This is a genomic window from Nocardia alni, assembly GCF_019038435.1.
GTDB lineage: Bacteria > Actinomycetota > Actinomycetes > Mycobacteriales > Mycobacteriaceae > Nocardia > Nocardia alni.
Genome location: NZ_JAGPOX010000032.1, coordinates 1 through 57,671, shown reverse-complemented (window position 1 = coordinate 57,671; position 57,671 = coordinate 1). Strand labels below are relative to the sequence as shown.

53 protein-coding genes, 2 pseudogenes and 1 riboswitch (1 of these 56 running past the window's edge) are annotated in these 57,671 nt (G+C 67.5%); of the genes and pseudogenes, 30 read left to right on the top strand and 25 right to left on the bottom strand.

What is annotated here, in order from left to right:
• The 6 genes from JZ791_RS15005 to JZ791_RS14980 all read right to left on the bottom strand — a co-directional run.
• A protein-coding gene (locus JZ791_RS15005) for an aldo/keto reductase (RefSeq protein ID WP_216895208.1) crosses the window boundary here: on the bottom strand, nt 1-476 show its 5' portion. The gene continues 382 nt to the left of window position 1, outside the view; the window shows 476 of its 858 coding nt (coding positions 1-476); it begins with the start codon at nt 474-476; its stop codon lies off the left edge, out of view.
• Nucleotides 477-542: 66 nt separating this feature from the next.
• Nucleotides 543-2,039 carry a carboxyl transferase domain-containing protein gene (locus JZ791_RS15000; RefSeq protein ID WP_216895206.1) on the bottom strand — a complete coding sequence of 499 codons (1,497 nt, stop codon included), beginning with the start codon at nt 2,037-2,039 and terminating at the stop codon, nt 543-545.
• Nucleotides 2,040-2,222: 183 nt separating this feature from the next.
• Nucleotides 2,223-2,822: a GTP-binding protein gene (locus JZ791_RS14995; protein ID WP_216895204.1), complete on the bottom strand. Its 600-nt coding sequence runs from the start codon at nt 2,820-2,822 to the stop codon at nt 2,223-2,225.
• Nucleotides 2,803-3,177, bottom strand: a complete 375-nt coding sequence (locus JZ791_RS14990; protein ID WP_024800684.1) for a DUF742 domain-containing protein — start codon at nt 3,175-3,177, stop codon at nt 2,803-2,805. The genes JZ791_RS14995 and JZ791_RS14990 overlap by 20 nt, the downstream gene beginning before the upstream one ends.
• A gap of 7 nt (nt 3,178-3,184) precedes the next feature.
• Nucleotides 3,185-3,598, bottom strand: a complete 414-nt coding sequence (locus JZ791_RS14985; protein WP_011207200.1) for a roadblock/LC7 domain-containing protein — start codon at nt 3,596-3,598, stop codon at nt 3,185-3,187.
• The gene (locus JZ791_RS14980) at nt 3,595-7,836 is read right to left on the bottom strand and encodes an ATP-binding protein (protein WP_216895202.1); all 4,242 of its coding nucleotides are present in this window, start codon (nt 7,834-7,836) and stop codon (nt 3,595-3,597) included. The genes JZ791_RS14985 and JZ791_RS14980 overlap by 4 nt, the downstream gene beginning before the upstream one ends.
• Nucleotides 7,837-8,154: 318 nt before the next feature.
• Between JZ791_RS14980 and JZ791_RS14975 the strand changes: the two genes are divergently transcribed.
• From JZ791_RS14975 to JZ791_RS14960, 4 genes are read left to right on the top strand one after another with little or no spacing between them, the layout of a single operon-like run.
• The gene (locus tag JZ791_RS14975; protein WP_216895200.1) at nt 8,155-10,278 is read left to right on the top strand and encodes an AMP-binding protein; all 2,124 of its coding nucleotides are present in this window, start codon (nt 8,155-8,157) and stop codon (nt 10,276-10,278) included.
• Nucleotides 10,279-10,331: 53 nt separating this feature from the next.
• Nucleotides 10,332-10,718, top strand: coding sequence for a hemophore-related protein (locus tag JZ791_RS14970; RefSeq protein ID WP_216895198.1), 387 nt, complete (start codon nt 10,332-10,334; stop codon nt 10,716-10,718).
• A gap of 51 nt (nt 10,719-10,769) precedes the next feature.
• Nucleotides 10,770-11,471, top strand: coding sequence for a response regulator transcription factor (locus tag JZ791_RS14965; protein ID WP_216895196.1), 702 nt, complete (start codon nt 10,770-10,772; stop codon nt 11,469-11,471).
• Nucleotides 11,468-12,868: a sensor histidine kinase gene (locus tag JZ791_RS14960; RefSeq protein ID WP_216895194.1), complete on the top strand. Its 1,401-nt coding sequence runs from the start codon at nt 11,468-11,470 to the stop codon at nt 12,866-12,868. The genes JZ791_RS14965 and JZ791_RS14960 overlap by 4 nt, the downstream gene beginning before the upstream one ends.
• A 64-nt stretch (nt 12,869-12,932) precedes the next feature.
• Here JZ791_RS14960 and JZ791_RS14955 read toward each other — a convergent pair whose 3' ends face one another.
• Nucleotides 12,933-13,295 carry an FKBP-type peptidyl-prolyl cis-trans isomerase gene (locus tag JZ791_RS14955; RefSeq protein WP_216895192.1) on the bottom strand — a complete coding sequence of 121 codons (363 nt, stop codon included), beginning with the start codon at nt 13,293-13,295 and terminating at the stop codon, nt 12,933-12,935.
• Between the two features lie 274 nt (nt 13,296-13,569).
• On the opposite strand from JZ791_RS14955, the gene JZ791_RS14950 reads away from it, so the two are divergent.
• Nucleotides 13,570-14,373: a TrmH family RNA methyltransferase gene (locus tag JZ791_RS14950; RefSeq protein WP_216895191.1), complete on the top strand. Its 804-nt coding sequence runs from the start codon at nt 13,570-13,572 to the stop codon at nt 14,371-14,373.
• Nucleotides 14,370-14,681, top strand: a complete 312-nt coding sequence (locus JZ791_RS14945; protein ID WP_216895189.1) for a DUF2537 domain-containing protein — start codon at nt 14,370-14,372, stop codon at nt 14,679-14,681. The genes JZ791_RS14950 and JZ791_RS14945 overlap by 4 nt, the downstream gene beginning before the upstream one ends.
• Before the next feature lie 158 nt (nt 14,682-14,839).
• On the opposite strand, the gene JZ791_RS14940 is transcribed toward JZ791_RS14945, so the two are convergent.
• Nucleotides 14,840-15,841 (bottom strand): Rpn family recombination-promoting nuclease/putative transposase, encoded by a 1,002-nt coding sequence (locus tag JZ791_RS14940; protein WP_216895187.1) that lies wholly within the window; start codon nt 15,839-15,841, stop codon nt 14,840-14,842.
• A 143-nt stretch (nt 15,842-15,984) separates the two neighbouring features.
• On the opposite strand from JZ791_RS14940, the pseudogene JZ791_RS46490 reads away from it, so the two are divergent.
• Both JZ791_RS46490 and JZ791_RS14930 read left to right on the top strand, forming a co-directional pair.
• A pseudogene (locus JZ791_RS46490) lies at nt 15,985-16,041 on the top strand (hypothetical protein); the annotation flags it as partial.
• 5 nt (nt 16,042-16,046) lie between these two features.
• Nucleotides 16,047-16,790: a hypothetical protein gene (locus tag JZ791_RS14930; RefSeq protein WP_216895185.1), complete on the top strand. Its 744-nt coding sequence runs from the start codon at nt 16,047-16,049 to the stop codon at nt 16,788-16,790.
• A gap of 278 nt (nt 16,791-17,068) precedes the next feature.
• On the opposite strand, the gene JZ791_RS14925 is transcribed toward JZ791_RS14930, so the two are convergent.
• The 3 genes from JZ791_RS14925 to serC all read right to left on the bottom strand — a co-directional run bounded on the left by JZ791_RS14925 (nt 17,069) and on the right by serC (nt 20,536).
• On the bottom strand, nt 17,069-17,803 hold the full coding sequence (locus JZ791_RS14925; RefSeq protein ID WP_216895183.1) for a DUF6928 family protein: 735 nt from the start codon (nt 17,801-17,803) through the stop codon (nt 17,069-17,071).
• Nucleotides 17,804-17,931: 128 nt separating this feature from the next.
• Complete coding sequence (gene sepH / locus JZ791_RS14920) at nt 17,932-19,116, bottom strand: septation protein SepH (protein WP_216895181.1); 1,185 nt, start codon at nt 19,114-19,116, stop codon at nt 17,932-17,934.
• Nucleotides 19,117-19,399: 283 nt separating this feature from the next.
• Nucleotides 19,400-20,536: a phosphoserine transaminase gene (gene serC / locus JZ791_RS14915; protein ID WP_216895179.1), complete on the bottom strand. Its 1,137-nt coding sequence runs from the start codon at nt 20,534-20,536 to the stop codon at nt 19,400-19,402.
• A gap of 153 nt (nt 20,537-20,689) precedes the next feature.
• Between serC and JZ791_RS14910 the strand changes: the two genes are divergently transcribed.
• Entirely contained in the window at nt 20,690-21,445 is a 756-nt protein-coding gene (locus tag JZ791_RS14910; protein WP_254205728.1) for a hypothetical protein, read from the top strand.
• Between the two features lies 1 nt (nt 21,446).
• On the opposite strand, the gene JZ791_RS14905 is transcribed toward JZ791_RS14910, so the two are convergent.
• Both JZ791_RS14905 and JZ791_RS14900 read right to left on the bottom strand, forming a co-directional pair.
• Nucleotides 21,447-22,400, bottom strand: a complete 954-nt coding sequence (locus JZ791_RS14905) for a polysaccharide deacetylase family protein (RefSeq protein ID WP_308162931.1) — start codon at nt 22,398-22,400, stop codon at nt 21,447-21,449.
• A 164-nt stretch (nt 22,401-22,564) separates the two neighbouring features.
• On the bottom strand, nt 22,565-23,710 hold the full coding sequence (locus tag JZ791_RS14900; protein WP_216895177.1) for a citrate synthase 2: 1,146 nt from the start codon (nt 23,708-23,710) through the stop codon (nt 22,565-22,567).
• A gap of 266 nt (nt 23,711-23,976) precedes the next feature.
• On the opposite strand from JZ791_RS14900, the gene pdxH reads away from it, so the two are divergent.
• From pdxH to JZ791_RS14860, 8 genes are all read left to right on the top strand, one after another.
• Nucleotides 23,977-24,627: a pyridoxamine 5'-phosphate oxidase gene (pdxH, locus tag JZ791_RS14895; protein WP_216895243.1), complete on the top strand. Its 651-nt coding sequence runs from the start codon at nt 23,977-23,979 to the stop codon at nt 24,625-24,627.
• A 157-nt stretch (nt 24,628-24,784) separates the two neighbouring features.
• Nucleotides 24,785-26,068, top strand: coding sequence for an MFS transporter (locus tag JZ791_RS14890; RefSeq protein ID WP_216895175.1), 1,284 nt, complete (start codon nt 24,785-24,787; stop codon nt 26,066-26,068).
• Nucleotides 26,069-26,251: 183 nt separating this feature from the next.
• Entirely contained in the window at nt 26,252-27,565 is a 1,314-nt protein-coding gene (locus tag JZ791_RS14885; protein ID WP_216895173.1) for a citrate synthase, read from the top strand.
• A 181-nt stretch (nt 27,566-27,746) separates the two neighbouring features.
• Entirely contained in the window at nt 27,747-29,078 is a 1,332-nt protein-coding gene (locus tag JZ791_RS14880; RefSeq protein WP_216895172.1) for an MFS transporter, read from the top strand.
• Nucleotides 29,079-29,182: 104 nt separating this feature from the next.
• A complete protein-coding gene (locus JZ791_RS14875; protein WP_216895170.1) occupies nt 29,183-30,100 on the top strand; it encodes an ABC transporter ATP-binding protein in 918 nt (305 codons plus the stop codon).
• Nucleotides 30,097-30,921: an ABC transporter permease gene (locus JZ791_RS14870; RefSeq protein WP_216895169.1), complete on the top strand. Its 825-nt coding sequence runs from the start codon at nt 30,097-30,099 to the stop codon at nt 30,919-30,921. Before JZ791_RS14875 ends, JZ791_RS14870 begins: the two co-directional genes overlap by 4 nt.
• A gap of 127 nt (nt 30,922-31,048) precedes the next feature.
• Nucleotides 31,049-32,149: a sensor histidine kinase gene (locus tag JZ791_RS14865; protein WP_216895167.1), complete on the top strand. Its 1,101-nt coding sequence runs from the start codon at nt 31,049-31,051 to the stop codon at nt 32,147-32,149.
• Nucleotides 32,146-32,751 (top strand): response regulator transcription factor, encoded by a 606-nt coding sequence (locus JZ791_RS14860; RefSeq protein ID WP_216895165.1) that lies wholly within the window; start codon nt 32,146-32,148, stop codon nt 32,749-32,751. The genes JZ791_RS14865 and JZ791_RS14860 overlap by 4 nt, the downstream gene beginning before the upstream one ends.
• Here the strand turns inward: JZ791_RS14860 and JZ791_RS46805 are convergent.
• Nucleotides 32,667-32,990, bottom strand: a complete 324-nt coding sequence (locus JZ791_RS46805) for a ParB/RepB/Spo0J family partition protein (RefSeq protein ID WP_368858328.1) — start codon at nt 32,988-32,990, stop codon at nt 32,667-32,669. The genes JZ791_RS14860 and JZ791_RS46805 overlap by 85 nt on opposite strands.
• Between JZ791_RS46805 and JZ791_RS44990 the strand changes: the two genes are divergently transcribed.
• Nucleotides 32,956-33,156, top strand: coding sequence for a hypothetical protein (locus JZ791_RS44990; RefSeq protein WP_254205727.1), 201 nt, complete (start codon nt 32,956-32,958; stop codon nt 33,154-33,156). The two genes, JZ791_RS46805 and JZ791_RS44990, sit on opposite strands and share 35 nt — an antisense overlap.
• Here JZ791_RS44990 and JZ791_RS14850 read toward each other — a convergent pair.
• Both JZ791_RS14850 and JZ791_RS14845 read right to left on the bottom strand, forming a co-directional pair.
• On the bottom strand, nt 33,149-33,826 hold the full coding sequence (locus JZ791_RS14850; RefSeq protein ID WP_254205726.1) for an MspA family porin: 678 nt from the start codon (nt 33,824-33,826) through the stop codon (nt 33,149-33,151). The two genes, JZ791_RS44990 and JZ791_RS14850, sit on opposite strands and share 8 nt — an antisense overlap.
• 16 nt (nt 33,827-33,842) lie before the next feature.
• Nucleotides 33,843-34,490 carry an MspA family porin gene (locus JZ791_RS14845; protein WP_216895162.1) on the bottom strand — a complete coding sequence of 216 codons (648 nt, stop codon included), beginning with the start codon at nt 34,488-34,490 and terminating at the stop codon, nt 33,843-33,845.
• Between the two features lie 467 nt (nt 34,491-34,957).
• On the opposite strand from JZ791_RS14845, the gene JZ791_RS14840 reads away from it, so the two are divergent.
• The 3 genes from JZ791_RS14840 (at nt 34,958) to JZ791_RS14830 (ending at nt 39,212) form a co-directional block, all read left to right on the top strand.
• Nucleotides 34,958-36,562 carry an ATP-binding protein gene (locus tag JZ791_RS14840; RefSeq protein WP_216895161.1) on the top strand — a complete coding sequence of 535 codons (1,605 nt, stop codon included), beginning with the start codon at nt 34,958-34,960 and terminating at the stop codon, nt 36,560-36,562.
• 60 nt (nt 36,563-36,622) lie between these two features.
• A complete protein-coding gene (locus JZ791_RS14835; protein WP_308162930.1) occupies nt 36,623-37,795 on the top strand; it encodes an AI-2E family transporter in 1,173 nt (390 codons plus the stop codon).
• Nucleotides 37,796-38,006: 211 nt separating this feature from the next.
• A complete protein-coding gene (locus JZ791_RS14830; RefSeq protein ID WP_216895160.1) occupies nt 38,007-39,212 on the top strand; it encodes a GNAT family N-acetyltransferase in 1,206 nt (401 codons plus the stop codon).
• 154 nt (nt 39,213-39,366) lie between these two features.
• On the opposite strand, the gene JZ791_RS14825 is transcribed toward JZ791_RS14830, so the two are convergent.
• Nucleotides 39,367-39,786 carry a MarR family winged helix-turn-helix transcriptional regulator gene (locus tag JZ791_RS14825; protein WP_216895239.1) on the bottom strand — a complete coding sequence of 140 codons (420 nt, stop codon included), beginning with the start codon at nt 39,784-39,786 and terminating at the stop codon, nt 39,367-39,369.
• Nucleotides 39,787-39,866: 80 nt separating this feature from the next.
• Here JZ791_RS14825 and JZ791_RS14820 point away from each other — a divergent pair, with 80 nt between their 5' ends.
• Both JZ791_RS14820 and JZ791_RS14815 read left to right on the top strand, forming a co-directional pair.
• Nucleotides 39,867-40,103 carry a DUF2530 domain-containing protein gene (locus JZ791_RS14820; protein ID WP_216895159.1) on the top strand — a complete coding sequence of 79 codons (237 nt, stop codon included), beginning with the start codon at nt 39,867-39,869 and terminating at the stop codon, nt 40,101-40,103.
• 103 nt (nt 40,104-40,206) lie between these two features.
• Complete coding sequence (locus JZ791_RS14815) at nt 40,207-40,821, top strand: TetR/AcrR family transcriptional regulator (RefSeq protein ID WP_254205725.1); 615 nt, start codon at nt 40,207-40,209, stop codon at nt 40,819-40,821.
• Here JZ791_RS14815 and JZ791_RS14810 read toward each other — a convergent pair.
• Nucleotides 40,802-43,627, bottom strand: coding sequence for a sacsin N-terminal ATP-binding-like domain-containing protein (locus JZ791_RS14810; RefSeq protein WP_216895156.1), 2,826 nt, complete (start codon nt 43,625-43,627; stop codon nt 40,802-40,804). The two genes, JZ791_RS14815 and JZ791_RS14810, sit on opposite strands and share 20 nt — an antisense overlap.
• Before the next feature lie 1,321 nt (nt 43,628-44,948).
• Nucleotides 44,949-45,752 (bottom strand): annotated as a pseudogene (locus JZ791_RS44985) (DUF3027 domain-containing protein); the annotation flags it as partial.
• Between the two features lie 47 nt (nt 45,753-45,799).
• Between JZ791_RS44985 and JZ791_RS14800 the strand changes: the two are divergent.
• From JZ791_RS14800 to JZ791_RS14790, 3 genes are all read left to right on the top strand, one after another.
• Entirely contained in the window at nt 45,800-46,585 is a 786-nt protein-coding gene (locus tag JZ791_RS14800) for a glutaminyl-peptide cyclotransferase (protein WP_216895154.1), read from the top strand.
• A gap of 68 nt (nt 46,586-46,653) precedes the next feature.
• Entirely contained in the window at nt 46,654-48,450 is a 1,797-nt protein-coding gene (locus JZ791_RS14795; RefSeq protein WP_308162929.1) for an MFS transporter, read from the top strand.
• The gene (locus JZ791_RS14790; RefSeq protein ID WP_216895152.1) at nt 48,447-48,983 is read left to right on the top strand and encodes a DUF2771 domain-containing protein; all 537 of its coding nucleotides are present in this window, start codon (nt 48,447-48,449) and stop codon (nt 48,981-48,983) included. Before JZ791_RS14795 ends, JZ791_RS14790 begins: the two co-directional genes overlap by 4 nt.
• On the opposite strand, the gene JZ791_RS14785 is transcribed toward JZ791_RS14790, so the two are convergent.
• From JZ791_RS14785 to JZ791_RS14765, 5 genes are read right to left on the bottom strand one after another with little or no spacing between them, the layout of a single operon-like run.
• Nucleotides 48,956-49,819, bottom strand: a complete 864-nt coding sequence (locus JZ791_RS14785) for an STM4011 family radical SAM protein (RefSeq protein ID WP_216895150.1) — start codon at nt 49,817-49,819, stop codon at nt 48,956-48,958. The genes JZ791_RS14790 and JZ791_RS14785 overlap by 28 nt on opposite strands.
• Before the next feature lie 6 nt (nt 49,820-49,825).
• Nucleotides 49,826-51,166, bottom strand: a complete 1,341-nt coding sequence (locus tag JZ791_RS14780; RefSeq protein WP_216895149.1) for an STM4012 family radical SAM protein — start codon at nt 51,164-51,166, stop codon at nt 49,826-49,828.
• A complete protein-coding gene (locus JZ791_RS14775) occupies nt 51,163-52,032 on the bottom strand; it encodes an STM4013/SEN3800 family hydrolase (RefSeq protein ID WP_254205724.1) in 870 nt (289 codons plus the stop codon). Before JZ791_RS14775 ends, JZ791_RS14780 begins: the two co-directional genes overlap by 4 nt.
• A complete protein-coding gene (locus JZ791_RS14770) occupies nt 52,029-53,285 on the bottom strand; it encodes an STM4014 family protein (protein WP_216895147.1) in 1,257 nt (418 codons plus the stop codon). Before JZ791_RS14770 ends, JZ791_RS14775 begins: the two co-directional genes overlap by 4 nt.
• Before the next feature lie 6 nt (nt 53,286-53,291).
• On the bottom strand, nt 53,292-54,263 hold the full coding sequence (locus JZ791_RS14765; protein WP_216895145.1) for an STM4015 family protein: 972 nt from the start codon (nt 54,261-54,263) through the stop codon (nt 53,292-53,294).
• Nucleotides 54,264-54,412: 149 nt separating this feature from the next.
• On the opposite strand from JZ791_RS14765, the gene JZ791_RS14760 reads away from it, so the two are divergent.
• Both JZ791_RS14760 and JZ791_RS14755 read left to right on the top strand, forming a co-directional pair.
• Nucleotides 54,413-54,736, top strand: coding sequence for a DUF8820 family protein (locus JZ791_RS14760; RefSeq protein ID WP_254205723.1), 324 nt, complete (start codon nt 54,413-54,415; stop codon nt 54,734-54,736).
• 24 nt (nt 54,737-54,760) lie between these two features.
• Nucleotides 54,761-55,777, top strand: a complete 1,017-nt coding sequence (locus tag JZ791_RS14755) for a DUF6745 domain-containing protein (RefSeq protein WP_216895143.1) — start codon at nt 54,761-54,763, stop codon at nt 55,775-55,777.
• 75 nt (nt 55,778-55,852) lie between these two features.
• On the opposite strand, the gene JZ791_RS14750 is transcribed toward JZ791_RS14755, so the two are convergent.
• Nucleotides 55,853-56,278, bottom strand: a complete 426-nt coding sequence (locus tag JZ791_RS14750; RefSeq protein WP_216895229.1) for a cold-shock protein — start codon at nt 56,276-56,278, stop codon at nt 55,853-55,855.
• 180 nt (nt 56,279-56,458) lie between these two features.
• Here JZ791_RS14750 and JZ791_RS14745 point away from each other — a divergent pair, with 180 nt between their 5' ends.
• Complete coding sequence (locus tag JZ791_RS14745) at nt 56,459-56,713, top strand: hypothetical protein (protein WP_216895141.1); 255 nt, start codon at nt 56,459-56,461, stop codon at nt 56,711-56,713.
• 265 nt (nt 56,714-56,978) lie between these two features.
• A riboswitch (cyclic di-AMP (ydaO/yuaA leader) is annotated at nt 56,979-57,178 on the top strand.
• Nucleotides 57,179-57,184: 6 nt separating this feature from the next.
• Nucleotides 57,185-57,671: transglycosylase family protein (locus JZ791_RS14740; protein ID WP_216895139.1), on the top strand; the 487-nt coding region annotated here is incomplete at its 3' end.

Here is a 57,671-nt window from a genome sequence, read left to right as displayed (position 1 = left end):
TCGCCGATGACCCGCTCCAGATGTTCGACCTTGAAGTTCGACACACCGATCGAGCCAACCCGACCCTGTGACTTCAGCGCCTGAAACGCCCGGAACGTGTCGAGGTAGCGATCCGCCGCAGCTACCGGCCAGTGAATAAGATAGAGATCCAGATAGTCGAGGCCGAGCCGCTCCATGCTGGCGTCGAAGGCGCGCAGCGTCGAGTCGTAGCCCTGATCGGCGTTCCACAGCTTGGTGGTGAGGTAGACCTCGTCGCGGGGCAGGCCGGATTTGCGCACGGCCGTACCGACCTCGGTCTCGTTGGAGTAGGCCGCCGCGGTGTCGATGCTGCGGTATCCCACCTCGAGCGCCGACATCACCGCGGCCTCCGTCGCGGACTCGGGAACCTGGAACACACCGAAGCCGAGCTTGGGTATCACCTTCCCGTCGATCAACACTATCGACGGCACTGCGCTGGTCTCGCTGCGATAGGTCACAATGCGACGGTAGAAGCGGTTCGCCGAACCGTCAACGAACGCTCCTCGCGTGTTGATATGGCAATCTCACGGTAAACCCAACCGACGGTACCGCAGCCGCCGGACGGCACGCAGCTGCTCACTCGGCCTGCTCCGCAACTCGGCCAGCTCACCCGCGATCGCGTCGACCATGCGCCGGGCGAACGCGGTCGGCTCGTCCGCGGCGTCGGGAAATTCGGGCACGATGCGATCGACCACGCCGTCGGCCAGCAGTTCGGCCGCGCGGATGCGCTGTGCCGCAGCCAGTTCCGGTGCGTGCCCGGTATCACGGAAGACGATGGCGCTGGCGCCCTCCGGGGGCAGCGGCGCCAGCCAGGCGTGAGCGGCGGCCAGGACCCGGTCGGCCGGAAGCAGGGCCAGCGCGCCGCCGCCGCTGCCCTGTCCCAGCAGCACCGAAACGGTCGGGGTGTCGAGTGTCACCAGATCGGCCAGACAGCGGGCGATCTCGGGGGCCAGACCGCGCTCCTCGGCCTCGCGTGACAGGGCCGCACCGGCGGTATCGATCACCAGGACCAGTGGCAATCGCAGCTCGGCCGCCAGCTGCATACTGCGCCGGGCCTCGCGCAGCGCGGCCGGACCCATGGTGTTCTCGCCGGTCTGACCGGCGCGATCGTGGCCGAATATCACGCACTCCCGACCCCGCAGGCGGGCCAGGGCATGCACCACTGTCCGATCGGCTTCACCCTGTCCGGTGCCGCTGAGCGGAACCCGGTCGGTCGCGCGACGCAGCAGCTCACGGATGCCCGGCCGGTCCGGGCGGCGGGAGATCAGCACCGAATCCCACACGGCGCGACGATCATCCGGGACCGCTGCGGCATCCGGACCGGGCACGTCGACCACGGGGCTGTGCACCGGGTCGCCGATCACCACATTCAGCACCCGATGCACGATCCGGCGGAACACCCGCACCGGGACGACGCCATCGATCACGCCGCTGCGATACAGGTTCTCCGCGGTCTGCACCCCCTCCGGAAAGTCCCGGCCGTACAGCGCCCGATAGACCCGGGGACCGAGGAAGCCGATCAACGCGCCCGGCTCCGCGAATGTCATATGCCCCAGCGAACCCCAGGACGCGAATACCCCGCCCATCGTCGGATCGCGCAGATACACCAGGTACGGATGCCCGGCCGATTTATGCGCCGCCACGGCCCCGGCGACCTTGACCATCTGCACGAACGCGACCGTGCCCTCCTGCATTCGGGTGCCGCCGGAGGTCGGTGAGGCCACCAGCGGCAGCCCCAACTCGGTGGCGCGCTCGACCGCGGACACGATCCGCTCGGCCGCGGCCACCCCGATCGATCCGGCGAGAAAGCCGAATTCGCAGGCGATCACGGCTATGCGGCGGCCGCGCAGACGTCCCTCACCGGTCAGGACGGACTCGTCGGTCCCGGCCCGCACGGCCGCCGCGCGCAACTCCGCGCGATACCGCGCCGTGGCGGGTATCTCGGCAGGTGCTCGATCCCAGCTCACGAACGAGCCGGGGTCGAGCAGTTCGTCCAGCAACTCCCGCGCCGAGATCTTCACAGCACGAGACTAGCCGTCGCCCTATTCCGAGCAGCCCGAAGCGGCGAGGGTGCCTCGCCCTCGGCAGGGATACGCACCGGTTCCAGCGCGCTGAAGCGGGTGCGTATCCCTGCAGGGCGAGTACCTGTGCCGTAGCGCCGGAACACGCCGCGGTATGTAATGCCCTTCGGAATACCGGACCGCTCAGTAGCCCTGGACGACCTTGCGCAGCGCGTACTCGGTGACCGAGACCAGCGCCTGCTTCACCGGCTCACGCCGGCGCGCATCGATCGACATGATCGGCACATCCGCGGGGACCGCCAGCGCCTGGCGGATGTCCTCGGTCGGATACCGGGGCGCATCGTCGAACTCGTTGATGGCCACCAGGAAAGGTAGGCTGCGCGCTTCGAAATAATCGACCGCCGCGAAGCTGTCCTCCAGCCGACGGGTGTCGACCAGCACCACGGCGCCGATGGCGCCGCGGATCAGGTCGTCCCACATGAACCAGAAGCGGTACTGCCCAGGTGTGCCGAACAGGTAGAGCACCAGGTCATCGGCGAGGCTGATCCTGCCGAAGTCCATGGCCACCGTGGTGGTGGCCTTCGTCGGCACGGCGGCCAGGCTGTCGACGCCAACACTGGCGTTGGTCACCAAGGCCTCGGTGCGTAGCGGAACAATCTCCGATACGGCACCGACAAGGGTTGTTTTACCCACACCGAAACCGCCGGCGACCACGATTTTCGCCGAAGTCGGCTTACTCGTGCGCGTATCGACGGCCGTCGAATCATATACGCCGGAGTCCACTGAGAACCCTTTCGATCAGCTCGCGACGTTCATCGTCGCTCGAATCGTCTTTCAATGTCGCCGAGACTCGTACGTGTCCGGCCTCGATGAGGTCGGCGACGAGGACTCTTGCCACCCCGATCGGAATACCCAGCCGGGCGGCCAGTTCGGCGACAGATGGCGACTCCCTGCACAACTCCACGATGGACGTCTCGATGTTGGTGAGTTCGAACTGCCGCTCCAGGGCGACCGGATGCGATGCGACGAGAGCCTCCAACGCCAACTCGACCGTCGGCCGTGTCCGACCGGCGGTCAACGAGTACGGGCGTACGAGGCTGGGCTCGGCGCTCCCCATGCGCTGGTTGTCTATGTCCATCCCACCATCAGGAACCCATCGTGACGCGAGGTGTGGCCTGGACTGTCTGGCCCACTCGCTCGACCAGCAGCGCCATCTCGTATCCGACCTGGCCGATATCGCAGGACGTATTCGTCAGCACCGCCAGATAGGACCCGTCGCCGACGGCCATCAGGAGTAGGTAGCCGTGTTCCATCTCGACTACCGACTGCAGGACGGTGCCGCCCTCGAACAGGTTCGACACGCCCACCGAGAGGCTGGCTAGCCCCGCGGTGACAGCGGACAACTGCTCGGCACGGTCTACGGGCAACTGAGCGCTCGCGGCCATCAACAGGCCGTCCGCCGAAACCAGCACGGCATGAGCGACGCCAGGAACCTCGTTGGCGAAGTTCGAAACCAGCCAGTCCAGCTGACGGTTCGTACCACCTAGATCGGGGTTCATCGGTCTCCTTTATCTCCGGTTAGGTTCATTGCCTTCATTGCGCGGCCATCCCGGACGCCCTGCTGGTGACGACTCAGACTTGACCTGATGGATTCGGGGTCACGCCCGCGGCCACCAGCCGGGGCTCGGTCGGCCTTCGCATGAACGCCACCGGGCACCAGCCGGTTACCCGGATCGCGTTGCGGCAATCCGGATTCGGTGCGCTTCTCCGAGGGGGTCTCGATGGCCCGCCGGGCGGCCTCCCAGCCCTCATCACCCGGTGATTCGAAGGCGGCGGCCATCTGAGACCGGTCCGAGTTCGGATCGGACAGCCAAGCCGACATCATCTCGGCGAAGATCGGGCTGTCCGCCATGGTGGCGGGGGTCTCCTCCGCGGGCTGCAGACGAGTCTGGAAGAACGCGGCCGTCTTCTGCGGGTTGGACCGGAAGCTGTGGCGGCCGCGCTCGCGCCCGTCACCCGAGTCCTCGGACAGGTCCGCGGATTCGGCCTCCCGCTCCGGCGCGCGCGGCAGGCTCAGCCCCGGTGTCGGCAGCGGCCGCGGCGGCAATCCGGCGCCCGGCTGCCGGCGCGGCAGACCGCCGAGACCCGGATCACGCTCCGGCAGGGCTGTACCACCCGCATCCCGCTGCGGCAGACCGGTTCCGGTCACCTCTCGCTTCGGCAGGCCACCGCCCGAATCGCGCTGCGGCAGACCGTTACCCGAGGGCAGATCACCGGTCAGCGGATCCCGCTTCGACCGCCCGCCGACCAGCGGATCCCGCTGCGGCAAACCACCGCTCGACGGCTCTCGCTGGGGCAAACCATCACTCAGCGGATCGCGCCGCGGCAGACCGTTACCCGACTCCCGCTGCGGCAGACCATCGCCCAGCGGATCGCGCCGTGGAAGACCGCCATTCGAATCGCGCTGGGGCAGGCCACCGTTCGTGTCACGCTGCGGCAGACCACCACTCGTGTCACGCTGCGGCAGGCCACCGTTCGCATCACGCTGCGGCAAACCGCCACCCGTGTCACGCTGCGGCAGGCCACCGTTCGCATCACGCTGCGGCAGACCACCACCCGTGTCACGCTGCGGCAAACCACCACTCGCATCACGCTGCGGCAAACCACCGTTCGTGTCCCGCTGCGGCAACCCGCCATTCGTGTCACGCTGCGGCAGACCATTGCCCAGAGCATCGCGTGCCGGAAGACCATTCCCGCCGGCATCCCGCTGCGGCAGACCACCCGCGCCGCGCCGCGGCAGACCGTTGGCGCCGGGCTGACGCTTGGGCAGACCGTTACCGCCGACATCGCGGCCGTCGGCGTCCGAACCGCTCGGATCGCGCTGCGGCAGACCGTTGCTCGCGGGATCCCGCGGCGGCAGACCACCCGCCAGCGAATCCCGTTGCGGCAGACCGCCGCTCGGATCACGCGGAGGCAGACCGTTACCTGCGCCGCCGCGCTGCGGCAGACCGCCCGCGCCGCGCTGGGGAAGGCCGCCCGCTCCGGGCTCCCGCAACGGCAGACCGGGGTTGGTCGGCGGACGTTCCGGCAGACCCGAGCCGCCGGTCTCACGCAGTGGCAGGTTCGGGTTGGTCGGCGGACGTTCGGGCAGACCCGGCCCACCGGGCCCGCGCTGGGGCAAACCACCGGATCCGGCATCGCGCGGCGGTATGCCGCCCGAACCCGGTTCGCGCTGCGGCAGGCCGTTACCGCCCAGACCGTTACCGCCGCCACGCTGACGCTGCGGCAGACCACCCGGACCACCCGGACGCGGCGGCTGCCCCGCCGCACCGGGCTGGCGCTTGAGCATATTCGCGGCCAGGCTCGCCTGCGGCTGCAGGCCACCGGCGGCGGCCGGACGCTGCGGCAGATTCGCACCCGGCTGCGCGGCCGGCGCCTGCGGGCCGTTCGCACCGGGCTCGCGCTGCGGCAGACCGTCGGATCCACGCTGTGCGACGTTCTGTCGCACCGTGGGACCGTTCGTCCCGGGCTGACGCTGTGGCAGTCCGCCGGACACCGAGGTTCCCGGCTGACGCCGCGGCAGGCCACCGATCCGGTCCGCACCGCCGGAGTCGGCGCCGCTCTGATCGCCCCGGCTCGGCGCGTCCAGCAGACCATTGGCCGCCGCACCACCGGCCGCACCGATGAGCCCGCCCGCGACACCGTCGTCGACCGCCGCGGTGCGATCGTCCGCACCGGCCGCGAGCTGCCCGCCCGCACCGGGATCCACGGTGACCATCATGTTGCCGCTCGGGGTGCGGGTGACCGCACGCGTCTGCATCGACGCCGCAATACCTGACTGATCCGCCGTCGGCCGCGGCTTCGCCGGGGTGATCGACTGCAGGTTCGCCTGCGTCGGCACCGACATCGTGCCACCCACCGGCGGCACGATGATCGGCTTGGGCAGGTGCACCGTCACGGTGACACCCGGATCGCGGGCCGTGTCGAATGTCGCTCGCAGCCGCACCGTCAATCCGTGACGCTCGGCCAGGCGGCCGACCACGAACAGACCCATGTGCCGCGCGGTGTCCGGACCGACCTCGGCCGTGGTCTCGAGGCGGCGGTTGATATCGGCCATCTCGGCCGGGGGCATACCGATGCCACGGTCGGCGACCTCGACGAGCAGGCCCTGATCGTGGGCCTGCGCGAAGGTGAACTTGACATCGGTCTCCGGCGGCGAGGCGCGTAGCGCGTTGTCCAGCAGCTCGGCGAACAGGTGCGCCAAGTCCGAGGCCGCCGGTTCGGTGATGGCGCCGCGCGGGGTCGCGCCCAGCTTCACCCGCTCGTAGTCCTCCACCTCGGAGATGGCCGCACGCAGCACGTCGGCGATCTCCACGGGGGCGGACTTACCGCGGCGCTGCCGGGTACCGGCCAGAATGAGCAGGTTGTCACCATTGCGCCGCATACGGGCGGCGAGGTGGTCCAGCCGGAAGAGGTTTTCCAGCAGGCGCGGGTCCTTCTCGTCGTACTCCATCGCCTCGATGAGCGAGAGCTGATGGTCGACCAGTGACTTGGAGCGCCGGGCCAGGGTCTCGAACATGTCGTTGACCTGGCTACGCATCGAGGCCTGGTCGGCGGCCAGGCGCAGGGCCTGCCCGTGGATGTCGTCGACGGCGCGCGCGAGCTGACCGACCTCCTCGTCGGTGGGCACCGGCATCGGCTCGAGCGGCACCTCCTCGGGGCTGGCGCCGTCACGCAGCCGCGCGACCTCGTGGCCGAGGTCGTACTCGGCCACGCGCAGCGCGGCCAAGCGCAGCCTGCGCAGGGGCACGATCATCGAGCGGGCGATCACCACCGCGAGCATCAACGCGGCCATGATGGTGACGATCACGATCGCGGCATACCGAATCGCGCCGGTCCGGGCGTTGTCCGCCAGGACGTTGACGCGCGAGATGATGTCGGAGCTCGCCTTGTTCACGACCGTCTGATAGACGTTCAGGCTGTCCAGCACCGATTGCCGCAAATCCTGGATCGGGATCTGCCCGGCGGCGACCTGCGAGCCGGTGGTGAGCTGGATCCGCTTGGTGACCCAACTGGTCAGCTGGGCGATCGTCGGATCACCGTCCGGGAACCGATGCGACAGGATGTTCAGCATCTGCCGCTCGGTGTTCTCCGCGATCAGCAGGTCCTGCACGCCGCCCTTGGGGTCGCCGCGCAACGCCTCCGCCAGGCCCGCGGCCTCGGAGACCATCACCGCGCGGGTGTTCAGCGAGTCGACCAACCGCTGCTTGGCCGCGTCGACGCCCGGATCGGAGATCGTCGCGGTGATCGCCTCGGTGGTGCGGACACTGCTCTGGCGGATCGCCTCCTCCTGGTTGAGGGCGTCCTGCACGGTCGGCGTCGGGTTCTTCCCGCCGGCCCGGACGGCCTGCGCACCCGTGATCATCCCGTCGATGGCCGCCCGGCCACCGGGCACGCCGTCCAACCGCGGGGCGGCCTTCTGTGCGGCCTGGATTGCCCCGTCCAACTGGGTGAGGTCGGCGTCCTGCACCAGGGACTGCCCCGGGCCGATCTCCACCATCTGCTCACCGGACACCACCGCCGACGCGGCGCTGAGCCCGGTCACTGCCGGAATCGCCGACACCTGGGTGACCGAGGTGTTCAGTTGACTCGAGTCGCTGAACTGGGCCGCGATCCTGGACGCGCCGAGCACCACCGATACAAGGAGGGGGACGGCAAGGACGGCCGTAACCTTCCAACGCAGGTCCCAGTTGCTAAGCGCCCAACGCTTGTTGCCGGACCTAGCGGCGTCACGCATCTCCACTCACTTTCCAAACTGGCCCCAGCCATGCGCCATCAGCGAGCCTCCACAATCGCATGGCTGGGCTCGTTGGGCACACCTGGCCGAGAACTGCGGCAGGCCGTGAATGTGCGTCCTTGACGGCCGAAATATGTGACATGCGATTCTAACGGATCAATAACTTCTTGTGTGACCTCTTGGCAACCTTCAGCCATTGACCTGCCGGTTCCAGACAAAATCAAAGGTCGCAACGTCCGCCCGGACGTCGCGTGAAGTCTGCCACAATCAGGCTGATCTATCGAGGCGGGCATCGAGGCGAGGCAGGGAGTCACACGGTTGAAGGCGAAGCAGGAGTACCGGCCCACCTACCAGACGAGCCTGGTCGACCCGTCGGACTTCTGGCGTGCCGCCGCGGAGGCTGTCAGCTGGGATGTTCCACCCACTCAGATCCTCGACGGTGCGGCCCGTCCGACGGCCCGCTGGTTCCCGGACGCTCGCTTGAACACCTCCTACAACGCGCTGGATCGGCATGTGCGCGATATCACACCGCAAGCACCCTCGACGGAGGATACCTCGGGCCGTGATCTTTCCGACACCGATTCGTCATCCCCCGGGGATGAAAGCTTTCCCATCGGAGGTCGCGCCGATCAACCGGCCCTAATATACGACTCCGCTATGACGGGCGCCACAGTCGTCTATACCTACGCCGAGCTGCTGGACGAGGTCGCCCGGTTGGCCGGTGCGATGCTGCGACTGGGGGTGCGTCCCGGCGATCGCGTCATTATCTATATGCCGATGATTCCCGAGTCGGTCATCGCGATGCTGGCCTGCGCCCGAATCGGCGCGGTGCACTCGGTGGTCTTCGGCGGATTTGCCGCACATGAACTGGCTGCCCGCATCGACGATGCGGAGCCGGTGCTGATCGTCACCGCATCCGGCGGCCTGGAACCCAACCGGCGGATCGAATACCCGCCGATCGTGCTGGACGCGCTCGAGCTGGCGCGCACTACCGTGCCCAGACATGTGGTGGTCAAGCACCGCGCCGGCTTCCCGGCGCTGCGCTTCGCCGCCCCGCAACCCGCTACGGACCGACTACCCGGTTCCTCGGAAAGCGTCGCCGCCCAGTGGCTGGATTGGGAGGATATGGTCCTTGACGCGCAACCGGCCGATCCGGTGCCCGTCGCGGCCACCGACCCGCTCTACATCCTCTACACCTCCGGCACCACCGGCAGACCCAAGGGCGTGGTGCGCGACAACGGCGGCCATGCGGTCGCACTGGCCTGGTCCATGCGCTACATCTACGACATGTCGCCGGGGCAGGTCATGCTCACCACGTCCGATATCGGCTGGGTGGTCGGACACTCCTACATCGTCTACGCGCCCCTGCTCATCGGCGCGACCACCGTGTTGTACGAGGGCAAGCCGATCGGCACCCCGGACGCCGGAACCTACTGGCGGCTGGTCGAGCAGCACCGGGTGCACGTCATGTTCACCGCACCCACCGCACTGCGCGCCATCCGCCGCGCCGACCCCGAGGCCGCCCTGGCCCACCGGTACGACCTGTCCACGCTGCGGGCGCTGTTCTGCGCCGGGGAGCGGCTGGACCCGGCGACCCTCGAATGGACCCGCGACGTCCTGCTGGAGAGTCATCCCGACTGCCCGGTGGTGGACCACTGGTGGCAGACCGAGACCGGCTGGCCGATCTGCGCGGACCCGCTGGGCCTGCAAGAGCTTCCGATCAAGATCGGTTCGGCCTCGCTGCCGGTGCCCGGCTACCGGCTGCGGGTGCTGGACTACGAGGGCGACGCGGTGCCGGTGGGCACCGAGGGCAATATCGTGATCGGGCTACCGCTGCCCCCCGGCACCCTGACCGGCCTATGGGGCGACGACGAGCGATTCGAACAGTCCTATCTCTCCGCCTTCCCCGGCCACTACCTGACCGGCGATTCCGGCTACTTCGACGAGGACGGCTACCTATACGTCCTGGGCCGCAGCGACGATGTGATCAACATGGCCGGGCACCGACTATCCGCGGGCGGCATCGAGGCCGCCGTCGCCGGACATCCCGCGGTCGCCGAATGCGCGGTGATCGGCATTCCCGACGAGCTCAAAGGTCAGCGGCCGATCGCCTACGTGGTACTCAAGACCGACGCGACCGGTGAGACCGTCCCGGTCGACCCGGATGAACTGCGCGAGGAGCTGATCGCCCGGGTGCGCGCACAGATCGGGGCCATCGCGACGCTGCACGACGTGGTGATCGTGCAGGCGCTGCCCAAGACCCGGTCCGGCAAGATCATGCGCAGGACGATGCGGCAGATCGTGTCGGGTGACCCCTGGGAGATGCCCGCGACCATCGAGGATCCGGACGTGCTGATCGCACTGGCCGACCAGATCATGGTCGGCCGCCATCCCGGGCCCGCCCCCGCGGGCTCGGGAGATCCATCGGTCTCGTCCTCATAGTTTTCTCAGAGTAGGTTCACACCGATCCCAGAGCTGATGCCTAGAGTCGAGGCATGATCTCGCCGCGTTCACGCCTCGCCGGTATCGCCCTCACAGTCGGCGGGCTGACCACCGCCGCCGCCCTCCTCACCCCCGGTATCGCCGCCGCCGACCCCACCGACATGATGGCGCCGCTGCTGAATACGACCTGCAGCTTCGACCAGGTCGACCGCGCGCTGCATGCCAAGAACCCCCAGATGGCCTCGATTCTGGATCAGAATCCGAGTATGAAGGCGCAGCTGCAGCAGAAGTTCAACGAGCCACCGGCCCAGCGCCGCGCCGAGGTCCAGCAGTACCTCGCCCAGAATCCGAACGCCGCCCAGCAGGCCCAGAACGATCCGCGCGCGGGGCAGCTCCAGCAGACCATGCAGGCCGTCGCCGACTCCTGCCACAACTACTAAAGCTCCGTCACCTTCCCCGAGTTGCCGCCCGCACCTGTGCAGAATGAATCTGTGAGCGAGCGCGACAACCCTAGTGTCCTGTTGGTCGACGACGACGAGGATCTGTTGGCGTCGGTCGAGCGGGGGCTGCGGCTATCCGGATTCCGGGTGCTCATCGCCCGGGACGGGGCCGAGGCGCTGCGTTGTGTGAACGAGCAGTCGCCCGACGCCCTCGTCCTGGATATGAACATGCCGGTGCTGGACGGCGCCGGGGTGGTGACGGCGCTACGCGCGATGGGCAACGAGGTGCCCATCTGCGTGCTGTCCGCCCGCAATTCGGTGGACGATCGGATCGCCGGGCTGGAATCGGGGGCCGACGACTATCTGGTCAAGCCGTTCGTGCTGGCCGAACTGGTCGCCCGGATTCGGGCGCTGCTGCGCCGCACCGACGCCGTACCGCAGCTGTTGCCGGGTGCGATCACCGTGGGCCCGGTGGAGGTCGACGAGGCGGGCTACCGCGCGCTGCTGAACGGCCGTGAGATCGAACTCACCAAGCGCGAATTCGAGCTGCTCTCGACACTGGCACGCAACGCGGGAGTGGTGCTGAGCCGCGAGCGCCTGCTGGAACTGGTCTGGGGCTACGACTTCGCCGCGGATACCAATGTGGTCGACGTCTTCGTCGGCTACCTACGACGCAAACTCGAGGGCGACGGGACACCGCGCATGCTGCACACCATTCGCGGTGTCGGGTTCGTCCTGCGAGCGCCGAAATGAGCACGGGCGCCGATTCCACGGTAGCCACCCCCCTGATCGACTCGAGTTGCCCGCGGTCCGCCACACCGGGCCGCCCGCGCATCCGCCGCTCCTACTCCCTGCGCACCAGGGTGGCCGCGGCCGCGGCGCTGGGGGCGATCATCATCACCGCGCTGCTGGGCTGGATGTCGGTGCTGGCGATCAAGCGCAACAGCCTCGCCCAGGCCGACCAGGAACTGGCCGTGGCCTCCCGTCTCGTGCTGATGCAACCGGTGATCGCCGTGGGTGTGCTGTCGCTGGTCAACACGAACAAGGATCTGGCCGTCACCGTGCGCGACGACGGCACGGTATCGGCGTCGACGATCATCGAACTGCCGCAACTGGATCCGGGTTCGTACACGCTGTCGCTGGACGACACCCCCTACCGGGTGCTCGCCACCACCGAGAATCAGCGGGCGGGCCGCACGGTATCGATAGCCATTCCGCTCAACGACGCCTATCACACGAACAGCGAACAGCGTCACTGGGTGCTGAGCGCCGCCGGACTGGCGATGCTCGCCGCTGCCGGGCTGGGCTGGGTATTCGGCGGCCGAGCGGTGCGGCCGATCGTGGATCTCACCCGGCAGGTCAGCCAGCACAGCGGCACCGGGGCGGAGGCGCCGGTCGCGGGTTCGGGCGTGCGCGAGGCCGAACAACTCGCCGAGGCGGTGAACCATCTGCTGGAACGAGTGCGCAAGGCCCAGGCCGAGACTGCCGCGGCACTGGAGACCGCCCGGGATTTCGCGGCGGTGTCCGCGCACGAGCTGCGCACCCCGCTGACCGCCATGCGCACGGACCTCGAGGTGCTGCGCACCCTGGATCTGGACGAGCAGCAGCGCGCGGAGATCCTCACCGACCTGCAACGCAGCGAGGAACGGGTGGAGGCGACACTCGCCGCGCTGGAACGACTGGCCGCCGGCGAGCTCACCAACGAACGCGACCACGTCGAGACCGATATCGCCGATCTGGTCGACCAGTCCGCACACGACGCCATGCGCCACTTCCCGACGCTGGCCGTGCGCATCGACACAGATCCCGAGCTGATCACGCGCTGTCTGCCCGCCGGACTACGCCTGGCGGTGGACAACGCGCTGACCAATTCGTACCGGCATGGGGGCGCCACGCAGGCGCTGGTGTCCGCACACCGCACCCCGAAGGGCATCGTGATCTCCGTCGACGACAACGGCCGTGGCATACCCGCCGACGAACGCACCGCGGTCTTCGACCGCTTCTTCCGCGGCAGCCAGGCCACCAAGGGCGGCTCGGGCCTGGGCCTGGCCCTGGTCGCCCAGCAGGCCCAACTGCACGGCGGGCGAGCCTACTTCGAGGACAGCGACATGGGTGGCGCGCGCCTGGTCCTGGAGCTTCCCGACCGATAAGGCCGCCCACCGGCCGGATATCCGGCCGGTGGGCGGCCTCTTGCGCGCTCGGCGCTGGAAAGTTCTAGTTGACGACGTCGATCAGGTCGATGACGAAGACCAGGGTCTTGCCGGACAGCTGATGACCGGCGCCCGCGGGACCGTAGGCCAGCTCCGGCGGGATTGTCAGCTGGCGACGCCCGCCCACCTTCATCCCCGGAATGCCCTCCTGCCAGCCCTCGATCAGGCCGCGCAGCGGGAAGGTGATGGATTCGCCACGACCCCAGGACGAGTCGAATTCCTCGCCCGTGTCGTATTCGACGCCCACGTAGTGCACCTCGACGGTGCCGCCGGGCACCGCCTCCGCGCCCTCCCCGTCGACCAGGTCCTTGATCACCAGCGTGCTGGGCGCCGGGCCGTCCTGGAACTCGACTTCAGGCTTGGTCATGCGTCCTCTTCCGTATCGGTGGATTAGCCAGTTAAGCGTTCACCATATCGTTGCCCGCGAAACCAGAAACTCCGTATGGATGATCAAGCGCACATTGCCCCGACAACCTCGGAATATGACGAGTCGACCGAACCATGCGCCGAGCGCGTCGTCCGGACCTGACACCGACGCGGCGGATCCGGAGCGCCGGCGCCGGACATGCTCGAGCGGGTCGTCGCCTCGGCATGCTGTTCGGTGGCTCGGGCGCCGTGTGGACAAGGCAGGATGGATCGCCGTGGCCGTAGTGATCGATATAGACGACCCCGCAGACACCCGGGTCGATGGGTTTCGCGACCTCAAGTCCGCGGACCGGCGGCCCGATCTGCCGGAGCGGCAGGGGCTGGTGATCGCCGAGGGAGTCGTGGTGGTGCAGCGCATGCTGACCTCGCGGTTCATCCCGTTCGGGCTGTTCGGCGTGCCGCGGCGGTACGAGGAGCTGGCCGGCGATCTGGCTGGGGTGGACGTGCCGTACTACCGGGCCACCGCGGAGGTGATGGCCGAGGTGGTGGGCTTCCATCTCAATCGCGGCGTGCTGGCCGCCGCGCGGCGGCCGCCCGAACCGGACCTGGACGCGGTGCTGGATTCCGCGCGCACGGTCGCGGTGCTCGAGGGCATCAACGACCACGAGAACATCGGCTCGATCTTCCGCAACGCGGCCGGGCTCGGCGCGGACGCGGTGCTGTTCGGCGATCGCTGCGCCGATCCGCTGTACCGCCGCGCCGTGCGGGTCTCGATGGGGCACGTGCTGCGCGTCCCGTTCGCCAGATTGCCGCAGTGGCCCGGTAGCCTGGAGTCGTTACGCAGCAGAGGATTCCAGATCATCGCACTCACCCCGAATCCGGCCGCGGCCACGCTTGCGCAGGCCCTGTCCGGCGAGCGGGTCGCGCTGCTGCTCGGCGCCGAGGGCCCGGGTCTGACCGAGGAGGCGATGTGCGCCACCGACATCCGAGCCCGCATCCCCATGACACCCGGCACCGATTCGCTCAACGTGGCCACCGCCGCCGCGATGGCCTTCTACGAAAGGGTGCGTAACTCATGAGCTCTCTGCCCCGGCCACAGGGCACCCGATACGGCGCCTACCCGGAACCAACGCCATGGGCCGCCGGAATCGCAGTCGCGGCCCTGGTCGCAGCACTCACCGCCGCCGGCGTCTACTCCTTCGGAATCGCACTGGCCCAGGTCCACTGGCTACTCGCGGTAGCCGTAAACCTCATCGCCGTCGGCGGCGCGGCGCCGTCCGCCTGGCGCTGGCGCACCACACCGGTCGTACGCTGGGTGCTCGCAGGCATCGCCGCCGGCATCGCCCTGGCATGGTTCGGCCTACTGGTCGTCGCGATCGTGTCCTAGACGGCTGAGCATCCCCGACCCCATTGCAACGTCATCCCCATCGGCTGGACACGGCGGCGGAGCGGATACCCGGGTCGGGCGTATTCTCGCTGGTGCGGCTCGCCCTCGAATGAGCCGGGTGGCCTTGGCACCGGCATACGACTTGTGTACCGCGGTTGTCAGCTGAAGACACCCTCGAGCGTATCCGCTGTCAGGACCCGCTCGGTCCATGTGCGGAGCTGCGTAATGTCCGCGCTGTTCACGGCGTTGATCACGTCGGCGGGCACAGACCGAAACTTCGCCCGCAGCTGTTCCAGCAACGTCTGCGCGCGACCTCGGGCCTCACCTCGGGCCTCACCTCGGGCCTCACCTTCGGCCACGTATTTTTCGGCGAGTGTCACGGCGATCTCCTTCGCTCTCGGACCCAGCAGCTCGTATATCGGTTGTAGATCACCCTTGCCGATCGAGTGGGCGGTGACAAACAAAATATACTCCATCACGTACTCGAACCGCTGTTCCCCGCCTGTGGCATTGAATGATTTATGCAGGTCAGGGCCGTAGTCTTGGGTCAGCAGGCCGATCAGGTCCGGGTTGCGGGGACCGAACCGCAGCAGCACCTTGAGCACCCGCAACTCTGGAGGCTGGGGCAGGGCCAGCATGGCCGGTTCGTCCAGCCGGTTGACATCGTCGAGCAGATATCGTGATCGCGGCACCAGCTCTCCCAGCGCCACGCGGGTCCGCTCGTCCAGGTCGATCAGATCGGCCAGATCCTGTGGGACATTCCAGCGGCGGCCCTCGGGGCTGCAGTGCATCACCAGCGGGATCACCATGGGCAGCTTCTCGGCGTCCGGATGCCGCTTCAGCCATGCACTCCAGAACCGCAGCCGATACTCCTCGAGCCGGTAGGGCATCATCGGATCCGGGCTACTCTGGTGCTCGACCAGGCAGTACAGGAACGCCTCGTTCCCGTCGATCAGCCGGGTCTCGAGCATCAAGTCGGTATGACGCTGCCGCAGATCAGGCCGCACGAAACTGCCCGGATACGGTTTCAGCCAGCCCCAATCGATCCGCGCCGCGGCGGCCTCGGACAGCTGAGAACGCAGCTCCGCGACAGCGTTCTCCTGGTTGCCCATCAATTCCTTGAACAACGAATCATAAGGGGTAGGAGGCGTATCAGCCATAACACGGCAACCTAGCCCCACCCCACCCGAATCCACAACAACCGACAGCGATTCACCCCGACACGCCGAAAACCCCACCCCACCAATGCGATCCGCGCGACCATGACTATGTACAGCGCGACAAGCAGTGTCGCGCTGTACAAGTGCACTGGCTACTCGCGGTTGCGGTGAACCTGATCAGGGCCGGTGGCACAGCGCCCACCACGTGGCGCCGGCGCACCACCCCAGTCGTGCGCTGGGTCCTCACCGGGATCGCCGGCAGAATCGGCTCCCTTCCTGGACTTCGCTGATCGAGAGCTTCATCGATAGCCGGCCAGACCTGTCCGCCGCCGATCGCGCCATCCTGTGCAGCTGGCTGGAGAATGTGCAGGGCACCTTCGAGATCCTGGATATGGAAGGTGATGACGGGTTTGTGGCGTTCAATCACATCGACGAACTGACCTACGTCGTGCGATCGAACATGGGGGCCACCGGGGTTTCGGCGTTGTCACCGGGCATGATCGTGGTCGGTCGTATCGTCCCCGTCTCGGACTTCTGGATGATCAGCGGGCCGATGGCGAGCTACCCAGCCGACCAAGCCAAGGTTTTGCTGGCAGAGGTACCCCAGCTACAGGCGTCGTATCCCGAAGCCGTGTTCCGCAATCCGGAAAAACTGGAGCAAGGCCGCCGGATGCAAGCCGAGCAGCGAGCCGACTTCATCGCCGTGCATGGTTCGGACACGGTCGTTGTTCCCGGCTCACAGGTGTGTGAGGTGCTGATGACGGCCTACCGACATACCTACGAACGCCATGGCAGCCTCGACGGCCCGGGGACCGAACCGGACTTTCCCCTCCCGGATTCGTGGACCGACGCCGATAGCGTCGGGATGATCTACGACGAACTAGACGGGCTGGGCTTCTACGTCGACTACGCCGTGCTGATCGACTGTTCGCCGATCCAGCTCTGCTGACGCGGCGCCGGTATCGCGGAACGTTGTCGGGCTATCTACGCGACGACGAGGTCAGCCCGGTGCCCATTGCCCGACTCGCGGCCGACAATCCGGACAACGCCAGCCGACTGTTCGCCAAACTCCTGAAGAGACCCGGATTCTCCTGGGACCGCGGGTTGCCACGCGCGCACGATAGATCCAGCCAAAAGCCCGCAGACGACAGCTCATCCAGCGCTGGACGACACGGCGGCGGAATTCCGCTCATCTCCGAGAAGGCTTCACCGACAGGGTGGGCGAACTCACCCGACCCGGTCGTGGCCGCGCAACCAGTTGAACCAGCGGTTTGCGGCGTGCTCGTCCGTCTTCGGTTCCTCCGGGCGGATCGGAATGGGGGCCTGGCCCTTCGGGAACAGGCTGAAGCCGCACACCTCGATATCCGCTGGGGTCAGCTCGGGCTCGGGCTCCTTTGTGCGGTAGCGGAATCCGAGCCATTCGGCGTTGGCGCCGTCGGCGAAGTCGAGTGGGTCGAAGGGGAGGGTTTGCGGATCCGGGAATTCGCCCGGGTGTAACCGCACCGGATGTTCCCCGGCCCAGTACGGACGCTCCCAGACCAGCGGCAGACCCTCGTCCTCGAGGATGTCGACCCGGGTGGAGCTGAACGACCGGCGGAATTCGCCACGCTCCCAATGGGCGAACGCGCCCCAGCCATGCCTGACGTCGTAGGAGATGAGGTAGGTGTGTTCGGAGGCCAGGGGGCGGACGAGCAGTTCGGGCAGTCGCGTCGGATGGCCCAGTGCGGCCTGGGCGCCGCAGACCACGGTGACGCCCGGATAGCAGCCGATGTACATCGAGCCCGGATCGGGTCCGGCCCATACCTTCAGCGTGCCCGAGGCGGCGGGCACCACGTCGCGATCGGGATTGAGCTGTTTGGCCAGGGCGAACGCGGCGGCCGGGTCGGGGTCCGGGTGCTCACGCAGGACCGACACCGGATCCGGGGCGTCGACGTACCAGAGGGAAGAAGCAGTAGACGGCACTTGCGACACCTCCCGATTCTCGTACGGATAAGCATAGCTACTCCGTAGCAAATCAAGCTGTGTTTGTCGGCAGCCACGCGACGAGCCGCGCCGAAAAACCTTGTCGGCTCGCCCTTCGGACAGGTTTCTCAGTGACCTGAGCTGCGCACACCCAGCAGCACGTCCTCCCAGGACGGCATAGGGGCCTTGCCGCGCTTGGGCTTCGCGCGAGTCTGCTTGGCGGGCTGCGGTGCGGATTCCTCGGCGGGCTTGTCCGCGTCGGCCTTCGCGGCGGTCGCCGACGCCGCCTTCGCGGCTGGAGCCGGGGCCTTCGCCGCGGGTTTGGCGGCGGGTGCGGGGGGCTTGGCGGCCGGAGCCGGGGCCTTGGCGGCCGGAGCCGACGGTGCGGCCTGCGGCTCCGGGGCGGCGGGTTCGCGCACCGGCGCGGAGTTTTCGCGGACCGGCGCGGCATACTCGGCGGCGGGAGCCGAGGGCTCGTGCACCGGAGCCGGCTCGCGCGTCGGGGACGAATGTGCCGGGCCGGGAGGCGTCACCGGAACCGAACCGCCGACGACGGCACGGTTCTCGTAGATCTCCTCGACCGGGTATTCCTGCACCCGAGGCTCGCTCACCGCGACCCGCGCCGCAGGGGGCTCCTCGAGCGGAGCGGGTGTCGGCGGGACGGGAGTGACCGGCTCGACCTGTTCGGCGGTGGGCTCGGGCAGGATGGTCGCCAGGCCGCGCAGCGACCGGCCGAAATCGGGATCGACAAGATCAGAGGCGGGATCGTCGAGCGGCGACACCGAGCCGCCGTGCGCGTCGGGCTGGAAGCGCCAGTGCGCGGCGATCACCGAACGGCCCGCCTGCCACTGTAATTGGGCCACCCAGTAGCCCTTCTCGTCCTTCCAGGCGTCCCACTCGGCGATATCGATGTTGTGGCCGCGCTCGGCGAAGGCGGCCGAGACCACCTGGATCAGCGTCTCGACGGCCGGGCCGTCCTTGCGCACCGGATGCGCCTTCTGCGCCAGCTCCGCCGCGCGCGCCCGCTCCAGCAGCACCGGATAGGCGAAGCGCTCGACCCGGCTCATTGGCATCCCGGATTCCTCGGTCACCTGCTCGACCGAGGCGCCGGCGCGGATACGGGCCTGGATATCGCGAGGACGCATCGTTGCTTCCGTTTCGATCTCGATCTGGCCGAATCGGGCGAGGTCTCCACGGGCGGCGGCACGCAACTTCTCATCAGCCGCGAGCTTGTACTTCTGGCCTGTCTCGGCATCGATGCACACGATGTGCGCGGAATCGGGCGTCAGACCGATCACTCGAAGCTCACGCACCGTTACCTCCTTATCGCCGCGTCGATCACAGCCAGGCTCGCGACACCGCCCACGTTCTGGAACAGTAGTGCACTTCTGGGATTCATGTGGCAAGACACGCGCGCGGAAATCTCTCGCGAAAGATCCGCACGCGTTATCGTGGCTTGTTCCGCCTCTCCGCGATTCAGCGCACGGCCGAGAGCCGTTGACCGTCGTGCATGCGTACCGGCGGTTGGCGGGCGAGCCGATTTTGGGGGTACCCGGCAGCTTGCCGCTGTCTCGACCGCGGTGGTTCTTTCTTAGTCTACTTTGTGATTTCCTGCACGACCCAGTCGATGCAGCGGGTGAGCTGGCTGACGTCCTCGGGGTCGATGGCCGGGAACATGCCGATGCGCAACTGGTTGCGGCCCAGCTTGCGGTACGGCTCGGTATCGACGATGCCGTTGGCCCGCAGGACCTTCGCGACCTGCGCGGCGTCCACCGAATCGACGAAGTCGACGGTGCCGACGACCTGCGAGCGATGCGCCGGATCGGCCACGAACGGGCTGGTGTATTCGGTCGACTCGGCCCACGAGTACAGCCGCGAGGACGAATCCAGGGTGCGCTTGACGGTCCAGTCCAGGCCGCCGTTGCCGTTCATCCAGTCCAGCTGGTCGGCGAACAGCAGCAGGGTGGCCAGGGCCGGGGTGTTGTAGGTCTGATCCTTGGAGCTGTTGTCGACGGCGATCGGCAGCGACAGGAACTCCGGGGTGTACCGGCCCGAATCGTGGATCTCGGCAACGCGTTCCAGCGCCTTGGGGCTCATCAGCGCCACCCACAGCCCGCCGTCGGAGGCGAAGCACTTCTGCGGCGCGAAGTAGTAGACGTCGGCGTCTGCGACGTCCACCGGCAGGCCGCCCGCGCCCGAGGTGGCGTCGATGGCGATCAGCGCGTTCTCCGAGCCGGCCGGGCGCTGCACGGGAACCGCGACACCCGTGGAGGTCTCGTTGTGCGCCCAGGCGATCACGTCGGCGGCCGGATCGGATACCGGCGCGGGGGCGGTGCCCGGCTCGCTCGACACCACGATCGGCTCACCGATGAACGGATTCTTCTTGGCCACCGTGGCAAACTTCGAGCTGAACTCGCCGTAGGTCAGATGCAGCGAGCGATCGCGGATCAGACCGAAGGCCGCGGCGTCCCAGAACGCGGTGGTGCCGCCGTTGCCGAGCACGACCTCGTACCCCTCGGGCAGAGAGAACAGCTCCCGCAGGCCCGCGCGCACCCGTGCGACCACATTCTTGACCGGCTTCTGCCGATGACTGGTGCCGAAGACGGAGGCTCCCACCTCGACCAGGGACCTCAGCTGTTCGGGGCGAACCTTGGACGGGCCGCAACCGAAACGTCCGTCGGCGGGCTTCAGTTCGGCGGGGATGCTCGGAAGGGCTGAGTCGTCCTTGGTCATGGTCCCACCCTAGTGGCCGAACCACACGGACAGCATTGGTGGGTACCCGGTACAACCGGGGCGACAAACCTGCGGTGGGAGACCGGTTACGACTCGGTTAATCAGATTTCGGGAATGCCCTCGCGGCGCTCCGACTGCCGTTACCGTGTCAGCATGGGTACGGCTGCGCAGGTCCCCGCAACAGCTCGGCCGCTGCGTGTCACCGCGACGCCCCCGCCACACGGCCGCCTCGCGCGGCTGACGGCGCTGCTGGGCTCACGCGGATCGCGGCACGGCGCCCTGTCCGAATCCGCGCAGCGGGAGGTACTGGCGCACGGGCTCGCGGGCACCGCGACGATTCTCGGCGTACGGCTGTGCCGGATGCCGCCGTTCACCGGGCCCTCCGTGGTTACGCACGCCGCCGCCCCCGAGTCGAACGGTGGGGATTCGAGCGAATCGGGCCACCGCTTCTGGGTGCGCATCCAATCCGACGGGCACCTGTACGAGACCCGGGTGCGCCAGCGGATGAGCGTGACGGATCTGGAGTCGATGCGGCCCGGCGACGTCGTCGGATGTCGCGTCGATCCGGGCAACCGCGACCGGGTGGTGTTGTACGTGCCCGGCGAACAGGAAGCCACGCGGGTCAGCATCGCCAAGATCCTGGCCAACGGGCGCCGCGCCGACGCCACGGTGCTGTCGACCACCCCGGTCGCCGCGGACTACACGGGTCGCGACGATCCGGTGCTGCGACTGGATCTGGAACTGCGCGCGTGGGACGAACCGCGTCCGTGGTGGGTGCGCATCATGCAGCCGGTACCGCTGTCGGCCATCGAAATGGTCGATCTGGGCAGGCATTTGGAGGTCGCCTTCTTCACCGTCGACCGCGGGGAGTCGGTGGCCGTGGACTGGGTCGCCTCGATGTACGAGTGACCTACGGCAGGTGCACGAATTCGTAGCCGGCCGACCGCAGCCGCGGCAGCGCGACCAGCATCCCCGGCCCGGTCCCGGATTTCGGGCGGTGCATATGGGCGATGGAGATCGCGCCGGGCGTGGCCTTGGCCATCTCCACCTGCACCTGGGCCGCATTGAAGGTCGCGCCCGCGTCGGCGTTGATGTCGAATCCGACCGGCGTGACGCCCAATTCGTGCACTATCCGCACGGCGACGTCGTCGTAGTGCGCGGTGCCGGGGCGGAAGAACCGCGGTGCGCGCCCGGTCAGGGCGATCAGCCGCTGCTGGTTTTCCCACACCTCGTCCACGGCCTCCCGCGCGGACCCGGTGCCGCGGATTCCGTAGGCGGCGCGGCCGGTCACAGACAGCGGGCAGTGCCGGTTGCCGTGGTTGCCGATCTCGAACAGCGGACTGGCCGCCAGCGACGCCGCACGCGCCGGATCGGCGTCGATCCAGCGCCTGTTGAGAAACAGCGTCGCCGGAATCCGCTGGGCGATCAGGTAATTGATCAGCAGATCGTTCATCTCGTCGTTGCCGGGACCGCCGCACGCGTCGAAGGTCAGGGCCATTTGCCTACCCTGGGGGGCGAACCCGGTGATGATGCCCGGCATGGCCATACCCCAGGCGACCGGCCGCTGCCCGGCGTGCGCGGCCGCTACCGCGCCCGGGTCCTCGACCGGTCGCGGCGCCGTCGGCGTCGGCGAGGAGGGCGTTGCCGGGGCGACGGCCGCGGCGGGTGTGACGCTGGGCGGAACCGGCCGCGCCGCATCGAGCGTCGCGGAAGGCACGAACGCCGCGGCTGCCGGACGCGATGCCGCCGATATGCGAGTGGTCGAACTGCCCAGTGCCGCACCGCATGCCGCCGTCGCCCACCCGGCGGCCGTCACCACTCCGGTGGCGAGCAGTCCGCGTCGCGTCAGCTTTCGCTCGAGCACGCTCGGATGCTAACGGAATCCGACCGCCACGCCCAGCGGCGTAAGCGATTTCCAGACAATCGTCACATCTGCGCCGCTGTCGAGACACAAGCCGCATGGGGATGCACAGGTCACCTGGGATGACAGCGCACACGCACCGGGGCGACAGGGTCGGTGCGCCGAAGCTACTTACCGGCGATGCTCGCCCAGCCGGTGACATCTTCCGGACGACGCGGACCCGGCCCGGTGTAAATGGCGGCCGGACGGACCAGCTTGCCCAGGCGCTTCTGCTCCAGGATGTGAGCACACCAGCCGGCGGTACGGCCGCAGGTGAACATCGCGGGCATCATATGCGCCGGGACCTCGGCGAAGTCCAGGATGACCGCGGCCCAGAACTCGACGTTGGTCTCGATGGCGCGATCGGGACGACGCTCGCGCAGCTCGGCCAGGGCGGCCTGCTCCAGCGCCGCGGCGACCTCGTAGCGCGGGGCGCCGAGACGTTTGGCGGTGGCACGCAGCACCCCGGCGCGCGGATCCTGCGCCCGATACACCCGGTGGCCGAAGCCCATCAGCTTTTCTTTACGGTCCAGGATGCCCTTGACCAGGGCGCGCGCGTCGCCGCTTCGCTCGACCTCCTCGATCATCGGCAGCACGCGGGCCGGTGCGCCGCCGTGCAGCGGGCCGGACATCGCGCCGATCGCGCCGGACAGCGCGGCGGCCACATCCGCGCCGGTGGAGGCGATGACGCGGGCGGTGAAGGTGGAGGCGTTCATACCGTGCTCGGCGGCGGACACCCAGTACGCGTCGATGGCCTCGATGTGCCGCGGATCCGGATCGCCCTTCCACCGGGTCATGAAGCGCTCGGTGACGGTGGCGCAGCCGTCGATCTTCTTCTGCGGCACGGCCGGGACATAGATACCGCGCGCGGACTGCGCGACGTAGGACAGCGCCATCACCGAGGCGCGGGCCAGATTATCGCGGGCGGTCGCGTCATCGATGTCCAGCAGCGGCTTGTAGCCCCAGATCGGCGCCAGCATGGCCAGACCGGCCTGCACGTCGACCCGGACGTCGCCGGTGTGCACCGGCAGCGGGAACGGCTCGGCCGGGGGCAGGCCGTGCCCGAACTCGCCGTCGACCAGCAGTGCCCACACATCGCCGAAGGTCACCCGGTTGGCGACCAGATCCTCGATGTCGACACCGCGATAGCGCAGCGAGCCGCCGTTCTTGTCGGGCTCGGCGATCTCGCTGGTGAAGGCCACTACGCCTTCCAGGCCGCTGACGAAATCCGGGGGTATTGCGGGGTTTGCGGGTGCCGCGGCGCTGGTTGTCATGCGGTGACTCTCCTTGCGATCGGGCCGCACGAACTGGTGGGCGGCCACTACTCGATACAACGCGCTGGTAGTGGCGGGTGTGCCCGGCGAATGACCGAGCGCGTCGATCGATATGAACCTTAGTCCTCGCGCTACCGCGGAGTAACGTCTGGCCCATGGGCGACGACGTGACCTCACCAGGTTTGCCGGAGCGGGAATCGGGTACCGCGATCCCGACACACGTGGAGGTGGATCGGGCGATGCGCGCGGAACTGGATATCGCCGCCATGCGCGCCGAATACGGCGGCGATCCGGATCTGGACGAGTCCTGGTTGGCCGACGGATGGGAACCGTTGCTGCGCAACTGGATCGAACAGGCCACGCGCGCGGGCATCGCCGAGCCGAACGCGATGACGCTGGCGACGGTGGAGATGAGCGACGCCGGGCCGCGACCCGCCTCGCGCACGGTGTTGTGCAAGGGCCTGTCCAGCACCGGTGTGACTTTTTACACAAACTACGACTCGGCCAAGGGCGAGCAGCTCGCCGCGGTCCCGTATGCCTCGATCACCTTCGCCTGGCCGGCACTGGAACGGCAGGTGACGCTGCGCGGCCCGGTGCGCCAGGTCGAGCCGGAGATCACCGCGGTGTACTGGCGTTCGCGGCCGCGCACCTCCCAGATCGGAGCCTGGGCCTCGCAGCAGTCGCGGCCGATCGCTTCGCGCGCCGAGCTGGACAGGGCACTGGACGACACGACCGCGAGGTTCGCCGACGTGGAGCAGCTGCCGGTGCCCGCGAACTGGGGCGGATACCAGCTGCGGCCGGAGACGGTCGAGTTCTGGCAGGGTCGGCGCAGCCGGCTGCACAACCGGATCCGGGTCGCGCTGGACGCGGGGAACCCGAATGTGTCGGCCATGAAGGTCGAGCGCCTCCAGCCGTAACCTTGGCCCCGCTTCGTGCCCCCGTTCCGTCAGTCCAGACCCGGGCCGCGGCCTCGTCGTACACAGTCCGGCCACGCAACCCGGCAAGTTGCAATCATGGGATGACTCACCAAAATCAGGGGAGCCTCTCCCTATCGAAACCGTTAATGTTCACTCAGTGAAACTGCTCGCCGACATCACCCCGCTGCGCACAGTGGAGTTCCGCCGCCTGTGGACCACCAACGTCGTCACCGTGATCGGCGCCCAGCTCACGGTTGTCGCGGTACCGCAGCAGATCTTCCAGATCACCCACAGCTCGGGATATGTCGGGTTGGCCGGGCTGTTCGGGCTCGTACCGCTGATCGTGTTCGGGCTGTGGGGCGGTGCGCTGGCCGATGTGATGGACCGGCGCAAGCTGCTGCTGGTGACCACCGCCGGCACCGGGCTGACGTCGGTCGCCTTCTGGGCACAGGCCGCGGCCGGGATGCACAGCGTGTGGCTGGTGCTGGGCCTGTTCTCGGTGCAGCAGGCGTTCTTCGCGGTGAACCAGCCCACCCGCAGCGCCATCTACCCGCGTCTGCTGCCAGGTCACCTGTTGCCCGCCGCCAACTCGCTGAATGCGACCGTGATGCAGTTCGGCGCGATCGCGGGCCCCGTGCTTGCGGGCACGCTGATCCCGGTCACCGGCCTGTCGACGCTGTATCTGATCGACTCGATCGCGCTGCTGGCGACGCTGTGGGCGGTGTGGCGACTGCCGTCGGTGCCGCCGACGGGCGAGACCCGCCGGGCCGGATTACGCGCGGTCGCGGACGGATTCGCCTATCTGGCCACTCAGCGAATCCTGCTCGCCTCGTTCGCGGTCGACATCATCGCGATGGTGTTCGGCATGCCGCGCGCGCTGTTCCCGGAACTGGCGCACGTGACGTTCGGCGATCCGATCACCGGCGGGCGCGCGCTGGGCCTGCTGTTCGCCGCGCTGTCGGCGGGCGCGGTCGCCGGCGGCATCTTCTCGGGCTGGCTCACCCACGTGCGCAGGCAGGGCCGGGCGGTGGTGGTGTGCATCGCGCTGTGGGGCATGGCGATGATCGGATTCGGCGTGGCCGTCGGGGCCACGGGTCATTCGCTCTCGCGCGAGGCCGGACTCTGGATCGCGATCGGGTGCCTGGCCTTCGGTGGCGCGGTCGACATGTTCTCCGCGGCGCTGCGCACGACGATGCTGCAGCAAGTGGCCACGGACGAGATGCGCGGGCGGCTGCAGGGCGTGTACATCGTGGTCGTCGCGGGCGGGCCCCGACTGGGTGATGTTGCCCACGGTTTCGCCGCCGCGGCGATGGGCACCGCGGTCGCGGCGGCCGGCGGTGGTGTACTGGTCGTGCTCGGAATGGTGGCCGCGGCGCTGGTCTTCCCGGCCCTGATCCGATACCGAGTAGCCCGCGCACATGCCGAAACCCCGGTCGGCTGACCACGTTCGGTCCACTACCACGAATACCGCCTCGAGATCATCTCGACAGCAGGTGACCGAGAGGTAGTTAACAAGACCCTCACGAATCGTTGCTATCGACCAGCGGCTAGCGTTGATGGCGAGCGCATCGGTCACCGACCGTGCCCGATGCACTGCCGGTTCTAGCCTGAGAGGGATCCTTCCGTGCCCGCTGAGAACATCATCAACGTCGACGACGACGCCAAGCCGGTACTGTCCTACCCGGGTGGCGAGTATCCGATGACAATCGCCAAAGCCGCCGAGGGCAATGACGGGATCGACCTCGGAAAGCTGCTCGCCAGCACCGGGTACGTCACCTACGACCCCGGTTTCACCAACACGGCCCCGACCAAGTCGGCCATCACCTACATCGACGGTGAAGCGGGCATCCTGCGTTACCGCGGGTACCCGATCGACCAGCTCGCCGCCAGCTCCAACTTCATCGAGGTCAGCTACCTGCTGATCTACGGTGAACTGCCGACCACCGCGCAGCTGGAGGACTTCACCGACCGGATCCGGCGGCACACCCTGCTGCACGAGGATCTGAAGCGGTTCTTCGACGGCTTCCCGCGCAACGCGCACCCGATGCCGGTGCTGTCCAGTGCGGTGAACGCGCTGTCGGCCTACTACCAGGATTCGCTGGACCCGCGCGATCCCGAGCAGGTCGAGCTGTCCACGATCCGCCTGCTGGCCAAGCTGCCCACCATCGCCGCCTACGCCTACAAGAAGTCGGTCGGCCAGCCGTTCCTGTACCCGGACAACAAGCTGTCGCTGGTGGAGAACTTCCTGCGGATGACCTTCGGCTTCCCCGCCGAGCCCTACGAGGTCGACCCCGACGTGGCCGCCGCGCTGGACATGCTGCTGATCCTGCACGCCGACCACGAGCAGAACTGCTCCACCTCGACGGTCCGGCTCGTCGGGTCCTCGGATGCCAACCTGTTCACCTCGGTGTCCGGCGGCATCAACGCGCTGTGGGGCCCGCTGCACGGCGGCGCCAACCAGGCCGTGCTGGAGATGCTGGACGGCATCAAGGATTCCGGCAGCGACGTCAAAGAGTTCGTGCGCAAGGTCAAGGACAAGGAAGACGGCGTGAAGCTCATGGGCTTCGGGCACCGCGTCTACCGCAACTACGACCCGCGCGCCACGATCGTCAAGAAGACCGCCGACCAGATCCTCGGCAAGCTCGGCGTCCAGGACCCGCTCCTGGACATCGCCAAGCAACTCGAAGAGGTAGCCCTGGCCGACGACTACTTCGTCGAGCGCCGCCTCTACCCGAACGTCGACTTCTACACCGGCGTGATCTACCGCGCGATGGGCTTCCCCACCCGCATGTTCACCGTCCTGTTCGCCATGGGCCGCCTCCCCGGCTGGATCGCCCACTGGCGCGAAATGCAGAGCGAGCCTTTGAAGATCGGCCGCCCGCGGCAGATCTACACCGGCTACGGTGAGCGCGACTTCACCGAGATCACCGGTCGCTGAATGCGTTTCGCCCGGCGTTGAGAGCGCTTGGCACAGGCCCGCTTCCATCAGGAAGCGGGCCTTTTTCATACCCCGCCGACTACGCGGACAGAAGCGACGGGGCGGCAGTGGGCCTTATGATTGCCGGCAAGTTCGGTGAGAGTGCCCCCATTCGGACCGAGGCAGCTGCCGTTCTCGACGAATGGAGACAGAACGGATTTTCATGACCTCGCGTTGGAGCCGGAGAATTATCAGCCGGGACTTTCTTCTTCTATGGTTCGCGCAGGCCGGATCCTCCTTTGGTGAGTATCTTTTCTCCGCTACGGCGATCGTCTGGGTGACGACGAAACTATTCCCGCACAGCTCCCAGCTACCAACATTCATTGCGTTGATCGTACTGTCCGCCGCGGTGCCGCGAATTATCGTGGCGCCGATTGCTGGCGTACTCGTCGATCGATGGAGTGCGCGCCGAACAATGATATCTAGCGATGCGGTCCGGGCGCTGTTGTTCGCGATTCTCCTGGCTATCCTCTTATATGGACGCAGCTCGTCGACCACTCAATACGGCACAATGCTGGCTATTTTGACGCTGAGCAACGTCGCGGCGCAGTTCTTCAACCCCGCACGTGCCGCCCTGATGCAGGTCATCATCCCTCCCGACCGCCGGATCGAGGCGGCGAGCAGTGCGATGTTCGCGCTGACCGGTGTTGCCATGGTCGCTACCACCCTGGGCCCCATTATTTTCGCGATCCTCGGACCGGCATTGTCCGCCGTAGTATGTATCGCCGCCTATCTGCTATCGCTCACCATGACCTATCTCGTCGCAGACAGGCCAGTGCCGTCCAGCGGTGCTCCCGATCACTTCTGGTCCGACTTCGCCGGTGGACTGCGCATGGCATGGGGCAGCGGGCCCCTTCGAGCGGTCCTGTTCGGAATCGTGTTGTACGGGATATCACTGGGCATCAACAACACCGCCATCGGGCTGTACAGCCTGAAGACTCTCGGTCTCCCGCCGTCGCGATACGGCCTGCTTTCCATGATGTTCCCTGCCGGGAACCTGGTATCAGCCATCGTCGGAGTCCGCCTGGTCAAACGTGTCGGCATGCACCGTGCCTACGTGTTGTCCCTGATCGGACTGGGCGTGGGATACCTGTTTTTCGGCCTGTCGCACTCGATTCCGGTGGCCTTCGTCATGATGTTCCTCTGCGGCCTGGTCTTCTCGATCTACGTGATGTGTCAGGGCCCGATCGTCCAGGAAGCCACACCGGCCGGCTACATGGGCCGAATCACCGCCATCACCTCCCCGGCCACCGCGATCTCCTCGGCCGTCGGCACCGTGTTCGTCTCCCAGCTACTGTCCCTGTTCATCGGCCACACCTCGGCGGTATCGGGCCATTTGCCGAACTCCTATGGGGCGGCCATTGCCACCGGTGCGGTGTGCATGCTGATCGGCGGCGTGATCATGCTCGCCGCCCAGCGGAGACGGTCCGCCAATTCGCCACAGCCGCAAGACAGCCCGGCGACAAGCGGCTGATACCGGCCATGACATTTGTCATATCGCGGACATGGAATTCACCTGCGGATCTCATCTCGTAACGTACTGTTGCTCAACGATTCTCGGCCGATACCGTCTTATTCATGACGGAGGAACTCACGATTGACATCCGCAATCTGAGAAAAGATTACGGTGACTACACCGCGATTCACGATGTGTCGATGCACGTCGCCCGCGGTGAAACGGTTGCCCTACTGGGCACGAATGGCGCGGGCAAAACGTCCACGCTCGATATCGTCAGCGGATTCGCCCGGCCGACCAGTGGCACCGTTCGTGTGCTGGGCGCAGATCCGTACACTCAGCGTAACCGGATCGCGCCGCGGATCGGTGTGATGCTGCAAGAAGCGGGCTTCCTGCAGACCCTCACTCCCGCTCAGACTCTCGACGCTTGGCGTCGGTTCGCGCCCGATCCACGCGGCACGGACGAGATGCTCGAGCTGACAGACCTGGTGCGGCAACGAAATACCGTGGTCAGCCGACTCTCCGGTGGTGAACGACGCCGACTCGACTTGGCGCTCAGCCTGATCGGCAACCCCGAGCTGCTGCTGCTCGACGAGCCGACCACCGGCCTCGACCCCGAAGCCCGGCGGCAGTCATGGCAGCTGCTCGATCAGATGGCCAAGGACGGCATGTCCATCCTCTTGACCACCCACTACATGGAAGAGGCCGAATACCTCGCCGATCGATTCGTCATCATCGACGGCGGCTATGTGGTCCGAGAGGGCACCGTATCGGATATCACCGCGCGGACTCTGGGCACTGTCTCGTTCAAACTGCCCGCAGGCGTGTTCATCGACGAATTCCCACTTCCGGATTTCGCCGAACTCCGCTCCTCCCACGACAGAATCAACATCAAAACCGCACGGCCACAGGAGCTTCTGCAACTGCTGCTGAACTGGGCGACCTCGCGCAACCTCGAACTCATCGAACTGCGGGTCGACGAGGGCACCCTCGAGCAGGCGTTCCTGGATATTGCCGACAAGAAGGGGGCAATCCGATGACCTGGCTGAATTACGTAACCGCCCAGTTCAGGCTCTCCCAGCTGGTGTACTGGAAACGACTCGGTATCGCATTGAGCGGCACGCTGGTGCCGCTGGGCCTCGGTATCGCGATGCCGATGCAGGCGCAGCACTCGCGGCCGATCGATGCAGTGCCCGCGCCGACGTACATCATGACCGGCTTCCTGGCCTTCACGCTGTTCTTCACGGTGTACAACCTGGTGAACGCGATCACCTCACGCCGCGATGCCCTCATCTACAAGCGGCTGCGCACCACCTCGCTGCCCGACAGCGCGATCTTCACCGGCGAAGGGCTGAGTGCCGCGATTCCCACGGTCGCGGTGGCGCTGGTTGTCATGCTGGCCGGCATCGTCGGCATGCACGACGATCTGCCCCGCAACGTTCCGCTCCTGGTCATCGCCATGCTGCTGGGCTTGGTCATGTTCTTCTCGCTGGCGACCGGATTCGCGGGCATCCTGCCCAGCGCAGAGACCTCGATGTGGATCGTCACCCCGATCATGGTGGTGTTCATCTACACCTCGGGCATCTTCGCCGACGTGAAGCACCTGCCCGGTCCGCTGTCCACCATCGCCGAATTCCTGCCGATGGAACCGTTGGTTCAGCTCATCCGCACCGCCTACCTGAATCGGGACTACGTCTCCGGCAGCACGGCGGACGGCGGAATGCATCTGCTGGCCGCGGCTGCGGGACCGATCGGGATCATGATCGCCTGGACCGTCGTCGGGATCACGCTGGCCCGGCGGCTTTTTCGGTGGGATCCGCGCAGGCCGGAAACCCGTCTACGGCGACGAGTGCCCGCATAGCCCCGGAAATCCGGTGGCGGGCAGAGCACACGAACAGCGGCGGGTATCGCATCCCGCCGCTCCGCCATATTCGGCCGACGTCCCGACCTGCCTCTAGGCTCGTATCCGCATCGCCACAAGGATGAATATGGACGCCTCCACTCGCACCACCGCCCGCAGCGTCAATCTGCTCCTGGTCACCACCTGCGTCGGGTTCAGCGCGCAGCCGCTCATCACCGCGCGGCTCGGGCACGACCTCGGCTCGACACTGGCCGGAATCGCATTATTGGCGGTGTATGCCATCCTGCTCGCGCATATCGTGTGGCAGGGTCCACGGACCGACGGCGATCCGCGCAAGCCGTGGCCACTGGTCATCTGCGGCCTGCTCGCGTTCGGCCTCTATCTGCGGTTCGGCCCGGATCTGGTCGTGCTGCCCGCCACGTTCGGCGCCGCCGCCATCCTGCTGCTGTCCACACCGCGCGCCGCGAGCATCGTCGTCATCGATGTCGGCCTGTCCATATACGCCATTCGGCACACCGCGGACCCTCGAACCATCGTGGATCTGGTCGCTCGAATCGCGATCGTCATGACGGCCATCTATGCCATCGGCCTGTCGGTGCGGCTGGCACACACCGTCGAACGCAATCGGATCGCACTCGACCAGGTCGCCACCCTTCAGGAACGCGCCCGCATGGCGCGGGACCTGCACGACCTGCTCGGCCACAGCCTCTCGGCCATATCGTTGAAAGGCGAGATAGCCGCCAAACTGGTCCATCGCGACCCGGACCGGGCCGAGACCGAGATCAACGACATTCTCGCGCTCACCCGCCGATCGGTCGGTGAGGTGCGCGGCCTGGCCCGCGAGCAACGCAGCTTGTCGCTGGCCACCGAGGTCAGCGGCATGGTGTCGGTCCTGGAGGCGGCAGGTGTCCGATGCCGAGTCGACGATGCGCCCCCCGATCTACCCGAGCAGCTGTGCAATACCCTGGGGTGGGTAGTGCGGGAGGCGGGAACCAATATCCTGCGCCACAGCGCGGCCCGCAACTGTGATATCTCCTTCTCGGCAGATGGCGGCACACTGGTGATGACGGTCATGAACGACGGTGCGCCGCTGCCGAAGGCATCGGACGCGGTGTCCGGTACCGGCCTGGCAGGGCTCGCCGGCCGGGTCGCGGAGGCGGGCGGGACATTGGAATTCGGCCATACCGCGAACGGCGGATTCCAGGTCCGCACCGTGGTGGAACTGTGATTCGAATACTGATCGCCGACGACGAGCAGTTGATCCGGGATGCGCTGGCAACACTCATCGGCCTCGAGGAAGATCTCGACGTCGTCTCGGTGACCGGGGTCCCCTCCGAGGTCGTCGGGTTGGCGAACACGCACCGGTGCGACGTCGCGCTCCTGGACATCGATATGGCCGGGACGGACGGCATCGAGATCGCCCGTCGGTTATGTGCCGCCGAACCCGGCATTTCCATCATCATGCTGACCAGCTTCGGCAAACCCGGCTATCTGAAACGTGCGGTCGCGGCGGGCGCACGAGGATTCGTCACCAAGGACATCTCGGCGGGCCAACTGGCCCGGGTCATCCGCGAAGTCCACGCCGGCGGCCGGTACCTCGACCCACAGGTGGCCGCCGACGCCATGTTCGCGGGCGAATGTCCGCTCGGCCCCCGGGAACTGGAGGTGCTGCGACTTGCCGAGAGCGGACGTACCGTCGCCGAGATGTCGAAGCTCATCCACCTGACCGAGGGCACCATTCGCAACTATCTGTCGGCCGCCATTACCAAGCTGGGTGCCGACAATAAATTGGGTGCGATCTCCATAGCCCGGAATATGGGTTGGTTGTGATATGTGAGTGGCGGCCACTTCGGTGGCCGCCAGTCGGCCGAGGACAGCGGCAGGCCGTGCCTGGTATTCGATGTAACGGCGAGGACGAAGGCGTCCGCCTCTCCGCCATCGAACAAGCGAGCCAGAATCGTACTGTCCCCACGTAACTGCGCCGCCCGAACCCGATGGACGCCGTCGATCACATGCCAGGACTCGCGATGCACGATGATCGGCGGCAGCGTCTCGTCCAGCGTCGCCATCACATTGATATGGTCGGAATCCACGCCCGCCAACCTGGGCGAATCCGAGAACCGCAACGATGCGATGGCAAGCGGAACCGGCTCCGACGTCGATACGAATTCCACCGTGTGCGAATCGGCTGCACTGTCTTTACCGACTGGTGGCATCTCTGTCTTCATCAAATAGTGGCCGGATCGCCGTACACCGCGATCGTGTCATCCGCGAGTCCCGACTTCGTGGTAAGCACGGCATACGATCTGATGGCGGCCGGGCCCAGGCAATCGTCGATCTCGACGTCCGTCGGCGGGATTCCCACCAGAGCCTGTCCATCACGCACCGGCCCCCTCGCGAGCGGAACGTCCGCGATGGCCCCGGTCGTCAACGCCTCCGAAATTCCGGGGCTGAGCTCGATACCCGGGTATACGGTCGCCTCGGCTTCCAGCGATCCGTGGCGATTCGGTCTCACGACAATTCTGGACGGATCGCCCTTCGACGGATCGGGGTTTACCCCCAATGCCATTGCCAGACCCTGCATCTGGAGTTGTATCGGCCCCGGAGCTATCGCATAGCCGACTTGATATCCGAGGACGAGCGTGGCCTCTTTCAGCCTGGTAGAGCCGATTCCGGACACTGCGGCGTACGCTTCGTCGCTCACCACTGCCACTCGTCTGGTCATCGGCGTGCCACCGATACGTTGGATGGTTTCTCGCCGATGTCCCAACACGACACTGCGTCCATCTTCGGTTCGGGCGCTCAGTTCGTGCGAGGGCGTGGGCGATGGTCTCTCAGCGGACGACGGGCCTGCCGAGTACAGCGCCGCGGCCAGTGCGACCGCGATCCACAGGTGTATGCGCATTCGTGATCGCCGAGGCTCACAGATTGATCGGATCGCCATACACCGCAACCGAATCGTCAGCTTCCGCGGACTTCGCGGCCATGATCGTGTAGGAACGAATGCTCGCCGGTCCGGCGCAACCATCGATGTGGATATGTGCGTTGCGGCTGGTGATGAACGCCTTGGGTCCCTCGAGCGCCTTCTGGCCGAGTGGCGCGTCGACGACTTTGCCCGGGGCCAGGGTGACGCTGAACGTCGGTGCGACCTGAGCCATGGGCCCGAGAGTGCCCGAGAGAAGAGGACCGGTGGGACCAGGGCCGACAGCCAGAGACGGGACGACACCGAGCGTCACCGAGGCACCCAGCGTGACGCTGGTCAGATCCACCGCACACCCGAGTTGGTATCCGCTCTGCAGGACGACCCCCTTCAGGGTCGATCCGCTGCCACCGACAGAGCCATACGACTGGTTCGTTACGAAGACTTCCCTGGTCGTCCCGATCCCATTGAGGGGCAGAACCCGATTGGCCTGCTCGTCATGCTGCCCGACCGTGAGGCTCCAGCCATCGGGCATGGTTACGCTCTGTTCGCGCGGTTTTATCTGAAACGTGTCCGCATGCGCCACCGGGATGCCGAGCGCCGCGGTTGCCGTCGCGGCAGCCACAAATATCAGAAGACGTACTCGCATAAGGGTTCTCCCCCACTTCTCGTATCCGACGTCCCGGCCGCCGAAGACTGGCCGGGACCACGGCGTGCAACGCTAAGAAGGCCGAATACCCTCGGCAACAACCGACCTCGTTGCCATCCACATCCACTGAGGTCACCCCGTCCGCCCCGGTGTACGGACCGGACAAACCGGCAGACTCGATCGGTACCGGACGTAGGGCCTTGGCTGTATGGGCATGCCGCCGCGAGAATTTCAACGCTCACGGGGAACCGCAGCGGGATGGACGACGTCTAAACACACCGAAGACATTCAAAGGAGCCATAACACGTGGTTCATGATGCCGTTTCGGGGGCAACACCATGCAGTCGGTAGAGACTGACACCGGTCAGCGCGTCGACCAGGGAGGGTCGGCGCGGGCAGAGTTCGCGCGGAGGTTAGCGGCGCTGCATCGGGCAGCGGGGACGCCGTCGTTGCGAAGTATCGCGATGATGGCGCAGCAGCGAGCCAAAGAGGCTGGGGGAGAGCAGCGGTCGGCGATGGCGTCGGCACAGAGGATCAGTGATTGGCTCAGTGGTCGCAATGTGCCCGCCCGGTTCGAGTCGTTGGCGCCGGTGTTGCACGTGTTGAGTGCGCGGGCACGGCGACGGGCCGGAACTCCCAGTGAGGCAGTCAATCTCAAGGCTTGGCGGACGTTGTGGGCTGCGGCGCACAAGGCTCCGACGGAGGGCCCGACGGCCGCGACGCTGTCGCCGTATCCGGAGGGCGGCGGTTACACGCACGAGCACGTGGCCGTGTTCTTCGGGCGGCGGCGGGCCCTGACCTCGCTGCTGAGTATGGTGCGGATGTCCGCGACACCGCAGCGGCCCGCCGATCTGGTGGTGCTCAGCGGGGCGTCCGGGGTCGGCAAGTCCGCGCTGTTGCGGGCGGGTCTGATACCGGCACTGCGGTCCGACGGCGGGCAGTGGGCGATCGCGTACATCACCCCTGGACGCGACCCCCTCGGCCGCCTGGCACATGCATTCGACAGCGAACCCAGCAGCGAGACAGGCATCTCACCCTCCCTGCTGCCTTCCGGCATCGATCCCGCCACCGTGCACCGCTGGTCCGACGGCCGGCGAGTGCTGCTGATCGTCGATCAGCTCGAAGATCTGTACGATCCGCGAATCGAACCGGCTGTGCGCGAGGCCTTTCTGGTCCAGCTCAAACGTCTGTCCGGGTTCGGGTCGGTGCTCGTCTCGGTCCGGTCCGACGCGCTGGTCCACTGCACGCGGTATTCCTGGCTGCTGAATGCGGTACAGCACAACAGCTTTACGCTGAATTCGATGCTGCGCCAGGAGATGGTGTCGGTGATCACCGGCCCGGCGCGCACACTCGGGGTCGCGGTCGATCCGGGAGTGGTCGAGTTGGTGATCACCGCGCTGGAGTCGGGACGCCAGCCGATCGGCGCCAATCCGGGCAGCGCGAGTCCCGGCAGTCTGCCGCTGCTGTTCGACACCATGCGGTCGCTGTGGTCCGCGAGTACCGGCGATCGGATCGACGTCGCGACGTATCGGCGGGTCGGCGGCGTCGCCCAGGTCGCCTGCCGGATGGCCGAACAGGTGTGGGAGCGGTTGTCTCCGGACGAACAGGCGGACGCGCAGCGGATTCTGCTGACGCTGGTCACCGTGCACCGCGACGGTGTCATGAGCCGCCGCGCACCGCTGGCCGAACTGCGGCGCATCACCGGCCACTCGGCCGCCGGCCGCAAAATCATCGAACGGCTCGCGCGGGACCGGCTGATCTGTCTGGAGCCCCGGCACGCCGCCCTCGTTCACGACGCGCTGCTGGGCTGGGATCGTTTGCGCGGATGGATCGCCGAGCAGAAGTCAACGCTGTTGTGGCGCCAGCGGATCGAGGAGGACGCCGCCGAATGGGTCGCCGCGGGACGCGATCCCGGACTGCTGTATCGCAGCGTCCGGCTGACCACCGCGATCGGCCACGCCGACCCCATGCTCAGCGCCGTCACCACGGAGTTCCTGCGGACTTCGGCGCGTGCCGAACTCAGCGCCACGATGGTGTCCGCCGGCCACGAGTACCGGGAAGCCGTCGGGTAGTGACGGCGCTGACGCGGGTCGCAACCGTGTAAACCCCTTCCAGACGGGCAAACTGGGAATGTGACAGACCAGCCCGACGAGCAAGCAGACAAGGACGACCGAGGGGCCGCCGACTCCTCGAACGGCGGCGAGGGCGGCAACCGAATGCCCGTCTGGCTGCCGCGGGCGATCCTGCTGGCGTTCGCACTGCTCGGGGTGTATCAGATCACCGACTGGGCCGCGCACAAGCTGCTCGGGATCTTCACGATCATGCTGGTCGCGTTCTTCGTCTCACTGGCAACCGAACCGGCGGTGAACATGCTGGCCGCGCGGGGAATCAATCGCGGCGTGGCCACCGGCGTGGTCTTCGTGGCGCTGTTCGCCGCTGTCGCAGGGTTTTTCGCGGCGTTGACGACGCTGCTGGTGGAGACCGTCACGAATCTGCTGCACGAACTGCCCGGCCTGCTCAACGAACTCGTGAACTGGGCCAATCACCGGTTCCACCAGCACTTCACGGTCGACCAGCTGCGCGATCGGCTGCTGCACGACTCCAACACCCTCAACAACTATGCCCAGACCGCCGCCAACAACGCCTGGGGGCTGTCCAGCACCGTGCTGAGCGGCGTGGTGCAACTGCTCACCATCGCGTTGTTCAGCATCTACCTGACCGCGGACGGCCCGAAGCTGCGCCGCACCGTCTGCTCACTGCTGCCGCCGCCCCGGCAGGTCGAGGTGCTGCGGGCGTGGGATATCGCCATCTCCAAGACCGGCGGATACCTGTACTCGCGGGCGCTGCTCGCGGTGATTTCGGCGCTGGCGCACTGGGTGTTCCTGGCAATTCTCGGACTGCCCAACGCGCTTGCCCTCGGCGTGTGGTTCGGCGTGATCGCCTCGTTCATTCCGACCATCGGCACCTATATCGCGGGCGTTCTGCCGGTGCTCGTGGCCCTGACGATCCACCCGATCGACGCGCTGTGGGTGGTGATCTTCTCGATCATCTACCAGTGGCTCCAGGACTATCTGCTGCAGCCGCGGATCACCGCGCGCACGGTCGACGTGAACGCCGCGATCGCGCTGCTGGCGGTGCTGGCCGGTGGCGCGCTGCTGGGCGCGGTCGGCGCGTTGCTGGCGATTCCGGCCACGGCGACCGTGCAGGGGTTCATGAGCGAATACGTGAAGCGCTACGAGGTGTCCGAGGATCCGCGAATCGAACGCACTCCACGCCATCTGCGGCTGTGGCGCCGACGAGGGTAGACACACCGCTACAAGGTCTTTTTAAGCGCTCGTCGAGTGCGGGACGGCATCGTCATCACCGCGAGAACATCGGGAAGCTCGCCAGCGGAAACCGGACCGGCCGGGACGGGGACCATCGGTGCCGGACCGACCTGCCTCGGAGGGGATGGCAGGTCGTTTCGGAGTCGATATCCGGATGCGCGGGAATGCCGATACGTGCAATGGTGCACATATGACATCGACGTCGGGCATTACCCTGCGATCCGGTACCGCGGCCGATGCGGATGCGGTCCGGCTGTTGACCAACACCTGTTTCGGCGTATCCAGTGATCCGGACTGGGCCGACCGTGACTTCGCCGTCTTCCCGCTCGAGGACACGATCCTGGCGCACGAGGGCGACCGGCTCGTCGGCTGCACCGCCGCACGACGGCAGACGCTGACCGTACCGGGCGGGCGCGCGATCGAGGTCGCCGCGCTCGCATCCGTCGCCGTGGCGCCGACACATCGGCGGCGAGGCATTCTGCGCACGATGTACACCGAACAACATCGGCGTACCGAGGCCGATGGTCTGGCGCTGACCATCTTCACCGCGAGCCAGGGTGAGATCTACGGCCGGTTCGGCTACGGTCCCACGATCATCGGGCACCGTATCCGGCTCGATCGCCGCTTCGCGCGGTTCCTGCCATCCACCCCCGATCCCGGCGGCGTCGAGCTCACCGCGATATCCGATGCGGCACAGACGATCCCGCCGATCTACGACCGATGGCGGCGGATGACGCCGGGCGCACAGGTGCGACCGGATGTGTGCTGGGACAACGTATTCGATGACTCGCCGCGGCAACGCAGCGGCGGCAGCGGGCTGTTCGCACTCGTCCACCCCGACGGCTATGCGCTGTATCGCTTCCAGCGGAATGACTCCGGCTCGGTGATCGATGTGGCGGAACTGCGCGCCCTCACCCAGGACGCGCATGCCGCGCTGTGGCGGACGGTGGCGGCATTGGAGCTGTTCGACCAGGTCGAGACGATCATCGCGCCCGACGACCCACTGCCCTATCTGCTCACCGACGCGCGGCTGGTCCATACCGTCGGCCGCAGCGACGTCCTCTGGGCGCGGCTCATGGACGTGCCCGCCGCACTCACCGCCCGCTCCTTCCGAGGCGATCTGGATATCGTTGTCGCGGTAGATGATCCGTTCCGTGAGGCGGGGGGCGCCTTCGCGCTGCGCATCCGCGACGGCGTCGCCGAATGCGCGCCGACCGGCCGCGCCCCCGATGTCGAACTCGGCATCGACGTGCTCGGCGCGCTGTATCTGGGCGCTCACCGCGTCCGGGCGTTCGCCGCCGCGGGCCGCATCCACGCCAAGGACGCCGCTCACCTGCGCGCCCTGGACAGCGCCTTCGAGACCGATCGGGACCCGGTTCTCGGCTGGTTCTTCTGAACCGATCCGGGTGCGCCTCCGGATTTCCCTGATGTTGTCTCGATCGTCGGGATCCCCTTCGGCTGGGCCAACCTCACATTGATCCCGGTCTCCCTGATACCGCTGGGCCGCGAGATCGTCGAGACCGACCGCTACTTCGGCCGGTAGATCCCCTTCACTCGGATTCGGCGACGATCTGTTGCATGATCACGACCGCCTCGCGCAGCACCGTGAGCTGAGCGCCGGTCAGGCTCGAGAGCTGCTCGGTCATCCACTCCTCGCGGGCGATGGCCTCGTCCACGAGCAACGCCCGGCCGGCATCGGTCAGCGAGACGATGACCTGGCGTCCGTCGCGCGGATGCGGATCGCGCTTCACCAGCTTCATTTCGGACAGCGATGCGATGACCCTGGTCATCGAGGGTGGCTGCACCCGCTCCTTGGCCGCCAGGGTGCCCGGCGTCATCTCACCCTCGAGGTTGAGCGTGGCCAGCGCCGACAGCTGACTCAGTGAAATCTGCGCGTCGGAGCGGCGGCCCCGCAGATGACGCGTCAGCCGAACCACCGCCAGGGACAGCTCGGCAGCGAGGGCTCGCATGTCGGAAACCGTTGTCACACGGCGAACGATACGGGACACGACACCCTGGATACGCTCGTTCGTAACGGTAGAGTTGTCCTGTGCCCCCGACAGTTCCCGAAATTCCGCCCCGTTTGACCGACCCGCGGCCGGTGCTGGCGATCGGAAGCGGGCTGTGGGCGATCGCGACGATCGCGGTCTGGGTGAATGGCGACTGGGCCGATGCGCGGCCGATCTGTCTCATGGGGCTCGTCGTCGGACTGCTCGGTTACACCATCTTCATGATTCAGCGACGCGGCGCGCGGCGCGGTGACAAGGGTGCCCAGAAGGGGCTTTAGTTAGCTACTGGTCGGTCTCCTGTTCGGGTATGGCACAGACTTTTACGGGCGGCGAATTGACTGTTCGCGGAGTTGCCGCTTAACTGCGTTGGTGTCCTCCCGATTGAGCGTCGAAGAACGCCGAGCCCACCTTATTGAGGCGGCCATCGGTCTTGCCGAAAAAAAGGGCGTGGCCGGGGTAACCACTCGTGACGTGGCTCAAGCTGCCGGAGTTTCGCTCGGTGTGGTGCATTACTGTTTCGAAAACAAGGACGCGCTGATGACCGAACTGGTCAAGGCGCTCTCGATGGAATTACGCGATTCTGTAGAGACCAACGAAACGGTCTGGCAGGACGTGGAAAGTGGAAAAGAATCACTTCAAAATCTCGTACGAGCAAGTCTGGAACTGATGTGGCTCAACATCGAGGCCACTCCCGAACGACAGTTGCTCACCTACGAAACCACGACCTACGCACTGCGGGAAAGCGAACAAACACCGGCAAAACTCGCGATCGCGCGCGAGCAGTACACGTTCAACGACTCCACCGTCGCCGATATCCTCGAACACGGCCGCGATGTGACCGGCACCCAGTGGACAGTGCCGGTCGCCACGCTGAGCCGATTCACCCTCGCGGTGATCGACGGCATCGTGCTGCGCTGGCTGGTCGACAACGACAGCGAGGCGGTGCGGATGCAGTTGGATGTGCTCGCCGGGATGATTATGTCGTACGCGAAATAGGCTGCGCCTGAACGTGCGTGGTGCTGCCGTCGCGCCACCACGACACCTCGGCGGTGGTTTCGAACGCGCCGCGCAGGTTCACCCGCAGCCGATCGTGCAGAACCAGCTCACCGTCCGATTCACCGAACTGCGGGCGCAACACCACACCGAGCGGCTCGGCCGACCAGGTGCTCACCCGGCCCGCACCGAGCACCTCTGCGGTGACCACCTCGGAGACCAGCCGCAAATCCAACAGGGTGGCCAGCTCCCGAGCGGTGGCCGGGTCGCCCACCACCAGCCGGTCCGGCGGCACCGCTAGTCCGAAGCAGGGTTCGTCCAGGACCAGCGCGTCGGCGGGGTCGATGACCGCTCCGGACAGGGCGCGCACCCGTTCGGGCAGGGCCAGCTCGTCCAGATCGAGCAGGTCCAGCGACTCGGCGAGCAGGCTGTGTGTCTGCGCGATCGATTCCGGAGACGGAGTTTTCGCCGGATCGGCCAGCGCATCCAGCAGGGCGGTGGCCAACTCCTGGGTGATGGTCTCGGGATCGGCCAACACCGCGCGCAGCGCGTTCAGCTCGTCGGGGGCCAGGCTGGTCGGTTCGGGAAGCAGCTCGGCGAAGACCGGATCGCCGGGTGCGCGGAACAACCCGAGCGCGATACCGTCCAGGCGGGCGTGCCGACGCAGCCACCAGGCGGTATAGCCATCACGATCGGCGAGCAAGCGGCGGGTCGACGGTTCGGACAGCAACAGGCGCAACGCTTCCGGCCAGGCATCCTGCGCCACCAGGTCCAGATCCCGTACGGCGGCCAGCTCCGGCGGATCCTGCTGGAGCGTGTCCCACCATGCCTCCTCGTCGTCGAGGTTGTGGTCGGGGCCGGTCGGATCGGGTTCGGTCACAACCGAAAATCCCCATCCGACGCCGATCGCGCGCAGGGCCTCCGCGCCGTAGCGCCGCACGATCGCGGAATCGACTGTGCCGAATGGGGATTCGTCGGATACCATGACACGGGCCAGCGGAGCGTCCGGGAGCAGCAGCTCGTCGGCGGGCCGCAATTCACCGCTCTCGTCCGGGAGTTCGAGCATGCCCAGCCAGGTCGGCAACGAACCCCGCAGCTGCCCGGCCAAGCGCAGCACGGCATCGACGGTGTCCGAATCGGCCGGATCGTCCTCGAGCAATGCCTGCAACGCGGGATCGCCGAGCAGGTCCTCGACCGTGGCCTGCCGCGCACCGAGACGTTCGAGCAGCGTATGCGCCGCCTCCGGATGCACGAGGCGGGCCCAGTGCACCGGCAGCGTCGGGGTCTCGAATTCCGGGAGGTCGTCTGGCGTCGTCTCGGGGTCGGCGAACGCGCCCGACAGCTCCAGATCGTCGCTCAGCACCGCCGTGCGCGGGCCGGTGACCCGGCGCCCGTCGGCCAGTGGCACGGCGATCGCACCGAGTTCCTCGGCGGCCAGCCGATCCTGCGCGAAGGGTTCGAGCGCGTCGTAGAGCGAATACCACCACTCCGGCGGGAATTCCAAGTTCGCGGACACCTCGGCGATGCGGGCCAGGCCGATGCGATGCACGTCCAGCACCGTCAGCGCGTCGGACGTCTTGTGACCCGAGAGCTCCGGAATCACCAGCGGGCCGAGCACTTCCGCGAGATGATGGGCCAATTCGCCTGTCGCACCCAGGAATACGTTCGCCCGCTGCGGGGTCACCGCCGCTTCGGCGGCATCGGCACTGCCGGGGACCACCGGCAGCCAGGCCTGTGCGCGCAGTTCGGTGATGAGCGCCTCGCGCAGTAGCGCGTCGGTCTCGCTGCGGGGGAACCCGGGTGTGGGAACCAGGACGAGCCGCTCCTGCGGCGGCAGGGCACGGGCGAAATCGGCGTAGCCGGCGGCCAGTTCGGCGATGCGGGCGCCGGGCAGCAGGCGTCGGCGGTCGGGCTGCATCGGGATGTCGGCGATGAGCAGCGCCGGCAGCGACAGCTCCTCGTCGGAGCGGGTCGGCGCGCGCAGTACATCGGGTTCGGCCGCGACCGGGCGGCCGTTCACCACCGGCAGCAGCCAGCGCGACCGGCCGGCCTGGAACTGCCACCATGTCCGTGTGCCGTGTATCGGGTCCGACACTCGCACCTGCCGTAGACCATTGTCGAGATCCGCTACGTCACTGCGTATCTCGTCGTCACCGATGCGAATGTATTGCAGTGCGGGCAGTTCCAGCAGCAGGTCACCGGCCTCGGCGCGCATAGCGGCCGACAGCTCCACGGCATCGATACCCGCGCGCAGCCGCACGACGATCTCACTGTCGAATCCGTCGGCCGGTCCCGTCTCGATCGCCCAGGTCAACCGCAGTGCCGGAGGCGCGAAGCCGGGTTGCTCCGGAATGGCGATCCCGGCGCGGCGCAGTTCCTCCCCGGTACCCTCCCGAGAGAAGCGCAATGATCCCGTACGGGAACGGAATTCGATCTCGTCACCGACGGACAGGACCGCCGTGAAGCCGACACCGAATTGGCCGACCGTCGATTCCACCCCCGACTTGGCCGAGGCGCGCAGGGCCGTGAGCGAATGCACACCCGAAATATCGAGCGGCACACCGGTATTGGCCAGATGCACCGCATCACCGGCGAACCACACAGCCAGCCGGCCCGCGACCCCCGCCTTGGCCGCGGCATCGGCGGCATTCTGCGCCAACTCGGTAAGCAGCCGGTCGCGATAGCCCGCCCGCACCAGATCGGCCTCGACGGCCCCGTCCTCCCGCAGCCGAGTCGGCGAACCACGCCAGGCGTCGAGCACGCCCGACCGCAGTGCGGCGGTCCCGAACGGATCCTCCACCCCCGTCATCGCGGCGTACCTATGGCAGAGGTCCACACTGGTGTGGTCACAGCTTTCCTTTACATAGAAGTATGCAGCCGGGCCGGAATCTTCAGGCCTGGGACTCCAGGCGACAGCATGCCAGGATCACAGACTGCCCGAGCAACTCGGGATGCGGACGCACCAATACTGGATGCGGCCGTCATACCGATCTCACTCAGTCCTGCTCCGATGCTCCGGATGCTCCCTCGGCGACGTGTTCCACCCGAACCGCGGACACCGCCCACGCATCGTGGTATTCGGGGGTGCTCGCACCGGGCTCGGACGGCATCGCACCGGACTCGGCCGATACCTCCTCAGTGGCCTCCGAAGACTCGACTGTCGAGCGCTCGGCATCGGGCTCCGCGCGCTCATCCGCGGCAGGCGCGAACTGACTGCCCGATCTACCCGCTGTCGCAGGGGAATCCACGGCACTTTCGTGCGCGGCGGCATCGACCTCGTCAGCCTCGTCCACACCTGCCGCACTCGTAGTTTCGGAGACCTCTTGGGCAGCAGACGGACTCATGGAATCGGCCGGCGCGGCAACATCGGTTGCGACGTCCTCACTCACCGCCGTCTCATCGGGAGGCGCGGGAAATTCCTGCGCCCCAGCAGAATCCGTCACCGAGGATGCGACCTCCTCGACCGCTGGGGGCACACTGCCCACGGTGTCGGACGCCGCTGTCTCGGACGTCTCGACCGCCGAGGCATCGACATTCGACGCCTGCGCGGTCGCGGTCTCCGCATCGGTCCCGGGTTCGGCAGGATCGGATTCCGCCGCGTAACACACCGTCTGCGTGAAAGCGGCCTCGAACTCGGCGGCCTGCCGAGCGACCTCGACCTCCGGTACGGCAACGACCTCGGGTGCGGCAACCTCTGCCTCGGACACCGGGGGCTGCACAACCTCGGCCCCCCGTTCCGCTGTCTCGACCTCCGCCGCCGCGACCGTCGACACCGTGTCGTCGGTAACTGACACCGCCGACTCGACCACCGGCACATCGGCTTCCACCGCCGGCGCCGCATCGTCAATCACCGGCGCAGCATCGTCAGCTGTCGGCACGGTATCGCCTACCACCGATGCGGTACCTCCAGCACCCGACGAGGCACCCTCAGCAACCGGCGCAGCATCCACGACGACCGGCGCAACACCCTCAGCAGCCCCAGCACCAGGGGCGGCATCCACGACGACCGGCACAGCACCCCCGACAGCCGACCCAGCATCGCCAGCACCTGGCGCCGCAGCCACCACCACCGGCGCAACACCCTCAGCAGCCCCAGCACCAGGCGCGGCATCCACGACGACCGGCGTCCCCTGAGACTCCGACACGCCGGCAACAGCCTCGGGCGCATCGGCCGACTCGCCGACGGACTCGGCGGCCGACGGATCCGGTCCGCGCAACCCCCCCACGGAGATCATCTCGACAGCGGCATCGTCATATGCCTCGTACAGCGGCGAACCACCGCCCGTGGGCAGCTCGGTGTCCGAATGCGCGCCGCAACCGTATTCGACATGCACGACACGGCCGTCGGCGCCCATCGCATTGGCGCAGACGCCGTACGCGGCGCGCAACGCACCGGCCAGCGGTACGAAGAATCCGCACTGGCGACAGGTCGAGGGTGCGGCCCGTGCCATATCGGTGTCCGGACCGTATTCGGTGAACCAGCGCTCGGCGGCCTCCTCGCGGCCCTCCCGGCTGAGCACCTGCGGGCGCCCCTGGCCGAGCTCCTCGACGACCTCGTCGACAACCGGGTCACCTGTCACCAGGTAACCGGGGACCAGACGCGGATCGTCCAGCTGTGGCGCCAGTAGATCGCCTGGCGCCAGATCACCGGGCCGCACACGCCGATCCCACGGCACGAACTCGGGTGGGGTCAGGGCCTCGGGCCCGGGCAGCAGCGCCGACTCGCTGACCGTCGCACGCTCGGCCTCCGGCGGGGCCGCCACCACCACCGCCCACTGCCAGCCGCGATAGCCCGGCAGGGTCGAAGCGAAGCGATGGGTGGCCGCGTACTCGTCCTCGGCGGTCACCCCCAGATGCTCACCCACACCATCGGGCTGCAACTCTAGGAGCGCACGACGAGCCAACTCGACCGCCTCCGCCAGGATCGGTCGCACGGCGGGCTCCGAAACAGAAACTGCGCTCACGTCCTACATTTTGCCGCATGCATCGCAACACCCGAACGTTGGCCGGGGCAGGACTGATCCTGCTGGCAGTACTGCTGCCCTGGGCGGCCGGATGCTCCGGCGACTCCGACACCACGCCGCAGCTTCGCGCCCAGGTTCTGGCGACGCGCCCACACGACACCACCGCCTTCACCGAGGGCCTGGAACTGGACGGCAACGTCCTGTACGAGAGCACCGGCATGAAGGGACACTCGGGCGTGAGCGCCACCGATTTCACCACCGGCGCCCAGATGGCCCGGGCCGATCTGGATCCGCAGTATTTCGGGGAGGCGATCACCAGGGTGGGAAATATCCTGTGGGAGCTGACCTGGAAGAACGGGGTCGCCTTCGCCCGCGACCCGCAGACCCTGGCCGAACTGCGGCAGGTGCGCTACACCGGCGAGGGCTGGGGGCTGTGCTCGATGAACGACCGAATCGTCATGAGCAACGGCAGCAGCACTCTGACCTTCCGCGATCCGGTCAGCTTCGCCGTCACCGGCTCGGTGCGCCTGACCAGCCATGACAACGTTCAACTGAATTCACTCGACTGCGCGCCCGACGGCACGATCTACGCCAACGAATGGCCGACGGACCACATCCTGCACATCGACCCGAAATCCGGCCGGGTACTCGGCGACATCGATGCGTCGGGCCTGCTCACGCCCGCGCAGCAAGTCGGAACCGACGTACTCAACGGAATCGCCACCCTGCCCGGGACGGATCGTTTCCTGCTCACCGGCAAATACTGGCCGACCATGTTCGAGGTCCGTTTCGTTCCCGAATAGGACCTCCGGGGTCAGGATCACACGAGACCCTGGCCCCGTCCCCGGACGGAGTGCGAGAGAATCGGACTGTGCCTACCTCCCGTCCACCCTCCGGCGCCGAGCCAGGCGGCTGGGACGGCGAGGAGTCCCCGCTCACCCGGCGGCACCCCGGCTACGACCGCTATCCACCGCCGAACAACCCGGCGCGCGATCGGCCCGACCCGCCGCACGACCGAGACACACCGCCGCAGGCCTCGGACCGCGATCGACGCGCACGCGACCCGCTGCCGCCCCTCCCCCGCCGCGGCGGCGAACCGGACGTGCCCGAATTCGTGACCCGGCGCATGTCCTCGAACCAGCCGCCGCCAACTCTGCCGATAGGCGAGTCGTCGCAGCACGAGGCCCCCGAGCCCCCCACGGATTCCGGACCCCGCAAACGGGTTCCGCGCAAGATGACCGTCACCCGGGTCGTGGCGATGCGGAGCGTCGAGCTCACCGAACGCGGATTCCGCACGTTCCGGCGCGCGGCGGAGGCTGACGGGGCCGGCGAGTCCGGGCTCACCGCGCTGGTCTACGCGACGATGGCCAACTTCGCGCTCGACGCGGCCATCGCCGTCGCCCTGGCCAACACTCTGTTCTTCTCCGCGGCGACCGCGGAGTCCAAGAGCAAGGTGGCGCTGTACCTGTTGATCACGATCGCGCCGTTCGCGGTGATCGCCCCGCTGATCGGCCCCCTGCTGGACCGTTTGCAGCGCGGCCGCAGGCTGGCGCTGTCGGGCTCGTTCGCCGCTCGCGCGGTGATCGCGATCGTGCTGATCTTCAATTTCCACGGCTGGGCGCTGTATCCGCTGGCGCTGCTGATGATGATCCTCAGTAAATCCTTCGCGGTGCTCAAGAGCGCGGTGACGCCGCGGGTGCTGCCACCGGGCATCGATCTGGTGCGGACCAACTCCCGGCTCACGGTCTTCGGCCTGGTCGGCGGCACGCTCGGCGCAGGTGGTGTCGCCGGTGCGATCGCCGCGGCGGCCGGATCGCCCGGAGCGCTGGTGTTCGCGTCGCTGATCGCGGTGGCCGGGACGTACCTGAGCCTGCGCATCCCGTCCTGGGTCGAGGTCACCGAGGGCGAGGTGCCCGCGACGCTCGGATACCACAGCGAGCACGGTCACACCGAGGTGCTGGAGGCCGACGAGGACTCGCCGGTCAAGCCGAGTCGCCGCCGCCAGCCGCTGGGCCGCTCGGTGGTGACGGGGCTGTGGGGCAACAGCGCGATCCGGGTGCTCACCGGATTCCTGACCTTCTACGCGGCGTTCGTGGCGAAGTCCACCGAACACCGTCCGGTGCATCAGGCCGCGATGCTGGGCGTCATCGGCGCCGCGGCGGCGATCGGCAACTTCATCGGAAACGCCACCGGCGCCCGGATGAAATTGGGCCGTCCGGCGCTGATGGTAGTGATCTGCACGGCCGCGTGCACGCTCGTCGCGGTCCTCGCGGCGCTGGCCGACAACCTGATCGGCGCCGCCGTGGCCACCGGGGTCGGCGCGTGTGCCAGCGCGCTGGCGAAGGTGTCGCTGGACGCCTCGATCCAGGACGACCTGCCGCCGGAATCGATCGCATCCGGATTCGGTCGCTCGGAAACGGTGCTGCAGCTGTCCTGGGTGGTCGGCGGCGCGGGCGGAGTGCTGCTACCGACGCAGTGGTGGGTGGGCTTCACCGTGGTGTCCGCGGTGCTGGCGCTCGGATTGGTGCAAACCTTCATGAGCTACCGTGGTCACTCGCTGCTGCCCGGTCTGGGCGGCAACCGACCTCAGCACGCCAAGCAGGAGGTGCCCGTGGACGTACCTGATCCACCCGGCGCCGCTCCCCGACCAGCGACAGGAAACCCGTGACCAAGCCCAACACCCGCACGATCGTCGCGCTGGCCGCGGCGGCGGTGCTCGTGGTGATCGTCGCCGTCGCCGCCGTAGTCACCGTGGCCGTGCACAATGCGAAGAAGCCCGATCCCTCGATCACCGCGTACGCGCACGGCAAGGCGGTCACCGTGGCCCCGTACCGGTACTGCACGGTGGCCGGGATGAGCGAGATGGGCCAGCTGAGCCTGAACTGCCACGAAAGCAATATCACCGTGCCGCTGAACGTCCCGCCGGGCTCCCCGCTACAGATCTCGCTGCCGAAGAAGATCGCCAACGCGCCGTGGATCATGATGCGCGAGTATGTCTTTCCCGACGGCCGGACCCATGTGCGCGACGTCAAGACCTATCAGGATTTCAAGCCCGGCACGCTGGCGGTGACGGTACCGTCCCGTCCCACCCCGAATCTTCGCCTGGTCGGCATCGAACTGCAGCTTGTCATGCCCGCCCGCGACGAGTCCGGCCGCGAGTTCTACGCGCCGTATCAGGTCTGGTCGATCAAGACGGCCTGAGCGGGAATACGTTCCAGCACGCCGCCCGCGAAAACGTCGTACAGCGGCAGGGTTTCCAGGTGCACGTAGCCGATGTGGCAGTCGCACAGCGCGAGCGGACATGGCCGCGGCGCGAGTGCGGCGCGGTATGAGCCGTCGTACAGATTTCCCAGCGGATCCTGGACGAAATGGCAACGCCGCACGGTGCCCTCGCCGTCCACGGACAGCACCGACGAGCCGGTGCGGCAGGGCTGCCCGGCGGATCTGTGCGGGTGTCTGCTGAAGGGGAACAGCGGATCCAGCGCCGTCCACCGTGCGGCCTGCTCGTCGGTGTAGGTATGCCCCTCGGCGGCATTCACCCACAGGTAGACGTGGTCCGCAAGATTCGCGCGTAGCCGCTGTGCGGCCTCGAGATGTGCGGGGAGCCCGACGATTCCGACGCTGAAGCGCACACCCGAGCGCGTCAGGCGGTCGAGCTTGTCCACGAATCGCTCGGACGGGGTCTGCCCCGGGTGGTACGTGCACCACAGCGCGAGCGTGTCGAGATCGGCCTCGGCCAGCCATTCGGTCCGGCAGCTGAGGTTGGTCTGGATGGCGACGCGTTCGACCTGCGGCAGGTGCGACAGCTCGACCAGCGCCCGCCGGTACCAGGACCGGACCAGGCCCTCGCCCCACGGGGTGAACAGGATCGAGAGCCGATCGCCGGTCTGCTCGCGAACCCAGGCGGTGAACCGCTCGAGGGCGGCGCGGTCGGCGCGCAGTTGGGCGGGTGTATCCCGGCGCTTGGCGAACGGGCAGTAGGGACAGTCGTAATCACAGGACGCCAGCGGTCCGCGATACAGCAGAGTCAAATCCATTGCCACCTACCGTAATTCGTAGTTCGTCATGGCCGCGCGGACGGCGGGCGAGAAGAATTCGGGGCCGATGGCGTCGGAGTAGGCCAGTCCCTCCGGGGACAGGCGCAGCCGGTCTGTATCGCCGTCTGCCAGCCAGCCGCGCTCGGCCAGCACCCGCAACTGCCCGGGAAAGTCCTCGTGCGGGCCGCATCCGAATCGCAGCCGGTATTCGGCGTTGGACAGCCCCTGGACCTGGAGCAGCGATTGCAGCAGATGCCTGCGGCGGGCCTCGTCGGCATTGATCGCCCGGCCGACCAGCGCATGGTCGAAATCGATGGTGGCGGTGTAGGAGTCGATGATGGCCCGTACCTCGCGCATGGAAACCGCGTAGTCGAACGAGTAATGCAGGCGCGAGGTGTAGGAGCGAGCGCCGCAGCCAAGCCCGACCATGCCGTCGGTCTGGCAGGCGTAGTCGTCCGGGCCCTGCGGCGGCGCATCGGTGCGCCGGAACATACGCATCGAGACCTGTTCGTAGCCGTGTGTGAGCAGGTGGTCACGGCCCTCGCGGTATCGGCACAGGCGTTGCTCGTCCCAATCCCGTTCCGAGAAGGCGTGATCGGCCTGCCTCCCCAGACCGGTGAGCGGCCGCACATACAGCGGATAGAGATAGATCTCCTCCGGCCGCCACCGCAGCGCCGCGTCCAGGGACAACCGCCAACTCGACGCCGTCTGCCCCATGATGCCGTAGATGAGGTCGATGTTGAGCACCGGGATTCCGGCCTCGCGAATACGCCCCAGCGCGGCCTCGACGTCCGCGCGCCGCTGCGGCCGGACCGCCGCACGGGCCTCGGCATCGACGAAACTCTGCACCCCCAGGCTCACTCGCGTCGCACCCCGCGCGGCGAGCACCGCCAACCGGTCGGCGGTCGCCGTGGCGGGCGAGGCCTCGACCGACAGGGGGATCGCACGCAGATCCGCGCCCATCACCAGTTCGGCGATATCGCACAGCCTTTCCAGTTCAGCGGCCTCGAGGTAGGTGGGCGTGCCGCCGCCGAACGCGGCGGTGGCGAACCGTGCCGGTCGCTCGTCACCCAGCGCCGCCCGCACGGCGCGGGCCTGCCGGGTCAGGGCGTCCAAGTAGCGACCGATCAGGCCGTCGGGTGCGCCGATCCGGGTGAACAGGTTGCAGAACCCGCATCGCACCTCACAGAACGGAATGTGCATGTACAGCGAAAGGGTTTGTCGTGCTTCGTCTTTCCAGAGGTCGGCGAGCGCCGGACGCGGCGCAAGCGGGCGGTAGGCCGTCTTGTGCGGGTAGGCGTAGACGTAATTCCTATACGGCCGCAGCGGCGTGTGGACGGCGGTCATATGGCCTCCAAGGGGTCGGGTTCCAGGAAGAAATGACCGTAGGGAACGGTCCAGACCGATTCGTGGCCCAGTCGGTGCCCGGTGAAGCCATCGTCCCCGTAGGCGGTGCCGTGATCGGAGCAGACGATGGCGAAACAGCGGCGGCGTGACCGCATCGCGTCGAACAGCCGCCCCACATGACGATCGATATACCGCAGGGCCGCCGCGTGCGTGGCACGGCTGTCGCCCGCGTCGCGGGTGGCGCCGGGCAGGTAGAACCAGTTCGGCTGATGCAGCGCGGAAGCGTTGAGGAACAGGAAGATCCGCCGCTCGGGTGGCAGGTTCGCCACCGCCCGTGCGGCGCAGGCCACCTGCGCCTCGAACGAGGTCGGCGAGGCCACCGAGAACTCGGGCGCCCAGTGACTCTCCGCGAACAGGCCGGGCAGGACGCTCCCCAGCGCCGCCTGCTTGTTGAAGAATCCGACGCCGCCGATGCATACGGTGTGGTACCCGCGCCCGGCCAACGCGGTGACCAGATCGGGTGCGTCGAAGACGAAGGTGCGCTCGACGGTGGTCTCGCTGCCGCCGAACTGCGCGGCGAACAACCGCGGATGCGGGCCCGGCGCGGCGGGCGTCGGGAGAAAGCCCGCGAATATGGCCTGATGCGAGGCGTAGGTGAAATTGCCCGGGGCGTGCCGGCGCTCCCACCGGCCGCCCGGCAGACAGGCGCTCAGGGTGGGTAGCTGCCCGGCTTCGGCCAACTCGGCCGCCACGTCGTAGCGGAGCGTGTCGAGTGTGAGCAACAGCAGATCGTCGCGGCCGACGACCTCGTTCATATCGGGATCCGGTGCGTACGGTGCGATTTCCGCCGTATTCAGCGTATTCATGACGCGCTGCCTGCGCTCATCATGACATGACGGTCAGCCGTCGGCCCGGAAAGGCGCTGCGGCACAGCAGACGGCCCCGATACGGCCGATACTCCCCGCGTGGCCGGAGCGGCGCATTCGCGCGGAACAGCACCGTACCTACGGTGTGCGGCATCGATCTGCGCGGTGTAGGTGTCCAGGCCGGCCGCGGGTCCGTCGGGCAGACCGGCCAGCCCCGGCAGCAGATCTCCGAAGGCGTTGACCTCGCCGACGTGAAATCTACGCCAGCCGGTCGAGGGCAGCAGATCAACTGCGACACAGAGTGTTCCGGGAAAGCACGCGGCGGCCCGTTCGCAGGTCGACAGCGCCCGGGACCAACGCTCCCCCACGATGCGGCGGACCTCGCCGAGATCACCGCGCGCGCCGCCGAGATGCAGATTGGTCATCGGTGTGCCGCTGGTCCGCACGACGGCGTGCGTGGCGCGGCCCGCGACCACCAGGACCCGCAGATCAGCCGAGCGACCATGCAGCGAGGCCTTCGGAATCCACTGCTCGATATGCAGCCTGTCGGGCGCGAGCGCATCGACGATCGCGGCGATCTCGCGTTCGCTGGTATAGCGCCGCACGCGCAACGAGTTGTAGAGGCGACCGGCGGCGGTCAACTCGACCGACGTAGCCGCCTGCCACCGCCGGGAGCCGGCCGTGGATGAACCGCGCGTCGACTCGATCGCGAGCACACCGGACGCGGACGAACCGTGCGCGAGTTTGACGAAAACCCTGGACATTCCGGCGTCATCCATCCGGGTGCGCACCTCCTCCCAGCCACGCACCGCGACGGCGGCGCCCGAGGTCGGAGCCCGCGGCACCGGCACTCCCGCCGCCGCGAGGCGGGCGTGGCACAGCCGCTTGTCGAACAGCACGGCCAACTCGCCCGGATCGTCGAGCCGGATCCCGCCGCGCAGTGTGCGGACTGTCGCAAGCAGGCTGTCGTACCAGCGTGCCGAACCCTCGACCCGGGTGGGCTCGGCGATACCGCGAAGAAGCTCGTCCACCTCCGGCTGCTCCCCGGGCGATTCCAGCCGCACGATCTCCCGCGGCCCGAATTCGCAGCCGCCCTCGCGCAGCACATCCCGCCATTCGACCACCCGCAGGCCGTCTACTCCGGCCGCACGCGCGGCCTCGGCGAACAGCCGCACCCGGCGGTTGTCACCGTTGCCGACGACCGCCCATCCGCGCGGACCGCCCTGCGACGGATGAAATGAATTCTCCGACATGGTGATTCACTCGCCGACCGCGACGAAGCGGAAGACCTCGCCGTCGGCGTCCCTATTATCCTGGGCGTCGTCGGGGTCCAGATCCAGCTCGACTCCGGCCGGTTCCAGCGCCTCCTCCAACCGCTCGCACATGGCCTCGCTCAGATAGTTGTAGTGCATATCCAGCGACATCAGATGGGTCAGCGGTTGACCGGCGAGCAACGCCGCGGCGCCCTCGTCGGTCAGCACACCCATCGATACGTCCAGGACCTCGAGCCGGGCCACCACGGGCGCCGAGGCCAGGGCCGCGCAGATCTCGTCCTGAATCTCGCTGTTGCGCAGTGCGAGATCCACCAGGCCGGGCAGTTTGTCACCAGCGAGGATGGGGGCAAGATCGGAGACCGTGCAGGTCCCGCCGTACTCCGAGGTGCCGAGCCACAGATCCAGATGGGTGAGCGCAGGGAATTCGCACGCCGCGATGCCCTGCACCGTATGCGCTGACAGGCCACCGGCCTGCACGGTGAGCTGCAGGAGATGTTCGTGTTCGATCGGCGCGAACTCCAGGTACTGACCACCGCGCACGCCGAACTCTTCCAGCAACGGGAACGCCTCCAGCAACGGGCTCACCCCGCTCTGACAGATCCAGGAGATCTCGTTCTCCTCCGAGACGATGTCGCCCAGGAAAATCGCGCGCAGGGCGGGCAGGCGATCACGGGCAGCCACGAACGCCCGGATCACCTCGCCCGACTCCCCATCGGACTCGTCGGCCCAGCAACCCACGACGATCGCCCCGACCTTCTCGGTGTCGACAGCCTCCAGAAAGCGCTCGAAACACGCCGGCCAGCTCTCCTGCGCATCCCACGACTCGATGCCCACTCGCCACGCCACCGAGTCGGCCTCGGGCAGAACCGGCATCACCTCCTCTTCCCCCGGCGGAGGCGGAAAGTCGTAGGTGGGCAATCCGTAGAACTCCTCCAGATTGCCGTCGATTCTCGTCATGGTCATATGCCCCTTCTGGCTCGATCGCCGATGTTCTCAGGTGAGTTATAGCGGGTCGGACCGACAGCTTCGAGCCGAACCGAACTTGTCGGTGTCCCTCGTTAGAGTCCTTGGCGTGGCACCGATTTCGTGCCGGACGGGAGGAATTCATGTACAGGCAGGGTGATGTTCTGATCGTGCCGCTCGCGGACGAGGCCGTGCCCGCGAGCGCCGCACGGACGGCTCCGGAGCCGCGCGATTCCCGGGGGCGGCTGGTCCTGGCCCTGGGTGAGGTCACCGGGCACGCGCACGCCATCGCCGGCCCCGGCACGCTGATCTGCGAGGCGAGTTCGTCCAGCCCGCTGCTGCACCTCCCCGAGGGCGGGCGCGTGGTGCACGAGGAGCACGCCGCGATCGTGCTGCCCAAGGGCTGGTACCGCGTGGTGCGCCAGCGCGAGTACGTCCCGGGCGCGTTCCGGATCGTCGCGGACTGAGGGCGGCGGCGAATGAGCGACGAGATGTCGAAACAGATTGACTGGCAGCAAGTTTCGACAGCCACAGGCTCGGGCGATCGGACCGCGGCCGAAGCCGGGGTCCGGCTGGCCTACCGTCGTGCCGGGCTGCCCGACCCCGAGCACATCCTCTGGGCGCGTTCGCCTCTGGAGGCCGTGCGCAGGCTGCGCGGCGACATCGGGCCGCACCCGTCGAGGCTCGGAGCGTCCGTCCGCGAGATGGTGCGCAGTGCCCCATGGGCTACCGAGCGAGCGAACCTGCTCACCGAGTTGGGGCAGGAGGGTTTCAGCGCGCGCTGGCGGTCGACCGGCGCCCCACTGTGGGAACTGACCCGCCGGATCGCCGATCGCATCACGGACGGAGTCCTGGCGAGCGCGGCCGATGATCGGCACGAGCAGACAGCGATCCGCCTGCTTCTGCTGGACGCGGTGCAGGGCCAGCACGACGCCGCCTGGCTCGCCGCCTTCGACACCTCCGGCCCACCCCTGGACGGAATCGCCGCCGTCGCACGGGAAGCGGGCTGGTGGTGGCCCTATCAGAAGGTGGCGGTACTCACCGAGCGCCCGACCGAGCTGCACCGCGACGAATCAGGTCGGCTCGACCGTTCGGACGGCCCCGCCCTGGCGTATTCCGACGGCTTCGCCCTGTACGCCTGGCGCGGCATGCCCGTCCCCGCGGAGTTCCTCGAGCGCCTCGGATCCCTCACGCCCCAGCAGATCCGGACCGAGGAGAACGCCGAGCTGCGCCGGGTGATGCTCGAGTTCTACGGGTACGACCGCTATCTCGCCGAGTCCGGCGCCGAGCCGGTACACCGCGACGAGACGGGCGTGCTGTGGCGGATCCGCCTCGACGGTGACGAGGATGTGGTGATGGTGGAGGTGGTCAACTCCACACCCGAGCCCGACGGCACGAATCGCACCTACTGGCTACGGGTTCCGCCGCTGACCCGCACCGCCCGCCAGGGCGTCGCCTGGACGTTCGGCTTGGATGAAGACACCTACGCGCCGACCCGGCAGACGTAGCCCGATGCGACACAGCCCTCGGGGCACGCCATTCGTGCGCCGAGGGCCGCGGAATCCCCGCTCGGGCAGGGAGAGTCAGTGATCGAGCTCGCGGGCCACGCCCCGAACCACCTCGGCGATGCGCTGTGCGGCCTTGCGGTCCGGATACTTACCCTTACGCAGATCCGGCTGCACCTTCGCCTCGAGCAGGGTGATCATGTCCTCGATCATCCCGTGCAGATCGTCGGGCGACTGGCGCGGATGCGCTGGGGCGGCCTCCTTGTGGCCCTGCCCCTGGCCACCGCCGCGCACCGAGGGCGGCGGCTCGAGCAGCGTCAGGCTCAGAGCCTGGGGACCACGACGACCCGCCGCCATCCCGAATTCGACCCGTTGCCCAGGCTTCAGCCCCTCGACACCCTTGGGCAACGCAGACGACCGAACATAGACGTCCTCACCCTCGTCCTGGGAAAGGAAGCCGAAGCCCTTCTCGACGTCGTACCACTTCACCTTGCCGGTCGGCACTGCGCTCACCCGTTCGTCTTCAATGCCCGGACGGCCCGGGCACAGCCATGGGCGCCGGAGCACGTCCGGCACCCTCCTGTATTCGAAAAGAACGCGCCCCACACAGCTATGCAGGACGCGATAGACACTGAGTCTACCCCGGTGACTATTGCCGGAGCACATCAGTTTTACGGTGCAGGAATGCCGGAATCTCCCGCCTCGCCCTCCGCCGCGGCACCGCACCGCTCGCCGCGTCGCACCCCGAATATCGCACTCCCCCTGGCCCTGGGCCTGTTCACGATCGGACTCCTGGCGATCGTCGCCATATTCCTGACACCGATCCTCTCCGACGCGAAACCCGGACTGTGGCTGTATCTCGTCGCGATGGTCGCGACGCCGGCCGGGCTCCTGCTCGCGATCGGGTTCACACTCTGGTCGGGCCGCCGTGTTCGATGACTCGAACACATAATTTGCCCAGTTCACCTCTCGGCTATGCCTGTGATCTTCATCACATAACGAAGTGGTCACAGCATGGTCACGGACCGTGCTCGATGGAGCTTCGGCGCATTCACCTGCGCAGACACATTCCGTAAGGCGTTGCGCTGGATAGTGACCCATTCGTACACGCCGGTTATCAAATGGTGATTTTTCGCGGAGAACGTCGTACGGTCTAAACCGTCGGGAGCAGTCCCGACACCACCGGCCCGCCGCACCGAACCTCGCCCCGCGGGTACCGGACCCCAACGGAAACAGGGGCGAGGGCGGGGAACCCACGTTCCCTACAGGCAGGGAAGCGGGATCGCTCGGCAACGATGCGATTCCTTGGGGTGAAGCCCCGGAGCACCACCCGGTGCACCAGGGCCGGACGGCCTCTCAGTCCGAACCCGACAGCTCACCTCGCAGGCGCGTACGAGAGGGAGACACCCGATGAGTGGACGCCATCGCAAGCCGACCAGTACCAGTCGTACCGTCGCCAAGGTCGCCGTCACCAGCGCGATCATGGGTGGTGCGGGTGCAGTTCTCGCTGGTCATGCGTCTGCAGCAACCGATCAGGACTGGGACAGCCTGGCGCAGTGCGAATCCGGTGGTAACTGGGCCATCGACACCGGCAACGGATTCCATGGCGGCCTGCAATTCACTCCCAGCACGTGGCGCTCTTTCGGCGGCGACGAGTACGCCTCCAGCCCCGAGAACGCCAGCCGTGACCAGCAGATCGCCGTCGGCGAGAAGGTGCTCGCCACCCAGGGCTGGGGCGCTTGGCCCTCCTGCTCACATCATCTGGGCCTGCACGACGGCGCGACCATGCGCGATGTGCCGTCCTCCACTCCGCATGTGGAGTCCGCGGGATACACCCAGCACTGGAACCCGGCGCAGTCCGAGTCCGCGCCCCATTCGCAGGCCCCGGTTATCGAGC

Excerpts from the sequence above, each read along its gene's own strand:
- JZ791_RS14980 (WP_216895202.1), bottom strand. The coding sequence starts at position 7,836 with ATGCGTGACGCCGCTAGGTCCGGCAACAAGCGTTGGGCGCTTAGCAAC.
- JZ791_RS14745 (WP_216895141.1), top strand. The coding sequence starts at position 56,459 with ATGCCGGAATCTCCCGCCTCGCCCTCCGCCGCGGCACCGCACCGCTCG.
- JZ791_RS14910 (WP_254205728.1), top strand. The coding sequence starts at position 20,690 with ATGGGTACGGCTGCGCAGGTCCCCGCAACAGCTCGGCCGCTGCGTGTC.
- JZ791_RS44990 (WP_254205727.1), top strand. The coding sequence starts at position 32,956 with ATGATCGGCGGCAGCGTCTCGTCCAGCGTCGCCATCACATTGATATGG.
- JZ791_RS14955 (WP_216895192.1), bottom strand. The coding sequence starts at position 13,295 with ATGACCAAGCCTGAAGTCGAGTTCCAGGACGGCCCGGCGCCCAGCACG.
- JZ791_RS14880 (WP_216895172.1), top strand. The coding sequence starts at position 27,747 with ATGGAGACAGAACGGATTTTCATGACCTCGCGTTGGAGCCGGAGAATT.
- JZ791_RS14945 (WP_216895189.1), top strand. The coding sequence starts at position 14,370 with ATGAGCTCTCTGCCCCGGCCACAGGGCACCCGATACGGCGCCTACCCG.
- serC (WP_216895179.1), bottom strand. The coding sequence starts at position 20,536 with ATGACCAAGGACGACTCAGCCCTTCCGAGCATCCCCGCCGAACTGAAG.
- JZ791_RS14970 (WP_216895198.1), top strand. The coding sequence starts at position 10,332 with ATGATCTCGCCGCGTTCACGCCTCGCCGGTATCGCCCTCACAGTCGGC.
- JZ791_RS14830 (WP_216895160.1), top strand. The coding sequence starts at position 38,007 with ATGACATCGACGTCGGGCATTACCCTGCGATCCGGTACCGCGGCCGAT.
- JZ791_RS14825 (WP_216895239.1), bottom strand. The coding sequence starts at position 39,786 with ATGCGAGCCCTCGCTGCCGAGCTGTCCCTGGCGGTGGTTCGGCTGACG.
- JZ791_RS14810 (WP_216895156.1), bottom strand. The coding sequence starts at position 43,627 with ATGACGGGGGTGGAGGATCCGTTCGGGACCGCCGCACTGCGGTCGGGC.
- JZ791_RS14775 (WP_254205724.1), bottom strand. The coding sequence starts at position 52,032 with ATGAATACGCTGAATACGGCGGAAATCGCACCGTACGCACCGGATCCC.
- JZ791_RS14760 (WP_254205723.1), top strand. The coding sequence starts at position 54,413 with ATGTACAGGCAGGGTGATGTTCTGATCGTGCCGCTCGCGGACGAGGCC.
- JZ791_RS14840 (WP_216895161.1), top strand. The coding sequence starts at position 34,958 with ATGGCGCAGCAGCGAGCCAAAGAGGCTGGGGGAGAGCAGCGGTCGGCG.
- JZ791_RS14770 (WP_216895147.1), bottom strand. The coding sequence starts at position 53,285 with ATGTCGGAGAATTCATTTCATCCGTCGCAGGGCGGTCCGCGCGGATGG.
- JZ791_RS14800 (WP_216895154.1), top strand. The coding sequence starts at position 45,800 with ATGCATCGCAACACCCGAACGTTGGCCGGGGCAGGACTGATCCTGCTG.
- JZ791_RS14875 (WP_216895170.1), top strand. The coding sequence starts at position 29,183 with ATGACGGAGGAACTCACGATTGACATCCGCAATCTGAGAAAAGATTAC.
- JZ791_RS14850 (WP_254205726.1), bottom strand. The coding sequence starts at position 33,826 with ATGCGCATACACCTGTGGATCGCGGTCGCACTGGCCGCGGCGCTGTAC.
- JZ791_RS14870 (WP_216895169.1), top strand. The coding sequence starts at position 30,097 with ATGACCTGGCTGAATTACGTAACCGCCCAGTTCAGGCTCTCCCAGCTG.
- JZ791_RS14780 (WP_216895149.1), bottom strand. The coding sequence starts at position 51,166 with ATGACCGCCGTCCACACGCCGCTGCGGCCGTATAGGAATTACGTCTAC.
- JZ791_RS46805 (WP_368858328.1), bottom strand. The coding sequence starts at position 32,990 with ATGGCGACGCTGGACGAGACGCTGCCGCCGATCATCGTGCATCGCGAG.
- JZ791_RS14985 (WP_011207200.1), bottom strand. The coding sequence starts at position 3,598 with ATGAACCCCGATCTAGGTGGTACGAACCGTCAGCTGGACTGGCTGGTT.
- JZ791_RS14865 (WP_216895167.1), top strand. The coding sequence starts at position 31,049 with ATGGACGCCTCCACTCGCACCACCGCCCGCAGCGTCAATCTGCTCCTG.
- JZ791_RS14785 (WP_216895150.1), bottom strand. The coding sequence starts at position 49,819 with ATGGATTTGACTCTGCTGTATCGCGGACCGCTGGCGTCCTGTGATTAC.
- JZ791_RS14960 (WP_216895194.1), top strand. The coding sequence starts at position 11,468 with ATGAGCACGGGCGCCGATTCCACGGTAGCCACCCCCCTGATCGACTCG.
- JZ791_RS14765 (WP_216895145.1), bottom strand. The coding sequence starts at position 54,263 with ATGACGAGAATCGACGGCAATCTGGAGGAGTTCTACGGATTGCCCACC.
- JZ791_RS14900 (WP_216895177.1), bottom strand. The coding sequence starts at position 23,710 with ATGACAACCAGCGCCGCGGCACCCGCAAACCCCGCAATACCCCCGGAT.
- JZ791_RS14755 (WP_216895143.1), top strand. The coding sequence starts at position 54,761 with ATGTCGAAACAGATTGACTGGCAGCAAGTTTCGACAGCCACAGGCTCG.
- pdxH (WP_216895243.1), top strand. The coding sequence starts at position 23,977 with ATGCGCGCCGAATACGGCGGCGATCCGGATCTGGACGAGTCCTGGTTG.
- JZ791_RS14940 (WP_216895187.1), bottom strand. The coding sequence starts at position 15,841 with ATGGCTGATACGCCTCCTACCCCTTATGATTCGTTGTTCAAGGAATTG.
- JZ791_RS14845 (WP_216895162.1), bottom strand. The coding sequence starts at position 34,490 with ATGCGAGTACGTCTTCTGATATTTGTGGCTGCCGCGACGGCAACCGCG.
- JZ791_RS14990 (WP_024800684.1), bottom strand. The coding sequence starts at position 3,177 with ATGGACATAGACAACCAGCGCATGGGGAGCGCCGAGCCCAGCCTCGTA.